Genomic DNA, 54,826 nt, shown 5'->3' on the forward strand with positions numbered 1-54,826 from the left:
TTATTGGGCACCGCCGCTGTCACCACCGGCAACAACTGGACGTTTACCGACAACAACAGCGTGACCGACGGCAGAAGCTACACCTATACCGCGATCGTGACCACCGCGTCGGGCATCGAAAGTGCGCCGTCCAACGCGTTCACCATCAACGTAGACACCACCGCGCCGACACAAACGGTTGCCATCGTGAACTACGGCGACGATGTGGGCAGCAAACAAGGGGACTTTGCGTTCAGCGTACCGACCGACGACACCAACCCGACGATCAAAGGCAGCTTAAGCGCCGCCTTGGCTGCGGGTGAGAAAGTGGTGGTGTACCGCGACGGAGCCGAAGTGGGTGTTGCTACGGTAACCGGCAGTAGCTGGGTATTTAACGACAACGCCAATTTGGCAGATGATACCTATCGCTACACCGCACAGGTGCGTGATGCGGCGGGTAATTTGGGTCCGATTTCGACCGGCGTTACTTTGACGGTTGATACCACTGCACCGAATATCAGCAATACCACATTCACTGTGGACAGTGTTGCCGGTGATAACGTGATCAATGCCAGTGAAATGACTGATCCGCGCGGTGTGGAAGTGAAAGGCAGCATCACCAATGCACCCACAGAAACCGGTTTAACCACCGTGGTTACCGTTACCGTGAACAGCCAAGACTATATTGCCACGGTAAACGGCACAAACTGGAGTGTTTGGGTGCCATCAGCTGTGTTAAGTGCTGATGGGGACAAAAAAGTAGAAGCCAAAGTAACGTTTACCGATCTTGCCGGAAATACTTCCGAATTGAGCGGTGATAAAGGCTACAGCATACAAACCGGTTTGCCGTCCATTACCATTAGCGAACCGATTTCCGGCGATGGCTACATCAATGCGGCGGAAGCGGGTGCTGTGGTTATCAGCGGGGTAACAACCGATATTCCCGACGGTCAAACCGTTACCGTTGATGTAACCGACGGCACTGCTCATATCCCCGGAACAGCGGTGGTGAGCAACGGCGCGTGGAGTGTGAGTATCAATTTATCGGTACTCAATAACGGCAATCTCACCATCACCGCATCGGTGGCAGACCCTGTTGGCAATGCTGCTCAAGATACGGCTTCTGCGATTATTGACACCACGCCGCCAACGGCAATTGCCACGATTACCGGCATCACCGAAGACAGCGGTATTGTCGGCGACTGGATAACCGATGATGACACGCTGATCCTCAGAGGCAGCATCAACGGCACGATAAACGCAGGTGAGAAAGTACAGCTGAGCTTCGACGGCGGCGCAACATGGCTTGATGCCGCTGCCACCGGACAAACTTGGACGCTTGACCACACCAATACACCTTTGCCCGATGGCGTAACCACCGTACAAGCACGGGTGATTGATGCGGCAGGCAATACCGGCACGTCAACCAGCCAAGCCATCACCATCATCAGCGGCAAACCCGATGTTACGGTTGATATAACCGGCTTAACGCCTGATACCGGTGTACAAGGCGACTGGATTACCAGCGCCACAAACATCACCCTCAGCGGTACTTTGAGCCGAGCTTTGGCAGCGGGTGAACGCGTGTATGTGAGCCGCGACAATGGACCTTTCGCTGATATTACTCAATTTGTAAACGGCACCAACTGGAACTATGCTGACAGTGCTACTTTGGTTTCAGGCCGCCATGACTACAGAGTTTGGGTGGAAAATGCGGCGGCGGTTAAAGGCAACATTGCCGAGCAATCGGTGATGATTGACACTGTTGCACCCACAGCCACATTGGCGATTACCGGCATTACCGAAGACACCGGTGTATTGGGCGACTTCAAAACCCAAGACAATACCTTGGTATTCAACGGCACAATGGGTAATTTAGATGCCGGCGATAAAGTGCAAATCAGTTTAGACAGCGGCATAACGTGGCTGGATGCCGTTATGAACACCGCTGCCGGAACATGGCTGTACGACAACACTGCCAACACAATGGCAGACGGCACCTATATGATTCGGGCGCGCTTGATTGATGCGGCAGCCAATATCGGCACACAGGTTGCAACATCTGTTGTTATCAGCTCCGCACCGCCTGCCGGTGTCAACACCACATTCTTTGTGGTTGTGGATACTGCCGATGGTTTGCCGCCGCAACTCGGCGACATCACCACGTCAACCGCGGTGAATAATGATTTGATCACCCGAGATCCATCGCCAACCATTATCAACGGCGTCTTGGGCCGTGCCTTGGCAGCAGGCGAAATCCTGCAGCTTTCAACAGATAATGGCGTAACTTGGCGTGATTTAACGGTGATTAACGGCACAGATTGGCAAGCCTTGCTTGACGGCAACACCTACACCACCGATGCCAGCATCACCGTCAAAATGCGCTTAGTGGGTGCTGTCGGCAGCGTATTCGACATGGCTGACCACACAATCATTGTGGATTTGACTGCACCGGCAGGTTTAAACAAAGCACCGGATATTCCGCAGCTGGTAACCACTATCAACACCTTCAGCTTCAGCAGTGCGGTTTACGGCAAAGCCGAAGCAGGTAGCCGCGTTGCCTTGATAGACGACGTAAACGGCAACACCATGCTGGAAGAAGGTTTGGATAAAGTGGTTGCTTGGGCGCAAGTTGATGCCGGCGGCAATTGGAGCATCAACAATGTCAGGTTGGCAGCAGGCAGCCACAGCTTGGGCTTCTGGGTGTTTGACAAAGCGGGCAATATTTCTTCATCCAGCCCGTTCCGGACAACCGGTGCCGGCGATGAAAGCGGCTCGCAGCCAATCGTCACGCACTGGGGTGGTACCACGCCTGCCACCGGCTTGGGCTTAAATGCTGCGGCAGCGACCATTGATGTTAATGGTAATTGGAACTTCTTCCAAAGCGTGGGTCAAGTATCGGGCTCTCTCGGCACCGGCGGCAGGGCCAATGCCGGACGGATTTACACCATTACCAATCCGCTGGACGATGATTACACTTCCGTTTATTTAACGCAGCCGGCTAACCTGAATAATGACGGTTATCAGCACTATGTAAACAGTGCCATGTTTGTGGATTTAAACCGCGACGGCTTTGTTGATGTCATGAGCCAAATCTCTGACTACGGCAACAACGGGCGCACTGCGTATTGGATGAACAATGGTAACGGCACTTGGACTCCGCAAACGGTAACCCAAGGAACACTAAACCATTTGGGCGGTGCGGTGGCGTATGACCGTGAGGGTGACGGCTATCTGGATTTTGTACTGGCAGATTCGGAATCAGATTCCATTTCGTTTATGAAAAACACCAACGGCGCATTAACCTACGAAAGCAATGTGGTTAACGGCACCGGCACTAGTGCCGAAAACGGCAGACCGCCGCTTGGTGCCTATACCATTCAAAATGGTTTGGGTACAAGTTCGGTAACCGGCGCTACGCCGCCTGCTGCGCTGTCGGTGATGCACGAAATCGGTACGGTGGATTTGGATAATAACGGTACGATTGACATCATTGCCCATACCGATTTGAATGTTGCCGGTACTGGGATTACCGGTAACGCCAGCCGCAGCATGGGTATTTTCTACAACACCAGTGAAAGGACTCAAGGCTTTACTTATGTGCATAAAGCCAATGTGTTCGACAACGACGGCGGTGACGACAGCGGTAAATTATCGCAATCGGTAACCGTGGGCGATTACAACAACGATGGCTGGTTGGATGTTTACATCAACCGAGGTTCTAAAAACGCTGCGTCCAGTGCGGAATCCCGTATTTACCTGAACGACGGCACCGGCAAACTGAACGCCACCGATGCTCAAGCCCTGTGGTTTGGCGACAGCATTTCCGGCGGCACCTCGTTTGCGGTGGATTGGAACTTCGATGGCTTGATAGACATCATTGAAGTACCGCGTCAAGTAACGAATAACTTCCAAGGCGTGGCGGGTACTGAGGCAAATAAAGCACCGATGCTGTATCTGAACAACGGTACAGGTGCATGGGGATACAACTCATCTTCCTCAAACCAACCGATTGCGTTGTCGGGAATCAACAACAACATCACTGGTGCCGTGGTGGTGGACTACGACTGGGACGGATCGCTTGACTTGATTCTGTACCAATCCGCAGCCCTGAACCTCGTCAATACCATGGATAACGCCGCACCGAGTATTGCCATTAGAAATGCCAATATTGCCGCTGACGGTACTGCCCTGCATGTACGCATTGTTGACGGCTTCGGTATCAATACCTTCTACGGCAACACCGTGAAGTTATACGACAGCCACGGCGTGTGTGTTTCCACACAATTGGTTAACCCGCAGTCTTCAGGCTCAAGCAACTCCATGGGCTTGGTGAGCTTCTACGGCTTAGATGCCAATGAAACTTATTCTGTGCAAATGCTTAATGCCGTTAACGGTTCACCGGCAAATGTCGGCAGTGTTGCCGGTGTACAAGGCAGTGCGAACGCAGGCGGCGGCTATACCAATCAATTGGTAAACACCAACTGGGGCAACCTGAAAGCGGTTCACTCCAACGAGGCTTATGTCTTAACCGCCGAAGCGATTCTCGCTGAAAACAACGCCGGCACCAACAGCGGCAATATCAACAACCCGTTTGCCACCGGCATCAGCGGCACCGGCTACAACGACACCTTCTTTGGTACGCTCGGCAACGACTACTACAACGGCGGCGGCGGCTGGGAAGTAAATGCGTTCGGTGAAAAAGTATGGAGCGAAACCGGCGGCATGGACGTGTTGGACTACAGCCGCATGACCGGTTGGAACATCATCGTGGATATGGAATTGGGCGTGGCAACGAAAGTCAAAGGCACTGACCAATACAGCGACTTCTTCGTGAATGTGGAGCAAGTCATCGGTTCCGGCGGCAATGATGAGATGGTTGGCGGCAAAGGCGATGACACACTGGACGGCGGCTTAGGCAACGACACCTACTTCTTGTCGCGCGACGGCGTGTCGCCGGGCGGATCTGACACCATTAAATTTGAAGTGCGCGATCCTGCCGCCGCCGACGGCACTGCCGGCAACGGTCAAGACAGTGTATTGTATTTCCATGTTGGCAAAGTGGGCGTGGATACCGATGCTGATGTGATTGACTTGCATGCTTTGCTGGAAGACTACACCGGCAGCCCGGGCTTATACACCGATGAAGACGGCAATCTGCATTTAAATGTGTCTTCAAACAGCGTGCTGGACTTTGTTGATGTCCATTATGATGTCAATGCCGTTTATTCCGTTACCAACCCAGACGGCAGCAGCGCGTCCGTAAACGGCGGTACTGTAATCAGCGTGGATATGGACGGCAATGGTCAGTACAGCACTTTGGTAACACTCTATGGTGTCCAAACCGATTTGGAAACCTTGCTGGCAAACAATCAATTGGTTGTGTAAGTTTCATGATTGATTGAAAGCGGTAACACAGGCTGCCTGAAAACGTAAAATTTTTCAGGCAGTTTTTTTTATGGGCGGGCTTTGCGGGCGGGCAGCGAGCGGTAAAGCCATGTTTTTCTGCCGTTGCCGCGAAAGCGTTAAGCCGATGCGGCAGCCCGTTTTTGTTTGCCTGTTTTGGTTTAATTGAAACAAGCTATTTTAAATATGAATGCCAGCGATTATCGTATAATATTTATGCCATCAATGTTCTTATGGCGGCACTGCAAACAGCAGTGTGATTAAAGACAAAGAAGACGCACAATTGGCTTATTTTGAGATTTGATTGAAATATTAAAAGCAAAGCGAATCATCACGGTATGGGGGAGAACAGCTGTGTATCAAATCAATATAATGGATAACAGGATAGATAACAGGCAGGCTGAAACAACGCCATGTCCGTAATTCGTTGTTTTTTGCTGCTGTGCTTGGCTTTTGGTGCCGCCAATCTTGCCGCACAGCCCGTTTATATCTGCCGGCTGTCCACCGGCAAAGCCGTATTTACTTCTTACCCGCAAGGTAAATGTGAATTGTCGGTGATGGATGGCGTGGACGAAGAAACCGAAGCCATCAACGATGATGATGCGCTAATGCAATTGATTTACGAAAAAGAGTTTGGCAACATCAACGAAAATGCAATCAAATTACCGCCGCCCTCTGTTTATATCAAAAAACCACTGCCGCCAGCCCACGCTTTACCGCCTGCACCAGTCATAAAACAATCGCCCAAGCAATTGGTTGAGCGCGATATGCAATTGGAAGAAGCCGCATTAAAACAAGCACGGCAGAATTTGGCGAATGCCAAAGCCCGCGGCAATGCTCAGGAAATCAACCGTTGGCAGCAAATTGTTACCGACCGAGAACAAAATATTCGGGCATTACAACGGGAATGGGAAAAGTATTGAGCGGTTTGTTGCCGCGATGCCGCTGACAATTGCTTGCGTTTGTTTTTTGCTTTCAGGCAGCCACAATAATAAGTAACCGCGTTTCAGGCAGCCAGTATTCACGCGGATACAAATATTTGCCGCTTGCCGCTGCTCGGCAGGGCTGATGCTGTCTTTGGATACGGCGCGGTTTGTTAATCGCGCACATACACCACATCAACATCGTAATCGTCGTCGTTCCAATCGTCATCATCGCTGATGGCTTGGTGCAGGCTGTCTTCGCGGCGCAGGGCAGAATCCATGCCGGATTCCAAACGCAGCACCGACAATAAATAATACAAATCATCGGGCAGCGGTGCTTCAAATTGCACGGTTTCTTGGCTTGTCGGATGAATAAAATGCAGACGAAAAGCGTGTAAAGCCTGCCGCCCCAAAGTTTGTATCGCGGCTTTCACCGCATCGCTTGCCGCATGACGCGGATTGCCGTAAACAGCATCACCCGCCAGCGGGTGGCGGGCGGTTTTCATGTGTACCCGAATTTGGTGGGTGCGTCCGGTTTCCAAACGGCATTCGATGTAGCTGTAATCGGCGTAGCGTTCCAATACTTTAATGTGTGTGATTGCTTGTTTGCCGCCAAAGGGAACAACCGCCATTTTTAAGCGGTTGTGCGGGTCGCGCCCGATGAGGGTGTCAATTTTGCCGTCAAACGGCACAATACCGCAGGCAACGGCGCGGTAAATGCGTTTAACGGTACGTGCCTGCAATTGCTGCACCAAGTGATTTTGTGCCGCCAAGGTTTTTGCGACAACCATTAAACCCGAGGTGTCTTTATCCAAGCGGTGAACAATACCTGCGCGCGGTATGTGTGCCAAAGACGGGCAATAGCCCAATAAACCATTGAGTAATGTGCCTTGCCAATTGCCTGCCGCCGGGTGAACCACCAAACCGGCAGGTTTATTGACCACCAGAACGGCATCGTCTTCATACACAATATTCAATGCCATGTCTTCCGCTTCAAATGCGGTTTGTTCAGTGGGTGCTTGCTCAATTACGGCAATGTGTTCACCGCCCGCCAATTTGTGTTTGGGCGACACGCTTTTGCCGTTTACCCGCACCGCACCGTTTTTAATCCACGAAGCCAAGCGGCTGCGCGAGTAATCAGGCAGTAATTTTGCCAAAGCAGCATCCAAGCGCAAGCCCGCTAAATCGTTATCCGCGGTTAAATTGATGATACTTTCTGCATCAGATACTGCCGAAAAATCAAAATCATCGTTATAATCAGCTTCGTTAGTCGAAAAAGAAGAGTTTTCCATGAAAAAATTGCTTTTGGCCATTGGCTTGAGTGTGATGCTGGCGTCGTGCGCCAACACCGCTACGGTGGATAAAGATGCGCAAATCACGCAAAATTGGTCGGTGCAGCGCTTATACGCAGAAGCACATGATGAGTTAAACGGCGGTAATTATACCCGTGCTGTCAAGTTATATGAAATTTTGGAATCGCGCTTTCCTTATGGCCGCTACGCCGAACAAGCGCAATTGGATACTGCCTATGCGTATTATCGCGACAGAGAGCCGGAAAAATCGTTGGTTACGCTGAATAATTTTATCCGTATGCATCCGCAGCACCCGAATCTGGATTATGCACTCTATTTGCAGGCTTTGGTGTTGTTTAACGAAGAACAAACATTTTTAAACAAATTGGCTTCGCAAGATTGGGCAGATCGTGATCCGAAAGCCAACCGTGAGGCTTACGCCAAATTTGCCGAGCTGCTCGCCCGCTATCCCAACAGCAAATATGCCGAATCCGCCACCGAATACATGCAAAAACTGGTGGACGCTTTGGGCGGTAATGAAATGGCAATTGCGCGTTATTATATGAAACGCGGTGCTTATTTGGCGGCTGCCAACCGCGCCGCGCAAATTGTGGCGCAATACCAAAACACCCGCTATGTTGAAGAATCCTTGGCGATGATGGTTACCGCTTATCAGAAATTGGACAAAAAACAATTGAGCGATGATGCCCGCCGTGTGTTGGCGCAAAATTATCCCAACAGCCGCTTTTTGTCTGAAGAATGGGAAAGCCAGTCAATGCCGTGGTGGCAGTATTGGAAGTAAACGGTTAAAACAAAACAACAGGCTGCCTGAAAACGTTGCTCGGTATTTCAGGCAGCCTGTTTTACAGACAAAATTCATTGATGAGTAAATCTTTTCCGCTGTTTCCCAAACACCCCGAACGCATTTGCTGGGGCTGCGATAAATATTGTGCCGAACACGATTTGCAATGCGGCAACGGTTCTATACGTATTCCGCATCCGATTGAAGACAACGGACGGGATTGGTATCGCAGCGGCGATTGGTCGGGCTTATTGTCAAGCCAACAGCAAGCTGCTATTCAGGCAGCCACTGTTCAGGCAGCCGAAAGCAGTAAACCCGCTGATTCGCCCAATAAACCGCACATTAAATTATTGCTGAATTGACCTTTTCCCCAGTTTTTAGGCAGGAAAGGAGGTCAATTGTTGAGTGAATATTACTTAACGATAATAAAATATTATTTTTAATAACTATTTGATATTTATAATATTTTATATTGAATAAAATATAAAGTTAAAATTTGGCGTTGGCAATAAGTTATCTAACCGTGTATTGACAATACACGGTTATTTTTGTATTGTTTAAATACACGCACAAGGCAACAAATATGATTATTAGTTTTAGGCACAAAGGTTTGGAAAAATTTTACCGTACCGGTAGCAAGGCGGGCATTCAGGCGGCACATGCGGCAAAATTAAATTTGATATTAACTGCATTGGAGGCGGCGGATTGCCCGCAAGATATGGACATCAACGGCTGGGATTTGCACGCGCTGGCAGGTGTGTTGAAAGACCATTGGAGCGTTAAGGTAAACGCCAATTGGCGGATTACTTTTCGTTTTGTCGGCGCGGATATCGAGTTGGTGGATTACCAAGATTATCATTGAAAGGATTGAAAAATGGGCATGCACAACCCTGCACACCCGGGCTTAATTATCCGGGAATATTTGACAGATACGACTATTACCGAACTGGCAAGGCATTTGGGTGTAACCCGAACCGCATTGAGCCGTGTTATCAATGGTAAGGTGGGAATCACGCCTGAAATGGCGATGCGATTATCCATTGTGCTTAATACCGGTGTTGGTTTCTGGATAAAACTGCAAGCAAATTATGATGCTTGGCAGGCGGAACACAATACTCCGAAACCTGAAAACGTTGTGCCGCTTTATCCGCGGGCTGTAGCGGAAACAGCAAAAGCACATACCTGAAATAAATCCCAATACACCGGCGTGTTGTTTTTATCTGCTGCGTTGCAGTTTGTTTTAAAACAACGATGCCGGTGTTTGGGTTTGGTGTTTTTTAATGCCGTTAAATTCAGTTCATCAATTTTTTTGAGTTGCCTGAATGGCGGTCAGCGCAATGGTGTAAACAATGTCGTCCACCAACGCGCCGCGCGATAAATCATTGACTGGCTTATTTAAGCCTTGCAGCATCGGACCGACGCTCAATACGTTGGCACTGCGCTGCACGGCTTTGTACGTGGTGTTGCCGGTGTTTAAATCGGGGAACACAAACACGGTGGCTTGACCGGCAACGGCACTGTCGGGTGCTTTGGATTTACCCACAGAGGGAACACTGGCGGCATCGTATTGCAGGGGGCCGTCAATCAGTAAGTCGGGGCGTTTGGTGCGCACCAATTCCACTGCTTTGGCTACTTTTTCTACGTCCGGACCGGCTCCTGATGTACCGGTTGAATAGGAAATCATTGCCACTTTCGGCTCAATGCCAAAGGCTTTGGCTGAATCCGCCGATTGAATGGCAATGATTGCCAGCTCTTCGGAAGTGGGATTGGGATTGACGGCGCAGTCGCCGTACACCAATACTTGATCGGGCATCAGCATGAAGAATACGCTGGAAACCAAGCCGGCATCGGGTGTGGTTTTAATCAATTGCAGGGCAGGGCGAATGGTGTTGGCGGTGGTGTGTACTGCGCCGGAAACCAAGCCGTCCACTTCATCTAAAGCCAGCATCATTGTGCCCAATACCACGGTGTCTTTTAATTGCTCGGCGGCGGCTTCTGCGGTTAAGCCTTTGCTTTTGCGAAATTCAACCATCGGGGCAACATAATTGGTGCGAATGGTGTCGGGGTCAATGATTTCCAAGTCGGCGGGCAGTTCAAGGCATTTGCTTTTAACCACGGCTGCCACTTCTTCGGGTTTTGCTAAGAGTACACAGCGGGCAATGCCTTTTTGGTGACAAATAATTGCTGCTTCTACGGTGCGCGGCTCGCTGCCTTCGGGCAAAATAATGCGTTTGGCGGCGGCGCGGGCTTGCTCCAGCATGTTGAGGCGAAATACCGGCGGTGTTAAGCGCGGTTTAACGGGTGTGTTCAGCAGGTGTTTTAAACTTTCGTGGTTTAAGTGTTCGGCAACCGATTGCGCTTCTGCTTGCGGCGGCAATACGCCCAAACACTGCGGATGCCAATTGCCGCAGGCAAATTGATCGTTGATGTGCTGCAAATAGGTTGCCGCATCAGTGCCGCTGCCTTCAAAATTTAAGATATAGCCCGCTATCTCGGTTGGGCTGTTGGCATAAGCCTGTTTGGCAAGCTTTAAGCGTTGAATGGTGGCTGCCGCTGTGTCTTGTGCCGTAACCGTTAAAATCACACGGGCGTTTAATACATTGGCGATTTGTGCGTTTTTATTCGCCAAAAACAGACGTTCGCCGCAAGGTTCTAAGCCTTTAATCACGGTAACGTCATGTGCGGCGGCGGCTTTGTTGAATTGAGCGGTGATGTTTTCAATTAAATCGTCATCGTGTCCGGCGGCAATCCAATTTTCCGCTTGGCTTAAGCTGACGGCGGCATCGCTGCCGATCGGCTGAAATAAAAATGTGTTGTGTCCGTTTTGCGTTAAAGCATAAATCAGTCCGTTGGCAATGTTGGTAAAATTGTTTTGAATGCCAACTGGGGCTAAGAGTAAATGCGTCATCTATTATCTCCGTGTAACGGTTGGGTTAAAAAACAGGCTGCCTGAAACAATAGGCTGCCTGAAAGGTGCAATTGAATGAATTATATGATAGAAAGGTGCGGTTTTTATCATTTGGTTATCACTTAAAATAAAGGAATGCGGTATGGCAAAATCTCATCAAACGCATATCCGTGTGCGCGGCTATCATTTGGATTTGTTTTTGCATGTAAACAATGCACGCTATTTGGAATTTTTGGAAGAAGCGCGCTGGTCGTATTTTGAGGACGAAGCACTCACGCCTTTGTTTTGGCAGCGGGGCTATGGCATGGCGGTGGTGAATATTAACATCAATTATCGGCACGGTGCGGTGTTCGATGATGATTTGGTGATTCATACCGGTTTCAGCCTGGTGCGCCAGCGCAGTGCGGTGTTAAAGCAGGTGATTACGTTAAAAAACACGGATACGGTGGTGGCAGATGCCGAAATTGTGTTTGTGGCGGTGGACAAAAACAGCAATAAAGCGGTGGGGTTTGACGATGAATTGAAAGAAAGATTGAACAGTTTGCTTGAAAAAACAGCCTGAAAAAACAGTCTGAATGGGTTTACTCAGGGATTAATATTTATTTTAGGATAAAGCATGAAAAAATGGTTGAGTGTATTGATTGCTGCGGTGCTGGCAGCGGCGGTGGCGTTGATTTTGTGGCCGAGTGCACCCAAAGCGGCGGATTTTTCGCTGGTGGATTTAAATGGTAAAACGGTGAACCAAACACATTTGCAAGACAAGGTAACGCTGATTAATTTTTGGTATCCGTCTTGCCCGGGTTGCGTCAGTGAGATGCCGAAACTCATTAAAATGGCGCATGATTATCAAAACCAATCGGCATTTCAAATCATTGGAATCGCATTGCCGTATGACCCTGAAAGCAGTGTGCGCAACTATGCGGCAACGCGAAATCTGCCGTTTCAGGTAGCCATTGATACCAATAATCAGGTGGGCAAAGCCTATGGTGTGGAAGTTGCACCCACTTCGGTATTGGTTAATCGCTCGGGTGAAGTGGTGAAAACTTTTGTCGGTGAGCCGGATTTCGGGGCATTGTATCGGCAGGTAGATGTGTTATTGAAATAACGTTAAAACCAAAAAGGCTGCCTGAAACGATTTTCAGGCAGCCTTTGATTTGTTTGTGCGGGATTATTCTTCGTCTTTGTTTATTGACACCATCAAAGTATGCAAGCGCCGTGCGTCGGCGCGGGCAATGGTGAAATTCAGTTTGCCGATGCTGATTTTGTCGCCGCGCACGGGTACATGACCAAATTCTTGAATCACCAAGCCGCCTATGGTATCTACTTCTTCGTTGCTGTAGTTTGTGCCGAAAAACGCGTTGATGTCATCAATTTCGGTAACGGCATTGATGCGGAAACGCTCGGGCGAAACGGCGAAGATATTGTCGGCACTGTCGTCTTCATCGAATTCGTCTTCAATGTCGCCGATGATTTGCTCCAGCACGTCTTCAAAAGTAACCAACCCTGAAGTGCCGCCGTATTCGTCCACCACAATCGCCATGTGGTTGCGCTGTTCACGGAATTCTTTGAGCAGGCTGTTGAGCGATTTGCCTTCAGGAACAAACACGGCTTCACGCAGGAGGTGGGTCAGCTGAAAATGCTCGGTGCGATTCCAGTATTTCAGCAAATCTTTGGCATGTAAAATGCCCAAAATATCGTCTTTGTCTTCCCCAATAACAGGAAAACGCGAATGGCTGGTTTCCTGCACATAAGCAATAATGCGTTCGGGCGAATCGCCGGATTTAATGACGTCCATTTGGCTGCGGGTAATCATGACGTCGCGCACGCCCAGTTCGGAAAAATGGACTACATTTTCCAAGCATTGCAGGGCATCGGCATCAAATACGCCGCGTTCATGTGCTTGACGCAGAAGCTGCAATACTTGTTGTTCGGTTTCCGGCGCGTCTCCGGCGATTTTGTTGACCAAGCGTTCAAAAAAATTGGGCGTTTTCGACTCACTGTCGTCCATTGCTGATAGGCTCCAAGCGGTTATTTTTGTGGTGAATATTGGGTTGTTTTTTAACAGTCTGCCTGAAACAGATGATTTTAATATGACAAGCAGACTGTTTAATAGGAAATTATTGGGTTAATGGGTTAATTTATGAGGCATGGCGAATTTTTGGGTTGATGACGCCATACAGAATATCCACCAGTAAGCTGATTAAAATCAAGGCGGTGGCAACCAGCAGAATACCATTTTGTACAATTGGGTAATCGCGGCTGAAAAATCCTTCCAAAAGCCAATTGCCCACACCCGGCCAGCTGAAAATGGTTTCAGTGAGAATAGCACCGGAGAGCAGGGTTGCCATTTGCAAACCGACAACCGTTACCACGGTAATCAACGCATTGCGCATGACATGCACCAATACCACACGTGCAGGCGACAGACCTTTGGCGCGGGCGGTGCGTACATAGTCTTCACCCAAAACTTCCAAGATAGACGAGCGCGTCATGCGGGAAATCATTGCCAAAGGAATGGTGGACAATGCCAGCGAGGGCAAAATAAAGTGTTTAACCACGTTCCAAAACGCACCTTCTTGCCCTGAAAATAAAGAACCCAATAACCACGAGCCGTAAAGCGGTTTAACATCTAAATATTGTGCCACTGAAATAACGCCCGATACGGGCAACAAGCCCAAGTAATGGGCAAAAATGCCGGTGAGAATCGGACCCAATAAATAAATCGGCATGGAGTAGCCTGCCAATGCGCCGGACATCAGGGTGTAGTCCAGCCAAGAACCGCGGCGCAGGGCGGCAATAATGCCGACGCTGATGCCTATGGTGCCGGCAATGATGATGGCGCACAATGCCAATTCCAAGGTGGGAATAAAGTGAGTAAAAAAATCGTCCAGAACCGGTGTTCGGGTGCGGAAAGAAGCACCGAAATCACCATGAAAAATACCGCTTAAATAATTCCAGTATTGTACAATCAGGGGCTTGTCCAGCCCCAAACGTGCTAAGGCTTGCGCGTGCATGGCGGGATCTACGCCTTTTTCGCCCATCATCACTTCCACTACATCACCCGGTACCAGCCGAATCAAGGTGAATGTGGATAAGGTTAAGCCGATATAGACGGGGATTAAAATCAAAATACGGCGCAGAATATACATGAACATACTTGGAAAACCTTTCTTTAACAGGCAGCTTGTTTGGTATGCGGCTGCCTGAAAATGATATTAAATTGCCTGCAAAACGCACAAAAAGGATTATGGCTAAAGAATCAAAATGTGTTTATTATTGAGTCAGTTTGTTTTTTGTTAAAGGCTTTGGTTTTGGGTTTCGCGTTAAGCAACGTAAATTCTAACTGATTTTAAAAGGGAATTGAAGTTGATTATTGTGCCGCCAAGGTGTGATTTGACATGAAAAATAAAAAGAATTGATTATAAATCAGCCATCTATTTATAAAATACTGATGATGTCAATTTATTATTTTGGTTTGTTTCAAGAGTAGGGCGTATGATGCTGCCTGAGTAAGCAATCAGGCGGTAAAATTGAGTTTAGCTGTTTAACTGATTGAAAAGTAAATTAAAATGATAAATTTGATTTGATTGCAGGGTTGTTTTGTATCAAGCAAGTATTCGCGTTATTATTGCTTGGTGTTGTGTGCGGGCAGTGCCGAAGACAAATTCTTTAACATACTTTAAAAGCTGGTTATAATGACCAATGCTTTTACCTAAATTTTCACGGGGTGTGAACTATCATGCTGGAAAATTATTTCCCCATATTGGTGTTTGTGCTGGTGGGTTTGGCAGCAGGTGTCCTGTTTATTGTGCTGGGCTTGCTGCTGGGACCGAACCGACCGGGCGCGGTTAAACAAGATTCGTTTGAATGCGGATTTGAGGCTTTTGAGAATGCACGCATGAAGTTTGACGTGCGTTATTATCTGGTGGCGATTTTGTTTATTTTGTTTGATTTGGAAGTGGCGTTCATGGTGCCGTGGGCAGTGGTGTTTAAAGAGCTGGGTGCTTATGGTTTTTGGTCGATGATGGTGTTTTTGGTGATTTTAGTCATCGGCTTTGTTTATGAATGGAAAAAAGGCGCTTTGGAATGGGAATAGAGGGCGTTTTAAACAAAGGATTCATCACCACCAGTGCGGATACGGTGTTGAATTATGTGCGCACGGGTTCGCTGTGGCCGGTTACATTTGGTTTGGCGTGCTGTGCGGTTGAGATGATGCAGGCGGGCGCGGCGCGCTACGATTTAGACCGTTTCGGAATCATTTTCCGTCCGTCGCCGCGTCAGTCGGATTTAATGATTGTGGCAGGTACGCTGTGCAATAAAATGGCACCGGCTTTGCGCCGTGTGTATGAGCAAATGGCAGAACCGCGCTGGGTGTTGTCGATGGGTTCTTGTGCCAACGGCGGCGGATACTATCATTACTCATATTCTGTGGTGCGCGGCTGTGATCGTATTGTGCCGGTAGATGTGTATGTGCCCGGTTGTCCGCCCACTGCAGAAGCCTTGATATACGGGCTGATACAGTTGCAGCAGAAAATTAAACGCACATCTACCATTGCGCGGGTTTAAGGGGTTTGAATATGGCAGAAATCAGCAAACTTCAGGCAGCATTGGCAGCCGCTTTGGCTGAAACCGCAAAAGTTACCCTTGCTTTGGGGGAGCTGACTGTGGATTGTGCGGCGGCGGATTATCACAACATCATGCAAACATTGCGCGATAATGCTGATTTGCATTTTGAGCAGTTGATTGATTTGTGCGGCGTGGATTACAGTACCTATCGGAATCAAAGTTGGGAAGGCAAACGGTTTGCGGTGGTAAGCCAGCTGTTGTCTGTAAAACACAATTGGCGTGTGCGTGTGCGCGCGTGGGCAGACAACGATGATTTCCCGGTGGTGGATTCTGTGGTGGATATTTATAATTCTGCCAATTGGTATGAGCGGGAAACGTTTGATTTGTACGGAATTTTATTTAACAATCACCCCGATTTGCGCCGTATTCTTACCGATTATAATTTTGTTGGTCATCCGTTTCGCAAAGATTTTCCGGTGTCCGGTTATGTTGAAATGCGCTATGACGAAAAAGAAGGGCGAGTGGTGTATCAGCCGGTAACAGTTGAGCCGCGTGAAATCACGCCGAGAATCGTCAGAGAGGAGCAGTACGGTGGCTAATACAACACGTAATTACACCATTAACTTCGGTCCGCAGCATCCGGCGGCGCATGGTGTACTGCGCATGATTTTGGAGATGGAAGGCGAAACCATCGTCCGTGCCGATCCGCATATCGGTTTGTTGCATCGAGGTACTGAAAAACTGGCAGAAAGCCGTACCTTTATCCAAGCTTTACCCTATATGGATCGCTTGGATTATGTGTCGATGATGTGCAATGAGCAAGCCTATTGTCTGGCAGTGGAGCGGTTGTTGGGTGTTGATGTGCCGATTCGCGGACAATATATCCGTGTGATGTTTGCCGAAGTTACCCGTATTTTGAACCATTTAATGAGTATTGGTTCACATGCGCTGGATATTGGTGCAATGACGGTATTTCTCTACGCGTTCAGAGAGCGCGAAGATTTAATGGATTTGTATGAGGCGGTATCCGGTGCGCGTATGCACGCGGCGTATTTCCGCCCCGGCGGTGTTTACCGCGACTTGCCCGAATCAATGCCGAAATACGAATCCAGCAAATACCGCAGTGCCAAAGTATTAAAAGCATTGAATGCTGCTCGAGAAGGCAGCATGTTGGATTTTATCGAAGACTTTACCAATCGCTTCCCGAGCTGTGTTGACGAGTATGAAAATTTGCTCACGGACAACCGTATTTGGAAGCAGCGCACGGTTGGTATTGGTGTGGTGTCGCCCGAACGTGCATTGCAAAAAGGATTTACCGGCGTTATGTTGCGCGGATCGGGTATTGAGTGGGACGTACGCAAAAAACAACCCTATGATGCTTATCATTTGGTGGATTTTGATATTCCCGTGGGCATCAATGGTGATTGTTATGATCGCTATTTATGCCGCATCAATGAAATGCGTGAATCCAATCGCATTATTAAGCAATGCGTTGCTTGGTTGCGCAAGAATCCCGGTCCGGTAATCAGTGAAAACCATCAAGTCGCACCGCCTAAACGCGAAGACATGAAAACGGGTATGGAAGAACTCATTCACCACTTCAAATTGTTTACTGAAGGTATGCACGTGCCTGAAGGTGAAGTGTATGCGGGTATTGAACACCCGAAAGGTGAATTTGGGATTTATTTAATTTCCGATGGTGCAAATAAGCCTTATCGCATGAAAATTCGTGCACCGGGCTTTGCGCACTTGCAAGGTATGGATGAAATGGCACGCGGTCATATGCTGGCTGACGTGGTGGCGATTATCGGTACGCAAGACATTGTATTTGGGGAGGTGGATCGATGATATTATCCGCTGAAAGTTTGAAACAAATTGATGTGGAATTGGCTAAATATCCGGCGGATCAACGCCGCAGTGCCGTGATGAGTGCATTGCGGATTGCCCAAACCGAAAAAGGCTGCCTGAAACCGGAAACCATTGAGTATGTTGCCGAGTACATCGGTATTGCCCCCGTTGCCGCTTATGAAGTCGCTACATTTTATAATATGTATGACTTAAAACCGGTGGGTAAATACAAACTCACGGTGTGCACCAATCTGCCTTGTGCCTTACGCGGCGGTGTGGCGGCAGCGGATTATTTAAAACAACGCTTGGGTATTGGTTTCGGTGAAACCACATCAGACGGTAAATTCACCTTGGTTGAAGGCGAATGTATGGGTGCTTGCGGTGATGCGCCAGTGATGTTGCTGAATAATCATAAGATGTGCAGCTTTATGACCGAAGAAGCCATAGAAGCGAAATTGGCGGAGTTGAACTGATGACAATTTATCAAACAGGTGTCATTTTTGACCAAGTCAATGCCAAAGAAGCCGATGATTGGAAACTGGAAGCCTATACCGCACGCGGCGGCTATCAGGCATTGAAGAAAATCCTAAGCGAAAAAATAACGCAAGACGATGTGATTGCTGAAGTGAAAGCGTCCGGTTTGCGCGGTCGCGGCGGTGCGGGATTTCCTACCGGTTTAAAATGGAGCTTTATGCCGCGTTCTTTTCCCGGCGCCAAGTACGTGGTATGCAACACCGATGAAGGTGAACCGGGAACATTCAAAGACCGCGACATCATTATGTACAACCCCCATGCTTTAATTGAAGGCATGATTATTGCCGGCTATGCAATGGGTGTGGCTGTCGGTTATAACTATATTCACGGTGAAATTTTTGAGGGCTATCTGCGTTTTGAAGAAGCCTTAAAACAGGCGCGTGAAGCGGGTTATCTCGGCAAAAATATTCTGAACAGCGGTTTTGATTTTGATTTGTTTGCGCATCATGGTTATGGGGCGTATATCTGCGGCGAAGAGACTGCTTTGTTGGAATCATTGGAAGGCAAAAAAGGTCAGCCTCGTTTTAAACCGCCGTTTCCCGCTTCATTTGGCTTGTATGGCAAACCCACTACCATTAACAATACCGAAACTTTTGCTTCAGTGCCGTTTATTATTCGCGACGGCGGTCAAACGTTTGCCGATAAAGGCAAACCCAATAACGGCGGCACTAAATTATTTTCCATTTCCGGACATGTGGAACGACCGGGTAATTATGAAGTGCCTTTGGGTACGCCATTTAAAGATTTGCTGGCAATGGCGGGCGGTATGCGCGGCGGCAAAAAACTGAAAGCCGTGATTCCCGGCGGATCGTCTGCACCGGTATTGCCGGGTAACATCATGATGGAAGTTACCATGGATTATGATGCCATCAGCAAAGCCGGTTCGATGCTGGGTTCCGGTGCGGTGATTGTGATGGATGAAGATGTGTGTATGGTCAAAGCCTTGGAGCGTTTAAGCTACTTCTATTATGAAGAATCCTGCGGTCAATGCACTCCTTGCCGTGAGGGAACAGGTTGGTTGTACCGCATCGTGCATCGCATTGCCAATGGTGAAGGTCGTCCCGAAGATTTGGCATTGTTGGATTCTGTCGGTAACAATATGGCGGGACGGACTATTTGTGCCCTGGCAGACGCGGCAGTGTTTCCTGTGCGCAGTTTTACCAAACATTTTCGTGCCGAATTTGAACACTATATCGAACACGGCAAACCCATGAAAGAACACCGCTGGTGCTAGGCTTAACGCTGATGTAAACGGATATCGGTGTGTCTGGCTTTAATGTGTCAGCGCATCTTGTTATTAGGATTGCAAACCCATGTTACAAATTCAAATTGACGGTAAACAGCTTGAGGTGAAGCCGGGCAGTACGGTGATTGAAGCTGCTCATCTGGCGGGTACGTACATTCCGCATTTTTGCTATCACAAAAAATTGTCTATTGCCGCGAATTGCCGCATGTGCTTGGTGGAAGTGGAGAAAGCGCCCAAGCCGTTACCTGCTTGTGCCACTCCGGTTACGGACGGCATGGTGGTTAAAACCGATTCACCGCTGGCAAAACAGGCGCAGCGCGGAGTGATGGAATTTTTGTTGATTAATCACCCGTTGGATTGTCCCATTTGCGACCAAGGCGGTGAATGCCAGCTACAAGATTTGTCAGTGGGTTATGGCAACGGCGGCAGTCGCTATCAAGAAGAAAAGCATGTTGTCGGCAGTAAAAATATGGGGCCTTTGGTCTCGGCGGCGGAAATGAGTCGTTGTATTCATTGTACCCGTTGTGTGCGTTTTACCGAAGAGATTGCCGGTTACCAAGAAATCGGCATGGCGAATCGCGGTGATCATTCTGAAATCATGCCGTTTATCGGTAAAACCGTAACCAGCGAAATTTCAGGCAACATCATTGATTTGTGCCCGGTGGGCGCGCTTACCAGCAAACCGTTCCGTTACAATGCGCGTTCTTGGGAATTGAGCCGCCGCAAAACCATTTCTGCTCATGATGCTTTAGGCAGTCATTTGGTGGTGCAAACCAAAGATCATACCGTGCGCCGTGTGCTACCTTTGGAAAACGAAGAAATCAATGAATGCTGGCTGAGTGATCGCGATCGTTTTGCATATGCGGGTTTATATACCGACCGTTTAACTCAGCCGCAAATCAAGCAAGACGGACAATGGCACACTGTGGACTGGGAAACAGCCTTGCATTATGTTGCCAAAGGTCTGCGCGGCGTCCACCGTGATTTTGGCAGTGACGGCATTGGCATGTGGGTGAATCCCGCAAACACCATAGAAGAAATGTATCTGACCAAAAAATTGGCAGAAGGTTTAGAGGTGTTTGCTCTTGACAGCCGTTTACGCCAACAAGACAGCCGTCTGGCGGGTGCGCTGAAAGGTGCGCCGTGGCTGGGTCAGCGCATTGAAGAATTGGCTAAAAATGATGTGGTGTTGTTTGTGGGTACGTGTTTGCGCCAAGAACAGCCTTTATTGACGGCACGTATTCGGCAAGCTGCCAAAAATGGTATGAAAGTCATGGTATTGGCGGCAGACAAAGAAATTCTGTATATGCCTTTGCTTGCTCAGGAAGTTGTTCATCCGTGGCAATGGGCATCATGGCTGGAAAATGCGCTGAATAATGATATTGGTAAAGCATTGAGAGAGGGCGATGTTTCTGCGATTGTGATGGGTGCGGAAGCACAAAATCACCCCGATGCAGCTGCCATTTATGCGGCTGCTCAAAACTTAGCGGCGCAGACCGGTGCTGTAATGGGTGTATTGCCGCAAGCGGCTAACAGTGTGGGTGCGGGTGTGGTGGGCGTGAGTGCCGCCATTGCTGAAAACACGATTGTTGAACAAATTGCCAACCCGAAAAAAGCGGTAATGTTGTTTAATGTAGAGCCGGAAATTGATATTGCTGACGGTGCTGCGGCAATTGCTGCCTTAAAGCAAGCGCAAACCGTGATGGCGTTTACGGCATATGACAGTGCGGTATTGCGTGATGTGGCTGATGTGTTGCTGCCGATTACGCCGTTTACCGAAACTTCAGGCAGCCTGATTAATATGGAAGGACGTTTGCAATCATTCCGCGGGGTGGTAAAAGCGGTGGGTGATGCACGCCCTTTGTGGAAAGTATTGCGTGTTTTGGGAAATATGCTGGAACTGGCAGACTTTGATTATGATTGCAGCGAAGAAATTCTTGAAGACGCCATTGCCGAGAATGGCTTAACCGGTAAATTGAATAATGAAATCAGTGTAAACGTGCTGCCGATAACAAATACAGCGGTGGTGCGCGTGGGCGGTGTGGGTATTTATGCCACTGATGCGATTGTGCGCCGCTCTGCGCCGCTACAAGCCACGCCTCAGGCGGCTGAACCGGCTGCACGTGTGCATTCGGTAACGCTGGCGCAATTTGGTTTGGCTGACGGTGAAACGGCTGTTCTCAAGCAAGGTGCGAGTGCATTCCGTGTTACCGTTGCCGTTGATGACAGGCTGCCTGAAAACGTGGTACACCTGCCCTTGCACCAAAACAACTGGCAAGCGGGCGCGTTATTAAGCACTGTTGAATTGAGCAAAGGATAATCATGCAAGCGTGGTTTCAACAATTATTAGGCACAGACATTGGTCTGGTGGCGGCGATTGTGGTCAAAATCGTCCTGATTTTATTGCCGCTCATTTTAACGGTGGCGTATTTAACTTACTTCGAGCGTAAAGTCATCGGTTATATGCAGCTGCGTGTCGGTCCGAATGTAACGGGCCCATTTGGTTTGATTCAGCCGTTTGCCGACGTATTAAAACTGCTGTTTAAAGAAGTAACACGGCCGTCTCAATCCAATAAAGCCTTGTTTTATATTGGTCCGATACTGTCATTAGCCCCATCGTTTGCCGCATGGGCAGTGATACCGTTCAGTGAAAACTGGATTTTGACCAATATCAACGCAGGTGTATTGTATATTTTGATGATTACCTCATTGTCGGTGTATGGTGTGATTATTGCGGGCTGGGCATCTAATTCCAAATATGCCTTTTTAGGCGCAATGCGCTCTTCCGCACAAACCATTTCTTATGAAATTGCCATGGGCTTTGCCTTAATCGGGGTGATTATGGTTTCAGGCAGCATGAATTTTCATGATATTGTTGCTGCACAATCCACCGGAATTATGGGCGGTTCGGTATTTTCATGGAACTGGTTGCCGCTGTTTCCCTTGTTTTTGGTGTATTTGATTTCTGCCGTTGCGGAAACCAACCGTGCGCCGTTTGACGTTGCCGAAGGTGAGTCTGAAATCGTTGCCGGTTTTCATGTGGAATATTCCGGTTTTGCCTTTGCCTTGTTTTTCTTGGCAGAATATATTTTCATGATTTTGGTGGCTGCTTTAACCGCCATTATGTTTTTGGGCGGCTGGCTGTCGCCGTTTCCGAAAAGCTGGGGCATTATCGGTTCAGCGGGCGCGGTGTGGATGTTTATTAAAATGGCAGCGGTGTTGTACGGCTATTTGTGGATACGCGCCACGTTCCCGCGTTACCGCTACGACCAAATTATGCGTTTGGGCTGGAAAATTTTGATTCCGGTTACTATTGTGGCGGTGATTGCGCTGGGCTTATGGATGATTTCGCCGCTGTCATTGTGGCAATAGGGCGAAAGAGGAATTGTTATGGCAAATATAGTTAAAACCTTTTTGCTGGGCGAGTTGGTCAAGGGGATGAGCATCACCCTGAAAAACTTTTTTGCCCGTAAAATCACGATTTATTATCCTGAGGAAAAAACACCGCAATCAGTGCGCTTCCGCGGTTTGCACGCGCAACGCCGCTATCCTAACGGCGAAGAACGGTGTATTGCTTGTAAATTGTGTGAAGCCGTCTGTCCGGCAATGGCGATTAACATCGAAACAGAACAGCGTGAAGACGGTACACGCCGCACTTCACGTTATGATATTGATTTAACTAAGTGTATTTTTTGCGGTTTTTGCGAAGAGGCTTGTCCGGTGGACGCGATTGTGGAAACCAATATTTTTGAATACCACGGCGAAAAACGCGGTGATTTGCATTTTACCAAACCCATGCTGCTGGCAATCGGTGATCGCTATGAAAGCGAAATCGCCAAGTGCAAAGCGGCTGATGCTCCATACCGTTAAGAGGTGGCTATGACTTTGCAACTGATTTTGTTTTATGTGTTCGCCGCTGTGATTGTGGTGGGTGCGCTCAGTACGGTAATGGCCAAAAATCCGGTACATGCCGCCCTGTTTTTGGTATTGACGTTTTGCGCCAGTGCGATGATGTGGCTGTTGATGCAGGCTGAGTTTCTCGGTATTGTGCTGGTGGTAGTGTACGTTGGCGCAGTCATGGTGATGTTCTTGTTTGTGGTGATGATGCTCAATATCGACATTGAAGAAATGCGCGCCGGATTTTGGCGGCATGCGCCGGTTGCGGCAGTCGTCGGCATACTCACCGCGGCTTTAATCATTGTGATTCTGATCAATCCCAAAACCAATTTGGTGGCGTTTGGTGCAGCTCCCGATGTTGCGGGCGACTACAGCAATGTTCGTGATTTGGGTATGCAAATTTATACCACGTATTTGTTGCCGTTTGAATTGGCAGCGGTGTTACTGGTGCTGGGTATGGTGGCGGCAATTGCCCTGGTACACCGCCCCAATACCAATCCGCGCTTTATCGACCCGGCTGATCAAGTCAAAGTATCGGCAAAAGATCGCTTCCGCATGGTAAAAATGAATACTGAAGTGCCGCAAGCTGCTGTTGAAAGCAAACAGGAAACAGAGGAGGGTAAAGCATGATTACCTTAACCCATTATTTGGTGCTGGCAGCGTTGTTGTTTGCCATTTCCGCCATGGGCATTTTTATGAACCGTAAAAATGTGCTGGTTTTATTGATGTCGATTGAATTGATGTTGCTGGCAGTGAACTTTAATTTTGTGGCATTTTCCCAATACTTGGGCGATACCGCCGGTCAAATTTTTGTGTTTTTTATTTTAACGGTGGCCGCTGCTGAATCCGCCATCGGATTGGCGATTATGGTGTTGATTTTCCGTAACCGGCGCAGCATCAACGTTCAAGATTTAGATAGCCTCAAAGGTTAATCAACAGGTTAAGACGATAGAGAGAAAATAAAGATGAGTGTATATCTGACAATTGCCTTAGCTCCCCTGTTTGGTTCTTTGCTGGCAGGTTTATTCGGGAAGTATATTGGCCGCACCGGTGCGCACAGCGTAACTATTTTGAGCGTGTCGGTGTCGACTGTGTTGTCGGCGTGGGTGTTATATGGTTTCATTAAAGGGCAGCGAGAAACGTTCAACAACGATGTTTACACATGGCTGACCATGGGCGGCTTGGATTTTTCTGTTGGTTTTTTAGTGGATACCCTCACCGCGACCATGTTGGTGGTGGTAACCAGTGTGTCGTTGATGGTGCATATTTACACCATTGGCTATATGCATGACGACGATGGCTACCAGCGGTTTTTCAGCTATATTTCACTGTTCACTTTTTCGATGCTGATGTTGGTGATGAGCAACAACTTTATCCAACTGTTTTTCGGCTGGGAAGCGGTGGGCTTGGTATCGTATCTATTGATTGGTTTTTATTTCAAACGGCCAAGCGCAACCTTTGCCAATTTAAAAGCGTTTTTGGTGAACCGTGTCGGTGATTTCGGTTTTATTCTGGGCATTGCTTTGGTATTGGGTTATTTCGGAGGCAGTTTGCATTATGCTGATGTTTTTGCCGTTGCACCTTCATTGGCAAACGCCACTTTGGAATTGATTCCGGGTCAGGCATGGTCATTATTGACCATCACCTGTATCTTGTTGTTTGTCGGTGCAATGGGTAAATCGGCGCAGTTTCCTTTGCATGTGTGGCTGCCTGATTCGATGGAAGGCCCCACGCCGATTTCTGCCTTGATACACGCGGCAACCATGGTAACCGCCGGTATCTTTATGGTGGCGCGTATGTCGCCCTTGTTTGAATTATCGGATACCGCGTTGAATGTTATTCTGGTCAGCGGCGCGATTACAGCCTTGTTTATGGGCTTTTTGGGCATGATCCAAAATGACATCAAACGGGTGATTGCCTATTCAACATTATCGCAGCTGGGCTACATGACGGTGGCGTTGGGTGTGTCTGCGTATTCGGTGGCGGTGTTTCATGTAATGACGCATGCTTTTTTCAAAGCCTTGTTGTTCTTGGCGGCGGGCAGTGTCATTATCGGTATGCACCATGATCAAGACATGCGCAACATGGGCAACTTGAAAAAATACATGCCGATTACTTGGCTGACCATGCTGCTGGGTTCATTGTCTTTGATTGGCACACCGTTTTTCTCTGGTTTCTACTCTAAAGATTCCATTATTGAGGCGGCACATGCTTCAAATTTATCTGCCGCCGGTTTTGCCTATTTTGCGGTGCTGGCAAGTGTGTTTGTTACTGCGTTTTATTCATTTCGCTTGTATTTTATGGTGTTTCATGGCAAAGAGAAATGGCGTGAAACACATCATCATGCCGATAATGCACATGAAGAACACCACGGTCTAAAACCGAACGACAACCCGCACGAAAGTCCGTGGGTGGTTACTTTGCCGCTGATTTTATTGGCAATCCCTTCGGTACTTGTTGGCATGTGGGCAATCAAACCCATGTTGTTCGGCGATTTCTTTAATGGTGTGATTACGGTAAACACCGAAGCGCATCCGGCGATGTTGACGTTGCAAGAGGAATTTCACGGTATAGTCGGCATGGTAACGCACAGTTTTACCAGCCCTGTGCTGTGGCTGGTGATTGCCGGTGTTGTGGCTGCATGGTTCTTATATATTAAAGCCCCGCAATTGCCTGCGAAAATTGCGTCCGCGCTCGGTCCGTTGTATCGTTTGCTGGATAACAAATATTATCTGGACACCATTTACTACAACGTTTTTGCCAAAGGCAGCCGCGCCATCGGACAATTTTTCTGGAAAATCGGTGATGTTTTGTTGATTGACAATGTGTTGGTAAACGGCACTGCCAAAGTAATCGGTGCCGTGGCAAGTGTTGTGCGCAGAATTCAAACCGGTTTTATTTATACCTATGCCACTGCCATGATTTTCGGCGTATTTGTACTGGTGGCATGGCTTTTTTGGCCATTATTTTATCGTTAATGGATTTTATTTATACATAGTTGAACAATTGATTTTGTCATGGGATACAGGTTTTTATTGATGCTGGTTCAAAATCAAAAATCCTTGTCATGGCGAACGAAGCACGGCAATCCGGTTTTATCCACACGGAATCGGACTATTTTCGGATTGCCGCGTCGGCTGTCTTCGCGCAATGGTGGTGTTGTGAAGTTTTGAAAAGTGCGGTTGTTTATCTGTATGCGGCTAAAAAATTGCATTTATTCAAATAATACCAATGCCGTGTCATTGTGAGGTGTGTAGCGGCGCGGGGTAATCCACTTTCTATTTGACTAAGCTGTGTACTGCTTCGATCACCATAACAAGTATTTTGATTTTTTTCCAAGCTAACCGTACTAATGATTAAAAACCGCATCGCCATATAAAAAGAAAGTTGTTCAGCTGTATAAACAAACAGGCTGCCTGAAATATTCAGGCAGCCTGTTTGTTCAATGGCGAATATCTGATATTTACAACACGCCTTTTTTCGCTAAATACCCTTCATAATCGCCCAAGTGGTGTTCAAAACTGCCTTCACCGTCTAGTTCAATGATTTGGGTGGCGAGGCTGGAGACGAATTGACGGTCATGTGAAACGAAGATTAAAGTGCCGGGAAATTTTTCCAATGCCATATTAAGCGATTCAATGCTTTCCATGTCCATGTGATTGGTGGGTTCGTCCATAATCAAGACGTTGGGTTCTTGCAAAATCAATTTGCCGTACAACATACGCCCTTTTTCACCACCGGAGAGAACGTGTACGGGTTTGCCGACTTCATTGCCGCTGAACAACAATCGCCCCAAAGTACCTCTTATTATTTGTTCGTCATCACCTTCTTTTCCCCAGCGGCGCATCCATTCGGTCAGGGTGATGTCGGTGTCAAAATCGTTTTCGTGGTCTTGTGGGTAGTAACCGATTTCGGCTTTTTCTGCCCATTTAATGTTGCCTGAATCGGCAGTAATACCATCGGCATAGTCGGCGTTAGCAGCACCTGCCAATAATTTTAACAGGGTTGATTTACCTGCGCCGTTCGGGCCGATAATCGCCAATCGTTCGCCCGCATCCAACATAAAGCTCAAGTTTTTAAATAAAGGCTTGTCAAAGCGTTTACTTAAACCGTTGACTTCTAAGGCTTGGCGGTGAAGTTTTTTCTTGTCATCGTAGCCAAAACGAATATACGGATTTTGACGGCTGGAGGGTTTAACGTCCACCATATCCGCTTTGATTTTATCTGCCAATTTGGCACGGCTGGTGGCTTGACGCGCTTTGGATTTGTTGGCAGAAAAGCGTGCCACAAATTCTTGTAATTCTTGCAGTTTTTCTTTGGCTTTGGCGTTGTCTTTCATGGTGCGTTCCCGCGCTTGGGCGGAAGCGAGCATGTAGTCGTCATAATTGCCGGGATAGAGAGTGATGCCGCCGTAGTCCACGTCTGCCATGTAGGTACACACTTCGTTAAGAAAATGGCGGTCATGAGAGATGATTATCATGGTGGACTCGTAGCCGTTTAATACGTCCTCAAGCCAGCGGATGGTGTTGATGTCAAGATTGTTAGTGGGTTCGTCCAGCAGCAAGATGTCGGGTTTGGAAAACAGGGCTTGAGCCAGCAATACGCGCAGTTTGAAGCCGGGCGCAACTTCGCTCATGGCGGCGTTGTGCAGGTATTCGTCTATACCCACGCCGCTGAGTAATTCAGCCGCGCGGGCTTCGGCGGTGTAGCCGTCGTATTCGGCAAATTTGGCTTCCAACTCTGCCGCGTGCATGTAATCATCTTCACTGGATTCGGGGTTGGCGTAGATGGTATCGCGTTCAGTCATTGCCGCCCACATTTCGGTGTGTCCCATCATCACAACGTCTAATACGCGGGTATTTTCGTAGGCGAATTGGTCTTGGCGTAATTTACCCAAACGCAAGCCTTGGTCAATGGCAATTTCACCGGAGGTCGGCTCTAAATCGCCGCCTAAAATTTTCATAAAGGTGGATTTTCCCGAGCCATTCGCGCCGATTAAGCCATAACGATGACCGCCGCCGAATTTGACGGAAACGTGTTCAAATAAAGGCTTTGCTCCGAATTGCATGGTGATGTTGTTGGTACTGATCATGGTGATTGTTGGTGTCCTGTAGCGAAATCTATTAGGCTGCCTGAAAGCGAAGCTTCAATGAAATGAAAACAAAATTTGTTATTTTAACAAAAATGGCTTGTATTTTCTGTAATTTATCAGGCGTGTAACAATTGGCTTTCCGTTAGTGCGCCCAATTAAAAATCACTTCGCAATCGAACGCAAAAATTAGTTAAATGTTTGATATTGATGCACGGTTTTAATCACCATAATAAATAGTTCTCATCACCTTTTTTGGATAACAGTAGTAACAGTAGTATGTGATTGGTTTGTTGAGGAAAATATAGCCAGTGGTATCATTGGCGTGATAACGATAATCCACATCGTGGTCTCAATAATTTTACCAATGTTGGGCGATTGAATTCTTCTTTCTTGCTTAAGAATGCTTAATGGTACTTGCAGAGGAGGCTCTATTTGATGCAGGTCGAGTAATTCTTGTCGATTTCTCAGCCTTAGCGTTTTTCCCGTGAAATAGAAAGGTGTCATCATCACTTGTTCTTGCGTATATTGTTTATCGGTTTGCACATTTAATTCATTCAGAGGTTGGGCAGAAAGCAAATCCCTGAAATCCAAATTTTGCCAACCGTTTTGTTGCACCAATTTCGCTTTATCCCAATATATGGTTAAATGCCCTGAAACATCATTTTTACCAGAAGCCACTGTAAAATTGAGAAATTCACTTCGCAGAAGTGTATGGTCGGATTGGTGTTTTAAAACGAAATCAAAAGTTTTTAAGCATTGTTCTGAGCTGACCTTTATACCACCTGTTTTCATTTGTGTTTGTGGGCAAGGAGACAATTGATAATCAAAATTATCACCCAATGCGTAAATAAAGCTTTCTTGCGGATTGAAGAAAAAACCATGGATATTTTCAGTGATTTTTTGTGTTTCAACGGTTTGCCAAGTGGCACAAGCGTTCAGTAAACAGAGAACGCACAGCAACATCAAACGTTTCATCAGCTATTCTCCTTTTATACTTTAAAAGCAAGCCCACCCAAAAATGCATGTGAGTGAGCAATACATCATCACAAAAATATTTAAAATCATTAAAAATAAAATACTTATAAAATTTCCAGCAACCCTGCCGCCCCCATGCCAGTGCCGATACACATGGTAATCATGGCATAGCCGGTTTTTCCTTGATTGCGTAAACCATGAATGGCAGTGGCTGCCCGAATTGCACCGGTTGCGCCCAGTGGGTGTCCCAGCGCGATGGCACCGCCGTTGGGATTCACAAGTGTACTGTCTAAATCCAAATCGCGAATCACGGCTAAGGCTTGGGCGGCAAAGGCTTCATTCAGTTCAATCCATTGAATGTCTGCCATGGTTTTTCCTGCTGATTTTAACACGGCGGGAATGGCTTCTTTCGGACCAATGCCCATGATTTCCGGTGGCACACCGCGCACAGCAAAACCGGCGTAACGTGCAATTGGGGTCATGTTGTGGCGTTTCAGCACTTCCTCGCTGACCACCAGCAATGCCCCCGCGCCATCGGACATTTGTGAGCTGTTGCCTGCTGTAACCGAACCTTTGGCAGCAAACACCGGTTTGAGTTTTGCCAAATTTTCCGCATTGGTGTCGGCACGCGGTCCTTCGTCGGTGTTCAGTAAACGGCGAATTTCGCCGATTTCGCGGCGGCTTAAATCGGCACTGCGATAAATGGCTTCAATTGGGCTGATTTCAGTGGTGAAGCAACCGTTTTGAATGGCTTTCAAAGCGCGGCGGTGGCTTTCAAGCGCAAATGCGTCTTGATCTTCACGGCTGATTTGCCAGCGTTCAGCCACTTTTTCGGCAGTAATCCCCATGCCGTAGGCAATGGCGATGTTGTCGTCTTTTTCAAAAACGGCAGGATTAATAGATACCTTATTGCCCATCATCGGCACCATAGACATGGATTCACTGCCGGCGGCAATGGTGATGTCTGCCTCACCGCAGCGCACACGGTCGGCGGCAATTTGCAGGGCGTTTAAGCCCGAAGCGCAATAACGATTTACTGTAATACCTGCCACCGTGTTGGGTAAACCCGCCAGCAGCACCCCGATGCGCGCCATGTTCAAACCCTGCTCGGCTTCGGGAAAGGCACAACCGACCACCACGTCATTGATTTCGTGTAAATCAAATTCAGGCACTTGTGCCAGCACACGCTTAATCACATGTGCAAGCATGTCATCGGGGCGGGTGGTGCGCAACATGCCACGCGGCGCTTTGCCGACGGGCGTGCGGGTGGCGGCAACAATATAAGCATCGCGTAATTGGGTCATACGGTTCTCCTGTTGTATTTTTGTGAAGTTATGGTCAATCTAAAAACCATAAAGCAACAATACGCTCATATCAGATAAACTTCGTCATGGCGAAGCGGGGGGCGGCACAAACACGGTACTTACTCATCAATATACTGCACCACAAAACAGTGAATTGCTGCTCATGCGAAGGACAGTATTTAGAAGCTGTTTAATATCTCTTGAAACAATTTCTGTGGGCGTATTTTGGTGTTTTTTTGCTGTTTGTCCTTGTTTTAGAACTACTAAATCGCGTTCGCTCAGCAAAAAAATCCCTCAAAATCTGCGCCAAATAAATCACGCTGAGAGACATAGCCGAATAAATAAAAAGTCCGTTATTTCAGTATGGGTTTTAATATTTAATATAATATTTTTAAATGGTTATTATAATTACCATCTACTCTGAAATAATGCAAATAAAGTTATTTAGCTAAAATAAACAGCTTCTTATATTTCAGGCTGCCTGAAAATGCAGTTACCCCAATTTTGCTTTCATCAATTCCTGCACTTGCTGCGGATTGGCTTTGCCTTTGCTGGCTTTCATCACTTGCCCTACCAAGGCGTTAAAGGCTTTTTCTTTACCGGCTTTGAATTCCGCCACCGATTTTTCGTTGTTTGCCAACACGTCATTGATAATGGCTTCGATTGCGCCGGAATCAGTCATTTGTTTTAAGCCATTGCGCTCGATAATTGCTTCTGCGCTTAAATCGCTTGTCCATAAGGCTTCAAAGACTTGTTTTGCCAGTTTGCTGCTTAAAGTGCCGTCGGCGATTTTGGCAACCAAGCCCGCCAAGCGGACGGCGGAAATCGGGCTGTTTGCCAATTCCAAATCCGCTTTGTTTAACGCGGCTGCCAATTCACCATTAATCCAGTTAGCAACCAATTTGCCTTGGCCGCATGTCTGGGCAGCTTCTTCAAAATAGGCTGCCTGAATACGGGAAGCGGTGAGTAAGCGAGCATCGTATTCAGATACGCCGTAGTCATTGATAAAACGAGCAGCCATTTCGGCGGGTAATTCCGGCATGGCGGCACGGGCTTGGTTCATCATTTCATCGCTGATAATAATCGGCAGTAAATCGGGGTCGGGAAAATAGCGGTAATCGTGTGCATCTTCCTTGCTGCGCATGGCGCGGGTTTCGCCGTTAGCAGGGTCGAATAAACGCGTTTGCTGAATCACTTTGCCGCCGTCTTCTATCAATTCAATTTGGCGGCTGACTTCGTAGTTAATCGCTTGTTCTAAAAAACGGAATGAATTTAAGTTTTTGATTTCGCAGCGCGTGCCAAATTCAGCTTGCCCTCGGGGGCGAACCGACACATTGGCATCAATGCGGAATGAACCTTCTGCCATATTACCGTCGCAAATATCCAACCAAGTAACCAAGCTGTGTAAGGCTTTGGCATATGCCACTGCTTCGGCGGCAGAACGCATTTCAGGTTCAGACACAACTTCCAACAGCGGCGTGCCAGCACGGTTTAAATCAATGCCGGTGTAGTTAGCAAACGCATCATGCACGGATTTGCCCGCATCTTCTTCCATATGGGCGCGGGTTACATTTATGGTTTTCACCGCATCACCCACCACAATATCCAGCTTGCCATGCTCAATAATCGGCAAATCCAATTGGCTGATTTGGTAGCCTTTGGGCAAGTCGGGATAAAAATAATTTTTGCGGTCAAACACGTTTTTTTGATTTACCGCAGCATTAAGCGCCAAGCCAAGCTTAATCGCTTTACTCACCACTTCGCGATTCATCACCGGTAGCACCCCCGGCAAAGCGCACTCCACCACGCTGGCATGAGCGTTCGGTTCAGCTCCAAACGTGGCGGACGCACCGCTGAAAATTTTGGATTGTGTGTTGATTTGAACGTGGACTTCCAGTCCGATTACGGTTTCCCAAGTCATTTTTTTATTTATCTCTTTAAAGTTTAAGTGGTCAGTGTATATGTTTTTGCACAGTGTTCACGTACTTTTGTTACCCATTTTTCATACCAACGCCAATCTTTATTTGCTACCAACACTCCATACCCATGCTTAGTATCTTTCGCGCTTAACTGTTGAAATAATTTTATGTGGTCATACATTCTAAATTCGCCATAACCTTCTTGATGCATTAAATCTACAATTTGTTTTGCAGTGTATTTTTTCTTTTCAGTTTCGTGAATAACAGCATATTCTTTATTTATATTTTCAGCCAAAGAGGAATTGCTGGGAATAAATTCTATAACTCGATCTGCTTGTCCTTTCCTATTCACCAATTTTGGAACAAAAAGTACCCTATAAGAAAATTTGTTACTTTGGAATTCGTCATTAGCAAGATTTTCGTCAAAATTAATAATATATTTACGAATATTGGGAGGTAACTCGGGGTGTTCTTCTAATAAGCTCTTCTGTTTTTCAGAAATACTTGAAAATTGCAAACTAAATGCCAACTGTTTTTCAATTCCTTTATTGTTGCCAAATAACTTCTTTATGTAAGTATTATAATTCAGGCAACATGCTTGAAAACGTGCGCTTAATATGTCATCTATTTTGGTTGTCATCTGATGTTCTATTTCATGCCTCAAGCCTATTAAGAATTTTAAATTGTTACTGGTGTCTTTATCTATAGGGGATTTTTCATTATTTAAACATTGTTCCAATTCCCAGCATTTATAAGCGCCGTATTTTGTTTTGTTAAATTTTTTGCGCGAGCCTATTTGTTTATAATAACGATATTCAATCTTCTTGTCACGAAAGTATGCATGTAAAAGATATGTCCACGCGATAATCATTAAAACAATATATGCTTCAGATTTGAAACCAATGCTGGGATTATTAAATATTTGTATGGCAGCAAGAGCGGCTTCTCGTGATTTAGTCAGTAACTCCGTTTTAATTGAGCCTACTCTGCGTGTTCGCATGTGTTTTTCTTCCATAAAAACACCCCATCAATTTAAATTTCAGGCAACCTTTAAATAAAAAAGGTCACCTGAAAATATTGCTCAACCCCGCACTTCCCCATGCCCCAACACCACCCATTTTTGGCTGGTCAGCCCGTGCAAGCCAACGGGACCGCGCACGTGGATTTTGTCGGTGGATATGCCGATCTCCGCACCCAGTCCGTATTCAAAGCCATCGGCAAAACGGGTGGAGGCGTTTACCATCACGCTGGCAGAATCCACTTGTCGCAAAAACCATTGAGCAAGAGCATAGTCGTTGGTGATGATGCTGTCGGTGTGGTGACTGCCGTAGTGGTTGATGTGATTGACTGCTTCTTCAGCATTTTCAACCACTTTAATCGATAATATGGGTGCGAGGTATTCGGTGTGCCAATCTTCTTCGGTGGCGGCAATGACTTTGTTGCCCAAAATTGCCTGTGTTTGTGCGCAGCCGCGTAATTCCACGCCTTTTTCAGCATAGGCTGCCTGAAGACGCGGCAATAATTCAGCGGCACGGCTGGTGTGGATAAGCAACGTTTCCATGGTATTGCAAGTGCCGTAGCGTGAGGTTTTGGCATTTACGGCAATGTTTATTGCCATGTCGGCATCGGCAACATGGTCAATATAAACATGGCAAATGCCGTCCAGATGTTTGATAACGGGCACTTTAGCTTCTTCACTGATGCGTGCCACCAGCCCTTTGCCGCCGCGCGGAATAATCACATCAATGTATTGCGGCAAATTCAGCATCACGCCCACGCCGGCGCGGTCGGTTTGGCTGATCAGATGCACCGCGTTTTCAGGCAGCCCTACTGCTTTCAGGGCTTGAGTGATTACAGCGGCAATGGCGGTGTTGCTGCGAATGGCTTCACTGCCGCCGCGCAATAAGCAGGCATTGCCTGATTTAAGGCACAATGCGGCTGCATCGATGGTAACATTGGGGCGCGCCTCGTAAATAATGCCGATAACACCTAAGGGAACTCGCATTTTGCCAACGGTAATGCCTGATGGACGGGTACGAAATTCGTCCATTTCGCCCACAGGGTCGGGCAGGGCGGCAATTTGATGCAAACCTTCTGCCATGGCGGTAATATTTTTTTCAGCCAGCCTCAGGCGATCGATCATGGCTTCGTCCAAACCTTTTTCACGTGCGGCGGCAAGGTCTTGTTCGTTAGCGGCCAAAACAGCGGCTTGATCTGCCAATAAGCCGTCTGCCATTGCCAATAATGCTTGATTTCTTTGTGCAGTGGTCGCATTTGCGAGTGCAAAATAAGCTGCTTTGGCATTTTTTGCCGCTTGCGTGATTTCTGCTTCCAATTCGGTTGATGCCGATTCATTGACAGTTGTTTTATTGTTTGAAAGCAAATCTTTAAAAAATGATTTGACACTCATGTTTTGTTCCCCATTAAACAGCGGTTTCATTTTTAAAAGCAAATTCATTTTGATTTGGATACCGCTGTATCCATCATACGGCAGCAGGACAAAATGATGCCTCATATTTGTGTATTTTATCAATCATTGCGGTTTATTGCTGTATAAACGCCATGTGCAAAATTGTCCGCTGTTATTGAATAAACGCCGAAATACCAGTAAAGCGCACAGCATACAGCCTAAGGCAGAACCAGCGCAAATCACAAACAGCATCACGACTTGATAGCGAACGGCTTGGTCGGGTGCGCCGCCTGCCAGAATTTGCCCTGTCATCATGCCCGGTAGGCTAACCAAGCCGACCACGCTCATGCTGTTAATTGTCGGCAGCATACCTGAAATGACTGCGCGGCGGGCGGTATCGCGGTATGCCTCCCATGCCGATGCGCCCAAAGACAGCAGCATTTCCACATGTCCGCGCCGGCTGTACAAATCTTGGGTGAGGCGGTCAAGGCAAAGGGAAATGCCGGTGAGGCTGTTGCCCAAAATCATGCCGATAATCGGAATCACGTATTGCGGTTCATACCACGGGCGCACATGCAGTACCAGAAATAAACCAATGGCGGCAACCAACCAAGAAGACAGCCACACTGATGACAGCGCATCTTGTGTCATACCGCGGTAAATCCAAGCCGAATGTGAACGGGCCGATATGCCTGCAATCACAGTCATCAACATCACAATACCAACAACCCAATACCATTGATTGGCAGAAAACACCCATTTTAACACCAAGCCAACCAGGCTCAATTGCACCACAGTACGCACGGCGGCAACGGCAATGCGCTGCGTTAAACCCAGTTTCAGCCACAGCGATATGGCGGCACTGATAAGCACCAATACAGAGGCAATGGCTAAATCAGCAACGCTGACATAATTGGCGGCGTGCATTATTGGCTTCCTTTATGCTGCAAATGTTCCACTCGGTTTAAGCGTCCGCTGTTTAAAAACCAAACGGTATCCGCCACTTGGGCAACTTGTGTTTCACTGTGTGAAATCCACACATAAGCCGCTTGCGGATTTTCAGCCAGCCAATGTTGTACCAAAGTTTGCACGGCAGCGGCAGTGGTTTTGTCCAGAGCGGAAGTGGGTTCATCAAGCAACAGAATTTTCGGATTCAATTGCAATACGCGTAATAAACACACAATTTGGCTTTCGCCGCCGGAGAGCGCGGCACTGTCTTGCTGTAAAAAATCATCGTCTTTACCGATTAAGCGCAGTGCCGATTGGGCATAATCAATTTGAAAACAGTGGTTTTTGTACCGTTTCAGGGCATAGGGCAGAGCCAAGTTGTCTGTTACACTGCCGGCAAGCAAAATCGGCTGCTGGCGCACATAGGCGACTTCGCTGCGATATTGCATTACTGATTGTGCTTTCAGCGATACCACTTGCCCATTACGCCGCAGAATGCCGGCATCGGGTAAATCCAACAATGCCATGGTGCGCATTAACACGCTTTTGCCCGCACCCGATGCACCGCATATTGCTACCCGTTCGCTCGAAAACACATCGAAATCCATGTCTTGCAGCAATATTTTTCCCGTTTGCGGCGCAATACGCCGTAAACCTTGCCCGTTTAATATCGGTGTGGTGAAAGAAGGTTTCATGAGGCTGGATATTTTCGATGTTTTTATTGGGTATTTTGTTTAAAGTGTTGCTGCGGCAAAAAAACAGATACCGCTGTTTTGGCGGTAAACCAAAATAATTATTTGTTTTTCAGGCAGCCTGAAAGCATATTCGCACGGCTTATTCGCTGTTGCGGATAAGATATGTTAGCTGCTTTGAGTAATTAATTGTTTAAAAAAGAGAATATTTTAAATTGGATTACCAAACTGTATTTGCAATGGCTGCATTTTGGTTTTTCAGGCAGCCAGATACATTGCCCTGAAAATACAGACGGAAAATCACTTTAAAAATCACAAAGCAGCAAACGCAGCCGATGCACGGCGGTTTCACAAGTAAACCGCTTAAGCGCCACGCAATTCTTTGGGCAACACAAACACAATATTTTCTGCCACGCCATCGCTTTCCCGTACTGCGTCGTAACCCCATTGCTTCAACACCGCAATTACTTCTTGCACCAGCACTTCAGGTGCAGACGCACCGGCGGTTACCCCCACGCGTGTTTTGCCGCTAAACCATTCTTTTTTCAGGCAGCCTGCATTGTCTGCCATATAAGCAGCAGCACCGTGCTGTGCCGCCACTTCACGCAAACGGTTGCTGTTGGAACTGTTGGGTGAACCAACCACAATCACCACCTCATTTTCGTCTGCCAGCGTTTTTACCGCTTCCTGACGGTTGGTTGTGGCATAGCAAATGTCTTCTTTATGCGGGCTGCGAATATGCGGAAACCGTGCTTTCAATGCGGCGACAATATCGGCGGTTTCGTCCACCGATAATGTGGTTTGGCTCACATGCGCCAGTTTTTCGGTATCACATACTGCCAAATTGGCAACATCTGCCACCGTTTCCACCAGCAATATTTCACCTTCAGGCAATTGCCCCATCGTGCCTTCCACTTCAGGGTGTTTTTTGTGTCCAATCATAATGATTCGGCAGCCCTGTGCATTGAGGCGTTCTACTTCTTTATGCACTTTGCTCACCAGCGGACATGTGGCGTCAAATACCCGAAATCCGCGGTTCTGTGCTTCTTGCTGTACCGATTTGGATACACCGTGGGCAGAATAAATCAGCGTTGCGCCCGCCGGTACGTCAGATAATTCTTCAATAAACACCGCACCTTTGGCACGTAAATTATCAACCACAAATTTATTGTGGACGACTTCATGGCGCACATAAATTGGCGCGCCAAATTGCTCAAGCGCACGTTCAACAATGCTGATGGCGCGATCTACTCCGGCGCAGAAACCGCGCGGGTTGGCAAGGAGAATGGTTTTTTGGGGTGTGTTCATAAGATAAGGTATCAGAAATCAAATTTTAAAAAATATCTAAAAAATATCTTAGATAAGCGAGATTAATACAATATTGTTTATATTTATGGAGCACTGTATAATGTATCTCAATCGTCCCGCGCCCTAACTGTACCGTGTTATTTTGGTGTACGCGCGGGCTTCTTATTTTTATGGGGTATTGGACGTAAACATACACGACCAATGATCCAGTAAATTATCTGGAATACCCATATCTTTTAAACCAATGGTATTGTTGGCTACTTTGGGAAATTCGTCTTTAATCAATGTTACAAGTCGGCTACCCCAAGCTGAATTGGGACAGATGATGTTTAACATTTTTTGCATCATACAAAAATACGGAAAACAGTGGTTTTGTTTTTCTCCCAGAGAACGCCATTGCGCATCTTCAGGAAAATTTTCACTGAAATTGACTGGTGGTGAAATTTCGGTGTTCCACAATCTGCCGTGATGCGCGGCAATATTGCGAATACTGTTTAAACTTTCCAGCCATTTTTTCAAGTGTTTTACTTCTGTTAGACCATATTTTTTAGCAATCCGAATTTGGTCGAGGTGCTGCATTCCGCTGAACAATTTGGACATTGTACCGAAATCCCATATTTCACAAGCAACCCAAATGGGCAGAGAGCCACCATATTTTTCTTGATGATGTTTGATAAAGGGTTGTTTTTCCGAACGTTTTATCAAATCTTGATGTTTACTGAACCATTTTTCGTAACGAGATGGGTTATTGCCTTGTTTGCGTGTGAAATTTTTATGAAGATACTCGGGTTTTTCATGAGCATTCGGGCATTTTTCTCCCAGTAAATGGGCAATATCAACCCGCACCGCCATTTCAATCCGTTCCAGTGCGTCCAATGCCAATAAGCGTAATTTTTTATCAAACACATACAGATTCACTACATCTTCAAAGCGGTTGCCTGAAAAAAATACATGACTGCGCTTGGGGTGTTCAGGCGTACTGTCCGCCGCGAATTGCCGAAACGGATACCAATAACCGCTTAAACGGTAGTAACCAATGCGCTGTAAATAATCTAAAGCCTTAGCACGGTTGCCCACCAGCAAACTGAGGCTTTCGAGCAAAGCCAATTGTTCGTCAAAACTTTTCCATGATTTAAGTTCAGTGTCCATAAAGAAGCAATCGCAATAATGATTTGGTGCGCGGTGCAAATTGCTTTTACAATCTGCGGTTTTCAATCTGTCGGCGGAGCTGAATGCTACCGCATTTTCCTTATTTTTGCAGGTATTTATCCCAATTCACAATATGAACAAAGACTTATCCGAAAAAACTGTGCTCCTTTACTCAGACGGTGCTTGTAAAGGCAATCCGGGTGTTGGCGGCTGGGGGGTGGTGTTGCGCTACGGCAGCCATGAAAAACAACTTTTCGGCGGTGAAGCGGATACCACCAATAACCGCATGGAATTAACGGCAGTAATTAAAGGGCTGCAAGCCTTGAAACGAAGGGCTGCGGTGGATATTTTCACCGATTCGCAGTATGTCAAAAAAGGCATGACGGAATGGCTGGCAAATTGGCAAAAAAACGGTTGGAAAAACAGCAAAAAAGAGCCGGTAAAAAACGCTGATTTATGGCAGGTATTGGCGGAAGAAACGGCTAAACACGAGGTATGCTGGCATTGGGTGCGCGGTCATGCGGGGCATGAAGGCAATGAGCTGGCAGATACACTTGCCAATCAAGGCGCGGCACAGGCAGCAAATGCGTAGCCCAAAGGCTTTTTTCGCCTATTGCTTAGCACTGCCTGCTTTTAAGCGTGCTGCCGAATAAAAAAAGCCGAAAACACAACACTGCTGCCTGAATTTGAATTGTTAATCTATCTCTTGCCGCCGGTATTTTTTTTGCAGCAAGACAATAAATTTTGCGGCGTTAATATTATTTATATTTGCCTAAACAGCGGTTAAAACATCAGCGAATGGATAAAATCATTCGCTGATGTTTTATTTTTGATTGAATAAAAATACACATTAAATTATTTTTTAATCAAAGATTATTGCAAATGTTCACCGATAATCGGCAGCAATTGTGCCAATATTTTGGGGTTGGCGGCGACAATATTGCCGGTTTGCAGCCATGTTTCATTGCCGTGCATATCGGTAATCATTCCGCCGGCTTCTTGCACAATCAAAGCACCGGCAGCAATGTCCCACGGTTTCAAATTAAATTCAAAAAAGCCATCAACACGGCCGCAAGCCACGTTGCATAAATCCAATGCCGCGGCTCCTTCGCGTCTGCCGCCGGCGGTTTTGGCAAGTATGTCTTTTAAAATGGCAAGATAAGTATCCATCATGCTTTGATCCACGACAGGGAAGCCTGTGGCAATTAAGCAGCGCGGCAATTCAATGCGGTTGCTGACGCGTATGCGTTTGTCGTTTAACAACGCGCCTTGACCACGGGTGGCGGTGTATAAATCGTTGTATTCCGGTGCATAAATCAAGGCTTCGGTTAATATGCCTTTGTGCATCAGTGCCATGGAAATGGCGTATTGCTTATGCCCGTGCAGATAATTGGTTGTGCCGTCTAAAGGGTCGATAATCCATTGGTATTCGGCATTTTCCTTGCCATGTAAGCCGCTTTCTTCGGTTAATACTGCGTGATGCGGATAAGATTCGGCAAGGGCTTGAATAATGATGTTTTCGGCTTCGCGATCCACTTCGGAAACAAAATCATTGTGTGCTTTGCTGTCAATTTTAATGGTATTTAAATTGCCGGAAGCACGCAGCATCATGTGAGCGGCTTTGCGGGCGGCTTTAAAAGCAATATTAAGAATCGGACTCATGGTATTGGGCTCAATTGGCAGATACAGGCTGCCTGAAAATGCGGTTAAGCGGGGTTTTAAACAGCAAAGCCGCAGGCAAATACCGTGCGGCAGCGTGAAAATTTTTTCGGCAATTATACGTGAAAATAGGGTTGCTGGAAACGAAGTCCAAACGAATGATTGCGCCCAAGTGCTTTGGTAAGCAGCTTGTTTTTTAACAGTAATGGCTAGGTTGTATGATGTTTTATGTTTTAACTGTGTTTTCAGGCAGCCTAATATGCCTGCTTGGTTAAGCATAAACAATATCATAAATATATGTAAATACAGAGAATATATCCAAGCCTGCCATTTAGTCTATTTTTCTCGTTTACTCTTCCTCCGCGCCGCTTAAAGAAAATTCATCTACAGCAATCAGCCATTAAACATATCCACGTGTTCACCGTGTAATAAGCCAATTGCTGCTGCCAATGAATAACAATAAACAGAATTTTTACTTAATGCCGACAATGCCGCTGTTATGTAAACAATTGTTTCAGCAAAAATAACTAAAATTAATCCATATTGTTTACACCCGCCTAAACAACTTCGTTTGATTGGGTGCATTCTAATGCTGTGGAATCATATAAAAATAACGCGTTCTGCACGGATTGGTGATGCTTTTATTTTAATACGCCTACTTGATTCAGCAAAAATAACACTGTAAATGCACTTAAATACAGCAAACCCACCCATGCCAACCACATTAACCACGGTTTGGGTTTGTGCTGCGTGTGTCCAATCAAGCTCAAATTCAGCCAAGCAAAGACCGGCGTGGTTACAAACGAGGCAATCATGGCAAATTTCAGCATTGGCCCTGTTGCGGATTTAAAAAACAATATCATGCACAAACCAAAAACAGCGGCAAGCACCACCCACACCGCCAACACGCGATTGCTGCGGTGTTTCCCACCCGTAAGCAAACGAAAGGATTCCATATTGGTACGCGAATAGCCGTCAACCACCGTGAGCGTCGTGCCGTACATACACGCAAAGGCAATAAATGCCACCAACCAACGCGACCACTCACCAATGGTGGACGCATACATATTGATTAACTGCGCAATATATGCACCGCCCACCATTTGCACCGCTTCCCCCGAGCCATACTGCACCAATGCACCCAGCGCAAGAAACACCAACGCAAGCGATGCCGTACCGATATAGCCGACATTAAAATCAAACAACCCGTCTTCATAGCTTACCTTATCAATTTGGCGTTTCGCCGCCACCCACATCGAATTGATCGCCGAAATTTCAATCGGGGCAGGCATCCAGCCCATCAATGCCACGATAAACCCCAGTGTTGCCAAATTCCACGGACTGGGTTCAACAAAATCGGCTTGCATCGCCGCACCGCGCGAGGCGGCAATCGCCACCGCCAATACAGTGGTAATGGTTAAGCTAATCATAATCAGCTTGGATATGCCATCTACGGCACGATATGGACCCACCAATAAGATCACCACAACCGACAGTAGCACCGCCACAGACAATACCGCCACCGACCAACTGCCCGGCAGCACAAAGCTCAAAATTGCCGCACACAACAACCCCACTGCCGCGGTGTTCACCACCGTGGCGAATACATTCAACACAAAAAATGCCAGCACATAAATCTTGCCTTTTTCGGCGTATCCTTCCAGCAAACTTTTGCCTGTGTCTAAAGTATATTGCGGGCCAAAACGAAAAAACGGATATTTAAACAAATTTGCCAGCACAATAATCAAAGCCAGCTGCCACCCGTATAACGCACCGGCTTGCGTAGAAGCGATGAGGTGAGAGCCGCCAACGGCGGCAGATGCCATCATAATGCCCGGTCCCATGGCGCGGAAACGGGCGTGCCAGCGAGAAACAGAAGGTGTTGCTGTGGATTCAGTCATGAAATACTTTCGGTAAATTGGGTTCAGTTATGGATTTCAGTTAATGGAATGGTTTTTTTTAGTTTAGCCTGAATTCAAGGGTTCAGTGTTTTTCAGGCAGCCTGTAAGTGATTTTATCGTTTTCGGCTGGGAGTATGATTTTTTTCTGCTTGGCTGAATTTATCGGTTGAAGATTTTCAAAATCAATCAGTAAGTGTTTCATTTAACGTTATCCGATTTTTATTTACAATGTATTATTTTAATCATCATGAGGGCATAACCCATGTCTTTTTACGCCGTTTTCGGCAACCCCGTTGCCCACAGCCGCTCACCACAGATTCATGCTTTATTCGCAGAACAGCAAGGTTTGCCGATTCGTTATGAACGCATTCTAACAACACAAGCGTGTTTTCAGGCAGCCGTAACACAGTTTTTTGCCGAGGGTGGGCAGGGTGCAAATATTACCGTACCATTTAAAACCGAAGCATTTGCACGGGCAGATACTTTATCGCCGCGGGCACAAGCGGCAGGAGCGGTAAATACCCTGTGTTTATGCCCAGACGGTAAAATTTTTGGTGACAACACCGATGGCATTGGTTTGGTGCGCGACATTGTACAATTAAATGGATTTTCTTTAAATAATCAGCGCATTCTATTATTGGGTGCGGGCGGTGCGGCGCGCGGCGTATTGCAGCCTTTGTTGGCTGAAAAACCAATATCACTCACCATTGCCAATCGCACACTCGAAAAAGCCAAACAACTGGCACATGATTTCGATACAGCATACTCATCATTCAGCGAATTATCGGCACAAACATTTGATGTCATCATCAACGCCACTTCAGGCAGCCTGAGCGGCGATTTGCTGCCCATATCGGATACTGTTTTGGCAAAAAGCCAATTAAGTTACGATATGATGTACGCCGCCAAACCCACTTTGTTTCTGGAACATGCTGCCGAGCAAGGCTGCCCTTTGTGCCTTGACGGCTTGGGCATGCTGGTGTCCCAAGCCGCCGCTTCTTATTCACTGTGGCGCGGATTTGAGCCAGACGTGCAAACAGTATTGAAAGAATTGCGCAAAGAATTAGAAAAAGATATTTCGGCTTGATGATAAACAGCTGATATTTTTTAATAATTTAAATAAAAATCAAAAATTAGATTTTTATCGCTGAATTTAATTGATTGATATTTAGGATCTGTGTGGATATTTAAAACTCAGCACAGTAATTTCAGCAGCACACAAATAAATCACAGCCAAAAAAGATAAATCCATTTTATCGGCTCTTATGGTGAGTCGCTTATATTCTTTCAGCTAAGTAAAGTAATTTTCAACCAATTGAGTATTATTCTCAGCAATGAAACCGCACCCGAGCCACTGCTTGACCTCCTTAGTGATTATCTTGATACGGTATGGAGTGAATATCACGGCAAAGATTATTTAGACAGTGACAGCAGCAACGACAAAATGGCAGGCAACGGCAGCGATGATTGGCTGTTTGGCGGCGAGGGCAATGATGTGCTTTGGGGCGATGCTTCCGAGGGTAACAATCAATTAAACCAAAACCAAATCGGCAATGATTATTTATTCGGCGAAGCGGGTGATGATGAAATTTATGGTGGTTTCGGTGATGATACTTTAGATGGCGGTGAAAGCAATGACGATATGGTGGGTGGGCGGCGGACGCGATTATTTAATTGGCAGCGAAGGCAAGGATAAATTGGGAAGGTGATATTCCCCAAGAATATCGGACGTGGCAGGGTTTATTTAACTTGTAATCATTATTATTTTCAAAAGTTGTTTAAAAACAACAAATTCATCAAAAACCAAGCATTTTGAAAATTTACGTTGATACTTGTAAAAATATAGCATAATATGCGACCGATTAGCGGTAACTGTTGATTTATTGTTGTTAATCTTAAGAGGGTTAGCAATGCTGCCAATGATTGGGATTAGATTATCAGACAGGCTGCCTGAAAACATGGGAAAAACCCCACGCTTTCAGGCAGCCTGTTTGCGCTTTTATTAAACCAAAATAACCTGTCAGTATGGACGCAGCAATGAAATACACCCAAAACATGTACTCGGCAGTAGTTTATTTTGTTTGATGGTATTTTGATTTTTAACTTTAAATAATGGAATGGGTTAGCAAAGTGAAAGCATCAGTATTCAGCCGAATAAAATTATTTATTATTAAGCATAAAATACTAATAAGTTGTTTGGTACTGGTTTTTTATTTCTTTTTCTATTGATGTCTTTGTTAGCACCTAAATCCTATGGTGAAGTGCCCGGTATTGCTCCCAAAGACCCTTATGGGCGGAGTTATCTAATCGGTAATTTGGGCGGCAGACCGGTTAGAGTGTTGGCAAGTGTTGTTTCATCGCTATTGGAATATGAAGGCTCTCTTGTATTTGATTTAGGTGGTAAGAAAATAGAACAGTCAAAACGTACCTATGATTCGGCAATTGCAGGATTTGGATTTGAACTTCGCTATACTGATGGTGTTTATTATGATTTGTTAAATAAAGAAATATTCTGCCAATTTAAAAAAGAGCACAACCAACCGGGTAACGCTTGGGTACACGTTGGTGTTGACAATGCTATCGGATATTATGATCCTCCTCATGTTTTAGATCGTTATTTGGATGGTAATTTAGAAAGCTATCCTGATAAACCCAAAGAATTTCCATATGTTACTTATGAGAAATTACCGGATAAGCAATTTGGATTAGATGTTTATATTGTTCCGGGTATTGATCTGGCAACCAATTTACCTTACAGAGAAGACAGATCTATTGATGATGTATTTATTCACAGGGATATATATGGAAGTGTAGATACCTATATTAAATGTTTTAATGGGAATGTACCAAGACCACCATGTAGGCAATATTTTATGATATTAGAAGATATGAAAGTAAAGATCCGTCTTGGGTATAGTCGTCAGAATTTGGCACATTGGCGAGAAATTCAAGCGGCTGCCAAAGAAGCGGTGCTTCGTTTTGATGTTAAAAATCCTATCCACTCAGTGTGGGAGAAGCAGCAAAATATACCCAAATCATGTACGCAGCAGTAGTTTTTTTATAACTTTTCCTTTTTAAATTAAAAAGGAACATATCATGGCTGTGCATCAAAAAATTACCAGAGATCAGGTGGTTGGTTATCAGAGAATGGTGAGTCGGGATGGGCTTGCCGGTGCGATCGATGCTTATCAACAACTGTATGACCAAGGCTATGGTTATGCCGGCTGGGCTTTGGGTGTGGCAACGGGCGAAACCATTACCGGACAAGCGGCTTTGGAATATATGTAAAATATGTACTGAGTAGTAATTTTTTGATTTAAGTCATTATATTTTTTAAATTTAAATATTAGAATTGGTTGCCAAAATGAAAGAATCATTATTCAGCCGAATAAAATTATTTATTGCAAAACACAAAATATTACCGTGGTGCTTGGCATTGAGTGTGTATGGTTTTTTAATATTAGCAACGTCTTTATCAAAATTTCTGCCATTAAAACCAATACCAATACTGCATCCTAATAAATCCAGCAGTATTGCCCCAAAAGATCCCTACGGGCGGGATTATTTAATTGGCAATCTGGGCGGCAGACCGGTTAGAGTGCTGGCAAGTGTTTCTTCATCGTTAATGGAATATGAAGATTCTCCTTTCTTTGATTTAGATAAAAAAAAGAGAATAAAGTTGTCAGAACGTACTTATGATTCGGCAATTTCGGGATTTAATTTTTATCTTCGCTATACCGATGGCGTTTATTATGATTTGTTAAATAGAGAGATATCATGTCAATTTAAAAAAGAACATAATCAGCCAGGTAATGCTTGGATGATGGTAAGTATTTCAAATGCTACCGGATATTATGACCCTCCTCATGTTTTAGATCGTTATTTGGATGGTAATTTAGAAAATTATCCTGGTAAGCCCAAAGAATTTCCGTATATTACTTATGAAAAAATGCTAAATAAACAATTTGGGTTAGATGTTTATATCGTTCCGGGTATTGATCCAAAAACCAATTTACCTTACAGAAAAGACAGATCTATTGATGATGTATTTGTTCATAGGAATACACATGGAAATATAGATACTTATATTAAATGTTTCAATGGGAATGTATTAAGACCACCATGTGGCCATGATTTTATGATATTACAGGAAGATATGAAATTAAAGGTAAGTTTATCATATAACCGCCAGATACTGCCGTATTGGCAAGAAATTCAAGCCACTGCCAAAGAAGCAGTACTTCGTTTTGATATTAAAAACCCTATCCATGCGGTGTGGGCGCAGCAACAGAATATACCCAAAATATGTACTCAGCAGTAGTTTGTTATGACTTTTTATCTTTATTTTTAGATTAATTAGGAGCATATCATGGCATTTCATCAAGAAATTACCAGAGATCAAGTAGTTGGTTATCTCGGAGAAGTGCGTCAGCGCGGTGTGAATGGCGCGATTAAGGTTTATAAGGAACTGTATGGCCAAGGCTATGGCTATGCCGGCTGGGCTTTGGGTGTGGCAACAGGCAAAACCATTACCGGACAAGCAGCTTTACAATATATGTAAAATATGTACTCAGTGGTAATTTTTTGATTTAAATCATTATATTTTTTAAATTTAAGTATTAGAATTGGTTGCCAAAATGAAAGCATCATTATTCAGCCGAATAAAATTATTTATTTTTAAGCATAAAATACTAATAAGTTGTTTGGCACTGGTTTTTTATTTCTTTTTTCTATTGATGTCTTTGTTAGCGCCTAAATCCTATGGTGAAGTTCCCGGTATTGCTCCCAAAGACCCCTATGGGCGAACTTATGCGATCGGCAATCTCGGCGGTAGACCAGTGGTATTATTGGAGAGTGTTACATATGCAAATATAAGGTTAGTAGAATATGAAGATTCTCCTTTCTTTGATTTTGATAAAAAGAGAATAAAGTTGTCAGAACGTACTTATGATTCGGTAATCTCAGCATTCGGATTTGAGCTTCGCTATACCGATGGTGTTTATTATGATTTATTAAATAAAGAAATATATTGCCAATTTAAGAAAGAACATAACCAACCAGGTAATGATTGGGTGAGTGTTACTGTTCTCAGCGGTTCAGGTTATCCCAAAGTACCTAATTTACTGGATCGTTATCTGGATAATTATTTAGAGGAATATCCAAATAAGCCAGAATTTTGGGCATATAAAAAATTGCCGGAAAGCCAATTTGGTTTGGAAGTTTATACTGTACCCGGTATTGATTCAAAAACAGGACTGCCTTGGCGGCAAGAAAAAGACGATATATTTGTTAACAGAAATCAATACGGAGAGGCGGATACATTTATCAAATGCTCCAATCGTAATGTGCCAAGACCACCGTGCAGGCAATATTTTCAAATATTAAAGGATATGAAAGTAGAAGTTAGCCTTGGATATAACCGTCAAATACTGCCGAATTGGCGAGAAATTCAAGCCGCCGCCAAAAAAGCGGTGCTTCGTTTTGATATTAAAAATCCCATTGATTCAGTGTGGGCACAGCAACAGAATATACCCAAAATATGTACGTAGCAGTAGCTTTTTTATGACTTTTTATCTTTATTTTTAGATTAAATAGGAGTATATCATGGCATTTCATCAAACAATCACCAGAGATCAAGTGGTCGATTATAAGGAAAGGGTGAGTCGAGACGGAGTTGCCGGTGCAATTAAGATTTATAAGGAACTGTATGACCAAGGCTATGGTTATGCCGGCTGGGCTTTGGGTGTGGCAACGGGCGACACCCTTACCGAAAAAGCAGCTTTGGAATATATGTAAAATATGTAATCAGTAGCAAATTTTTTGATTTAAATCATCTTATTTTTTTAAATTTAAATATTAGAATTGGTTGCTAAAATGAAAGCATCAGTATTTAGCCAAGTAAAATCATTTATTGTTAAGCATAAAATACTAATAAGTTGCTTGGTACTGGTTTTTTATTTCTTTTTTATGTTAATGTCTTTATTAGCACCTAAACCCTCCTATGTTGAAGTACCCGGTCTTGCTCTCAAAGACCCTTATGGGCGGAGTTATCTAATCGGCAATCTTGGCGGCAGACCGGTTAGAGTTTTGGCAAGTGTTGTTATAGGAATATTTGAATATGAAGATTCCCCTTTCTTTGATTTAGATAAAAAAAAGAGAATAAAGTTGTCAGAACGTACTTATGACTCTGAAATTTCAGCATTTGGGTTTAGAATTCGCTATACAGACGGTGTTTATTATGACTTATTAAACAAAGAAGCATTCTGTCAATTTAAAAAAGAATACAACCAACCCGGTAATGCTTGGGTGCGTGTCGGTGTTGAAAATGCTACCGGATTCTATGATCCCCATCATGTTTTAGATCGTTATTTAGATGGGGATTTAGAGAGTTATCCAAATAAATCAGAAAAGTGGGTATATAAAAAATTGCCGGAAAGCCAATTTGGTATGGAAGTCTATGCTGTACCCGGCATTGATCCAAAAACAGGAATTCCTTGGCGACAAGAAGGAGACGATATATTTATTTTTAGAAATCAATACGATGAGGTGGATACATTTATCGAGTGTTCTAATCGAAATGTGCCAAGACCGCCATGTAGCCATAAGTTTATGATATTACAGGAAGATATGAAAGTAAAGATAAGCTTGTTATATAATCGCCAGATACTGCCGCATTGGCGAGAAATTCAAGCGGCTGCCAAGGAAGCGGTGCTTCGTTTTGATATTAGAAATCCCATTGATTCGGTGTGGGCGCAGCAACAGAATATATCCAAATCATGTATTCAGCAGTAGTTTGTTATGATTTTTTATCTTTATTTTTAAATGAAATAGGAGTATATCATGGCAGTGCATCAAGAAATCACCAGAGAGCAAGTAGAAGCTTATCGGAGAATGGTGAGTCAAGACGGGGTTGCCGGTGCAATCAAGGCTTATCGGGAACTGTATGACCAAGGCTATGGCTATGCCGGTTGGGCTTTGGGTGTGGCAACGGGCGAAACCATTACCGGACAAGCGGCTTTGGAATATATGCAAAACTCATCCGGCTCAGAAATTTCGCCGGAGCGGATTGATCAAATACGCATTGATATGGCAGAAGGCTATTTGAATGCACTGTTGGCTAAAATTGAAGCCAATCATGGTAACCCAATAAATGAAGATTTGAAATTTGATTTAATAAAAGATTTCCATGAAAAAGTCTTTGAGAAAAATGGGCTTAGTTTAGAAAATTGGACATTAAATACGCCATCAGAATTTATTGAAAAATACTATGGCAAGGAAATGATGGAGAAAATTTGGAAAGAATTGTCAGAAACAGGCGGCGAAGGCATTGCTGGTATTATTGGCAGTAGCAATTTTCTAATGATGATGCTTGATTTTGCCGATGGTGTGATTGTTGTGAATGATAATGGTGAGTATGTTTATGATCCGAACAGTGATTACTCTAAAATAATGGATAATTTACCCAATATAAAAGAGGCTAATATTGCTGATGTTGAAGCGGCACAAGCGTGGCTGAATAATAATGGAATATTGGCAGCATTTCTTAATTGGGTAAGAACTGTTGTAACAGATGATAATCTACCGGAAAAATTAAAATCACTTCTCGATCTGTTGAATGGTGATAACGATGGCATACCGGATGAAGACTTTGGTGATTGGGGCTTTGACAGTGATATTTTGCATGAATTAAACGAAGACACCCCAAGCATCGATAAAGCGGAAGAACAGGCTTCACCCATTGTGATTGATTTAGATGGTGATGGTGTTGAAACCATTTCTCGCAGTCAAGATATTCATTTTGATTTAAATAATGATGGTTTTGCCGAGCAAACCGGCTGGGTAAATGCTGATGACGGTTTGTTGGTATTGGACTTAAACGGCAACAATAAAATCGACAATGGTTCTGAATTATTCGGCAATTATACCGCCCAAGACGGCAGCAATGCCAATAACGGCTTTGAGGCATTAAAACAATATGATGACAATGGCGACGGCATGATTGATGCTTTGGATTCGATTTGGCAAAAGCTGATGATTTGGCAAGACATCAATCAAAATGGCGTGAGTGAAGCAAACGAGCTGAAGCCAATCACAACGGCGGTTGGTGAAAACGGAGCAATCAGTGCTGTTTATTTGGATTATATTGATTCTGAATATGTTGACGGCAACAAGAATCAATACAGGCAAATGGGTATGGTGAAATGGGAATCAGGTAAAGAATCCGGCGCGGTTGATGTGTGGTTTAACGTTAATAACAGCGATACCATTTATGCCAGCGAAGGGCAATGGCATGAAGAAATTGCCGCTTTGCCTGATGCGTCGGCTTTTGGCAAAGTGTTAAATCTGCGCGATGCCATGATGCAGGATCCAATATTGTATGGTTTGGTTCAGCAGTATATTGAACAACCCAGTACTTCATTACTGTATAAGATGATTTATCAATGGACAGGTGCATCTGATGTTCCTATAGATGACAGAGGACCATATATTGATGCCCGCCAGCTGGTGGCTTTGGAGCATTTAACAGGACGTGATTATCTGCAATATCTATCTCACAACCCCGGACCCAATGCCGGAAAGATATTGAGAGCGGAATTTGCTAAATTTCCAGATTATGTTGCGGCACAGATTAAATTACAAACGATCTATGCCGATGTGGCTGATGAGTTGTACACAGAAAAAACAGATTTCGGTGGAAATGTAATTAAATTTCCGGTTGTTTATATTGATTTAATCAGTGCCGCTGCAAGCGGAAATGCAATGTGGGCAAAAGATGCGGTTAAAACTATTCGAGATTTATTTACTTATGCCCCATCATTGCAAAAGGATTTTATGGATGGCTTGGAGCTGGCAGCCATTAATCTGTATCAGAAAATTGGTTCTGCTGATATATTGTATATTATAAATGGTGTATATCCTGTTATTGGCGATGATGGAGACAATATACTAACCAGCGACTCTTTAATTGACGACAATAATACTTTGCCAAGTAATCAAAATAATAATACTCATAGTAATGTTATTTTAATTGGCAGAAAAGGCAATGATGCTTTATATGGTAATCAAAATAATAACACTTATATTTTTTCAAAAGGTGATGGACAAGATATTATTTCAGACAGCGGTGGTTATGATAATTTAATATTTGATGTTAATTCGGCACAAGTTCACTGGGGAAGATTAGGTGATTATCTTATTATTCAGTATTGTGAGAATGATGTGGTTCGTGTCAATCATTTTTTTGATACCAATAATTATAAAATTGAGAATTTTAGTTTTTCAGATAAAATAATTTCTCTGTCAAAAACGCCTTTTAATGATGGTCATAATACTGTTTATGGTGATTCGGGTAGTAATTTTCTTATCGGCGGGAAAGGTGATGATACTTTAATTGGTAAAACAGGAGATGATTTGTATTTTATTTCAAATGGAGATGGGCGGGATACGATTCAAGATGATGGCGGCTATGATGTTTTGTGTTTTTCTGATGTTCGGTTATTAGAAATAATATTTGTACGAACAGATGATTATCATTTAGCCCTCTCCTATGGTGATAATAATAAAGTTACCGTAAAAAATTTCTTTACTTATTCTGATAGATACCAATATCAAATTGAAGAATTTCAATTTGCTGACCAGGTAGTAAAGTTGGGCGGAGAGGCGATATTGCAAGGCAGCAGCGGCGATGATGTCATTACATCCATTTTTCTTTTTAAATCTCATTTTATTGGCGGCGCCGGTGATGATATTTTTGAAAATAATGGCCAAGCAAACAGTATTTACACATTCGGCAATGGCGATGGCAAAGATGTGATTAAAAATTATGGCGAATCTTCGGTTATCCGCTTTACCGATGGAATAACGCCGGCAGATTTGCAGTTTCAAGCCAATGGCAGAAATTTGATTATTCAATTGGGTGAAAATAATCAAATTAAAATTTTGGGCATGTGCTGGAATGGCATGGCAATAGGCGGCGTTGAAATTCAGTTTTCCGATGGCACGCTGTGGCATGATGAAGACATTAACCGCATCATTATGGTTAATAATACGCTGATGGGTACACTGCAAAACGATACCATTGAGGGTACAGATAATGATGAGATTTTAATCGGCGGCTTGAGCAACGATTATTTACTTGGCGGCGGCGGTAAGGATAGTTACCATATTGGTAAAGAATCAGGAATTGATGTTATTCAGGAAGAAAGCAGCAGTAATGAAACCAATGTCATACAACTTGATGAAGGCATCGGTTTATCCGATCTGATGTTTCTTGTTGTTAACGGTGCTTTAATTGTGGCACAAGATAAAAACAATTTTACCATTGTGCTCGGCTTTTTTTCTTGGTTGGATTACAACTCGGCTTACAAACAGTATTACCCTGAAGCACAGAATAATCATGATGTTTTTGTATTGCAGCTGGCAGACGGCACAACGCTGACCAAGCAAGATATTTTGCCGTTGCTGACCACCAATTATGCAGATGCTGCCAAGATGGTGCAATCTATTTTTTATCGCAGCCAAAATATCGTTGGAGAAGCGGGAAATGATACCGGCGTAGAATCGAGCATGACGTACTACAGCAACGGCAGAATGAGCACCGTTGATTATGCTGATTTTATGCTGATGCCAAGTGAGGTGGGCAGTATCGTCGGACAAGGCGGGGACACCTTTGTTTGCGGGCATTTACTTAGCGGTGAAATCTATTCTTCTTCAGTGATGAATCATGGTATGGGTGCTGATCTGAAGCCATTTAACTTGGTTTTCCTTGAGGGGGTTACGGCGGCTAATTTGTTATTTAAACGAGAAGGGGATTTGCTAATCATTGATGGTGTCGGTGAAAGCCGTTTCGGTGAAACCGTATCAGGGCGAATGTATTTTTACCCCTATTTTGATGAGTCGCAGTTCGCCGGAATCGATACCATTTACTTTGATGACGGCAGCACGCTGAATACACAAGATATTATCCGATTGATACACACCATAAGCGCTACTGATGATAACGGTGATTATCTAACTGCGCTTCCGGAAGATTCTGTCTTAATCGGCGGAAACGGTGATGATTATCTGGTTGGCAATACAGGTAACGATCGTTTGAATGGCGGCAATGGCAATGATTATTACCGCATTGAACCCAACGGCGGCAGAGACACCATTCAGGAAATTTCTGGTGATGATACCGTTGAATTTGTTGATGTAAACGTTACTGATATTCTGGTATTGCGCGAAGGCGATGATTTAATACTGCGCTTACTGAACAACATCGATGAAGTGCGCATTGCCGGCAGTTTTGCCGATGAAGCTGCCCAAGTCGAATATTTCCAATTCGCCGACCAAACCCTGAACCTTGCCGATTTACTGGCATTGATGGACAGCGGGTCGGTAGATCCGGTAGATCCGGTTGATCCCAAACCCACGAATACTCCGCCTGCTGTCGGTGAACCATTAGCCGCAGTAACCATGTTGATAGGCAGTGTTGCGGGATTCAGGCTGCCTGAAAACGCATTCACCGATGTCGATGGCGATTCACTGACTTTCCGAGCAACACTAGAAAACGGCGAAGCATTGCCCGAATGGCTGAAATTCGATCCCGACACCAAAATGTTCAGCGGCGCAGTGCCTTCAGACAGCCGCAATGAATACAACGTGGTGGTTACCGCCACAGATTCGCACGGTGCAAGCGTCTCACAAACATGGCTGCTTATGGCTTTACAGATTGATTACACCGAAGCACCCCGTACTGAAGGTACAAACAGCGACGATATTATTCCGGAGCTCCAATGGCAGCCCGCAACCGGACGGCACATCAACGGCAACGACGGCAATGACATCATTTACGGCACCCAATACGATGATGTGCTGAACGGCGGCAATCATAACGACATCTTGTACGGCGGAACCGGTAACGACACCTTAATCGGCGGCGTGGGCAACGATTATCTGTCCGGCGGCGCGGGTGCTGACGTGTATGAATTCAGCCGCGGGCATGGCAGCGATATTGTTTCTGAAATGAACACCACCGGCATCAACACCATACGCTTCACCGATCTTAATGCCGATGAAATCACTTT

General features: G+C 45.4%; 49 protein-coding genes. 31 read left to right on the plus strand and 18 right to left on the minus strand.

The annotated features are described in order from the left end of the window. A partial coding sequence (locus tag Q384_RS02075) for an Ig-like domain-containing protein (protein WP_037585667.1) occupies positions 1–5,367 on the plus strand: 5,367 nt, incomplete at its 5' end. Between the two features lie 431 nt (positions 5,368–5,798). After that, positions 5,799–6,308 carry a hypothetical protein gene (locus tag Q384_RS12525; RefSeq protein ID WP_051940306.1) on the plus strand — a complete coding sequence of 170 codons (510 nt, stop codon included), beginning with the start codon at positions 5,799–5,801 and terminating at the stop codon, positions 6,306–6,308. A gap of 52 nt (positions 6,309–6,360) precedes the next feature. Here Q384_RS12525 and Q384_RS14230 read toward each other — a convergent pair whose 3' ends face one another. Further along, positions 6,361–6,495, minus strand: a complete 135-nt coding sequence (locus tag Q384_RS14230) for a hypothetical protein (RefSeq protein WP_281174491.1) — start codon at positions 6,493–6,495, stop codon at positions 6,361–6,363. Next, the gene (rluD, locus tag Q384_RS02085) at positions 6,482–7,600 is read right to left on the minus strand and encodes a 23S rRNA pseudouridine(1911/1915/1917) synthase RluD (RefSeq protein ID WP_037585730.1); all 1,119 of its coding nucleotides are present in this window, start codon (positions 7,598–7,600) and stop codon (positions 6,482–6,484) included. Before rluD ends, Q384_RS14230 begins: the two co-directional genes overlap by 14 nt. On the opposite strand from rluD, the gene Q384_RS02090 reads away from it, so the two are divergent. From Q384_RS02090 to Q384_RS02105, 4 genes are all read left to right on the plus strand, one after another. Then, positions 7,599–8,402 (plus strand): outer membrane protein assembly factor BamD, encoded by an 804-nt coding sequence (locus tag Q384_RS02090; protein ID WP_037585668.1) that lies wholly within the window; start codon positions 7,599–7,601, stop codon positions 8,400–8,402. The genes rluD and Q384_RS02090 overlap by 2 nt on opposite strands. Before the next feature lie 80 nt (positions 8,403–8,482). Beyond that, positions 8,483–8,764, plus strand: a complete 282-nt coding sequence (locus tag Q384_RS02095; protein ID WP_037585669.1) for a DUF3079 domain-containing protein — start codon at positions 8,483–8,485, stop codon at positions 8,762–8,764. Positions 8,765–8,985: 221 nt separating this feature from the next. Further along, the gene (locus tag Q384_RS02100) at positions 8,986–9,264 is read left to right on the plus strand and encodes a type II toxin-antitoxin system RelE/ParE family toxin (RefSeq protein ID WP_037585670.1); all 279 of its coding nucleotides are present in this window, start codon (positions 8,986–8,988) and stop codon (positions 9,262–9,264) included. A 12-nt stretch (positions 9,265–9,276) separates the two neighbouring features. After that, positions 9,277–9,588 (plus strand): HigA family addiction module antitoxin, encoded by a 312-nt coding sequence (locus tag Q384_RS02105; RefSeq protein WP_037585671.1) that lies wholly within the window; start codon positions 9,277–9,279, stop codon positions 9,586–9,588. Between the two features lie 114 nt (positions 9,589–9,702). On the opposite strand, the gene pta is transcribed toward Q384_RS02105, so the two are convergent. Further along, positions 9,703–11,151: a phosphate acetyltransferase gene (pta, locus tag Q384_RS02110; RefSeq protein ID WP_245608492.1), complete on the minus strand. Its 1,449-nt coding sequence runs from the start codon at positions 11,149–11,151 to the stop codon at positions 9,703–9,705. A gap of 301 nt (positions 11,152–11,452) precedes the next feature. Between pta and Q384_RS02115 the strand changes: the two genes are divergently transcribed. Then, the gene (locus Q384_RS02115) at positions 11,453–11,872 is read left to right on the plus strand and encodes an acyl-CoA thioesterase (RefSeq protein WP_037585675.1); all 420 of its coding nucleotides are present in this window, start codon (positions 11,453–11,455) and stop codon (positions 11,870–11,872) included. A 54-nt stretch (positions 11,873–11,926) separates the two neighbouring features. After that, positions 11,927–12,415, plus strand: coding sequence for a TlpA disulfide reductase family protein (locus tag Q384_RS02120; protein ID WP_037585676.1), 489 nt, complete (start codon positions 11,927–11,929; stop codon positions 12,413–12,415). Positions 12,416–12,478: 63 nt separating this feature from the next. Here the strand turns inward: Q384_RS02120 and Q384_RS02125 are convergent, their stop codons facing one another. Together Q384_RS02125 and Q384_RS02130 are read right to left on the minus strand one after the other, a co-directional pair. Next, entirely contained in the window at positions 12,479–13,318 is an 840-nt protein-coding gene (locus Q384_RS02125; RefSeq protein ID WP_037585677.1) for a CorC family transporter, read from the minus strand. A gap of 130 nt (positions 13,319–13,448) precedes the next feature. After that, positions 13,449–14,465: an ABC transporter permease subunit gene (locus tag Q384_RS02130; RefSeq protein WP_037585678.1), complete on the minus strand. Its 1,017-nt coding sequence runs from the start codon at positions 14,463–14,465 to the stop codon at positions 13,449–13,451. A 584-nt stretch (positions 14,466–15,049) separates the two neighbouring features. Here Q384_RS02130 and Q384_RS02135 point away from each other — a divergent pair. The 12 genes from Q384_RS02135 to nuoL all read left to right on the plus strand — a co-directional run bounded on the left by Q384_RS02135 (position 15,050) and on the right by nuoL (position 26,379). Continuing rightward, positions 15,050–15,406, plus strand: coding sequence for an NADH-quinone oxidoreductase subunit A (locus Q384_RS02135; RefSeq protein ID WP_037585680.1), 357 nt, complete (start codon positions 15,050–15,052; stop codon positions 15,404–15,406). After that, the gene (locus tag Q384_RS02140; protein WP_037585682.1) at positions 15,397–15,876 is read left to right on the plus strand and encodes a NuoB/complex I 20 kDa subunit family protein; all 480 of its coding nucleotides are present in this window, start codon (positions 15,397–15,399) and stop codon (positions 15,874–15,876) included. Before Q384_RS02135 ends, Q384_RS02140 begins: the two co-directional genes overlap by 10 nt. An 11-nt stretch (positions 15,877–15,887) precedes the next feature. Then, positions 15,888–16,475 carry an NADH-quinone oxidoreductase subunit C gene (locus tag Q384_RS02145; protein ID WP_037585683.1) on the plus strand — a complete coding sequence of 196 codons (588 nt, stop codon included), beginning with the start codon at positions 15,888–15,890 and terminating at the stop codon, positions 16,473–16,475. Further along, entirely contained in the window at positions 16,468–17,724 is a 1,257-nt protein-coding gene (locus Q384_RS02150; RefSeq protein WP_037585684.1) for an NADH-quinone oxidoreductase subunit D, read from the plus strand. Before Q384_RS02145 ends, Q384_RS02150 begins: the two co-directional genes overlap by 8 nt. Continuing rightward, a complete protein-coding gene (gene nuoE, locus Q384_RS02155; protein WP_037585731.1) occupies positions 17,724–18,197 on the plus strand; it encodes an NADH-quinone oxidoreductase subunit NuoE in 474 nt (157 codons plus the stop codon). Before Q384_RS02150 ends, nuoE begins: the two co-directional genes overlap by 1 nt. After that, the gene (nuoF, locus tag Q384_RS02160; protein ID WP_037585686.1) at positions 18,197–19,492 is read left to right on the plus strand and encodes an NADH-quinone oxidoreductase subunit NuoF; all 1,296 of its coding nucleotides are present in this window, start codon (positions 18,197–18,199) and stop codon (positions 19,490–19,492) included. The genes nuoE and nuoF overlap by 1 nt, the downstream gene beginning before the upstream one ends. Before the next feature lie 79 nt (positions 19,493–19,571). After that, positions 19,572–21,824, plus strand: a complete 2,253-nt coding sequence (gene nuoG, locus Q384_RS02165; protein ID WP_037585687.1) for an NADH-quinone oxidoreductase subunit NuoG — start codon at positions 19,572–19,574, stop codon at positions 21,822–21,824. 2 nt (positions 21,825–21,826) lie between these two features. Continuing rightward, entirely contained in the window at positions 21,827–22,876 is a 1,050-nt protein-coding gene (gene nuoH / locus Q384_RS02170; protein WP_037585690.1) for an NADH-quinone oxidoreductase subunit NuoH, read from the plus strand. An 18-nt stretch (positions 22,877–22,894) separates the two neighbouring features. After that, a complete protein-coding gene (gene nuoI / locus Q384_RS02175; RefSeq protein WP_037585691.1) occupies positions 22,895–23,374 on the plus strand; it encodes an NADH-quinone oxidoreductase subunit NuoI in 480 nt (159 codons plus the stop codon). Between the two features lie 9 nt (positions 23,375–23,383). After that, a complete protein-coding gene (locus Q384_RS02180; RefSeq protein ID WP_037585694.1) occupies positions 23,384–24,031 on the plus strand; it encodes an NADH-quinone oxidoreductase subunit J in 648 nt (215 codons plus the stop codon). Then, a complete protein-coding gene (gene nuoK, locus Q384_RS02185; protein ID WP_037585696.1) occupies positions 24,028–24,333 on the plus strand; it encodes an NADH-quinone oxidoreductase subunit NuoK in 306 nt (101 codons plus the stop codon). The genes Q384_RS02180 and nuoK overlap by 4 nt, the downstream gene beginning before the upstream one ends. A gap of 33 nt (positions 24,334–24,366) precedes the next feature. Beyond that, positions 24,367–26,379 (plus strand): NADH-quinone oxidoreductase subunit L, encoded by a 2,013-nt coding sequence (gene nuoL, locus Q384_RS02190; protein WP_037585698.1) that lies wholly within the window; start codon positions 24,367–24,369, stop codon positions 26,377–26,379. Positions 26,380–26,453: 74 nt separating this feature from the next. Here the strand turns inward: nuoL and Q384_RS13110 are convergent, their stop codons facing one another. From Q384_RS13110 to Q384_RS02240, 11 genes are all read right to left on the minus strand, one after another. Further along, positions 26,454–26,615 (minus strand): hypothetical protein, encoded by a 162-nt coding sequence (locus Q384_RS13110; RefSeq protein WP_156956402.1) that lies wholly within the window; start codon positions 26,613–26,615, stop codon positions 26,454–26,456. A 249-nt stretch (positions 26,616–26,864) separates the two neighbouring features. After that, a complete protein-coding gene (locus Q384_RS02195) occupies positions 26,865–28,493 on the minus strand; it encodes an ABC-F family ATPase (protein ID WP_037585699.1) in 1,629 nt (542 codons plus the stop codon). 243 nt (positions 28,494–28,736) lie between these two features. Next, a complete protein-coding gene (locus Q384_RS02200; RefSeq protein ID WP_037585701.1) occupies positions 28,737–29,468 on the minus strand; it encodes a hypothetical protein in 732 nt (243 codons plus the stop codon). Positions 29,469–29,572: 104 nt separating this feature from the next. Then, on the minus strand, positions 29,573–30,772 hold the full coding sequence (locus Q384_RS02205) for an acetyl-CoA C-acyltransferase (protein WP_037585703.1): 1,200 nt from the start codon (positions 30,770–30,772) through the stop codon (positions 29,573–29,575). A 493-nt stretch (positions 30,773–31,265) separates the two neighbouring features. After that, positions 31,266–32,693, minus strand: a complete 1,428-nt coding sequence (gene gatB, locus Q384_RS02210) for an Asp-tRNA(Asn)/Glu-tRNA(Gln) amidotransferase subunit GatB (RefSeq protein ID WP_037585704.1) — start codon at positions 32,691–32,693, stop codon at positions 31,266–31,268. A 23-nt stretch (positions 32,694–32,716) separates the two neighbouring features. Beyond that, a complete protein-coding gene (locus tag Q384_RS02215; protein WP_037585706.1) occupies positions 32,717–33,706 on the minus strand; it encodes a DUF3644 domain-containing protein in 990 nt (329 codons plus the stop codon). 66 nt (positions 33,707–33,772) lie between these two features. Beyond that, complete coding sequence (locus tag Q384_RS02220; protein ID WP_084224362.1) at positions 33,773–35,101, minus strand: glutamate-5-semialdehyde dehydrogenase; 1,329 nt, start codon at positions 35,099–35,101, stop codon at positions 33,773–33,775. Positions 35,102–35,224: 123 nt separating this feature from the next. Then, positions 35,225–36,028, minus strand: a complete 804-nt coding sequence (locus Q384_RS02225; protein WP_037585707.1) for an ABC transporter permease — start codon at positions 36,026–36,028, stop codon at positions 35,225–35,227. Beyond that, complete coding sequence (locus tag Q384_RS02230) at positions 36,028–36,744, minus strand: ABC transporter ATP-binding protein (protein ID WP_037585708.1); 717 nt, start codon at positions 36,742–36,744, stop codon at positions 36,028–36,030. Before Q384_RS02230 ends, Q384_RS02225 begins: the two co-directional genes overlap by 1 nt. A gap of 360 nt (positions 36,745–37,104) precedes the next feature. Continuing rightward, positions 37,105–38,049, minus strand: a complete 945-nt coding sequence (gene ispH, locus Q384_RS02235; protein ID WP_037585710.1) for a 4-hydroxy-3-methylbut-2-enyl diphosphate reductase — start codon at positions 38,047–38,049, stop codon at positions 37,105–37,107. Between the two features lie 168 nt (positions 38,050–38,217). Continuing rightward, positions 38,218–39,198, minus strand: coding sequence for an Abi family protein (locus Q384_RS02240; protein WP_037585713.1), 981 nt, complete (start codon positions 39,196–39,198; stop codon positions 38,218–38,220). 133 nt (positions 39,199–39,331) lie between these two features. On the opposite strand from Q384_RS02240, the gene rnhA reads away from it, so the two are divergent. Continuing rightward, a complete protein-coding gene (rnhA, locus tag Q384_RS02245; RefSeq protein WP_037585734.1) occupies positions 39,332–39,790 on the plus strand; it encodes a ribonuclease HI in 459 nt (152 codons plus the stop codon). Positions 39,791–40,071: 281 nt separating this feature from the next. Here rnhA and Q384_RS02250 read toward each other — a convergent pair whose 3' ends face one another. Together Q384_RS02250 and Q384_RS02260 are read right to left on the minus strand one after the other, a co-directional pair. Further along, positions 40,072–40,860, minus strand: a complete 789-nt coding sequence (locus Q384_RS02250; RefSeq protein ID WP_037585735.1) for an inositol monophosphatase family protein — start codon at positions 40,858–40,860, stop codon at positions 40,072–40,074. Between the two features lie 638 nt (positions 40,861–41,498). After that, positions 41,499–42,758, minus strand: coding sequence for an NRAMP family divalent metal transporter (locus tag Q384_RS02260; RefSeq protein ID WP_037585717.1), 1,260 nt, complete (start codon positions 42,756–42,758; stop codon positions 41,499–41,501). Between the two features lie 262 nt (positions 42,759–43,020). Here Q384_RS02260 and aroE point away from each other — a divergent pair, with 262 nt between their 5' ends. From aroE to Q384_RS14235, 10 genes are all read left to right on the plus strand, one after another. After that, a complete protein-coding gene (gene aroE / locus Q384_RS02265; protein ID WP_037585718.1) occupies positions 43,021–43,845 on the plus strand; it encodes a shikimate dehydrogenase in 825 nt (274 codons plus the stop codon). Between the two features lie 228 nt (positions 43,846–44,073). Further along, positions 44,074–44,454 carry a calcium-binding protein gene (locus tag Q384_RS02270; protein ID WP_037585719.1) on the plus strand — a complete coding sequence of 127 codons (381 nt, stop codon included), beginning with the start codon at positions 44,074–44,076 and terminating at the stop codon, positions 44,452–44,454. A gap of 538 nt (positions 44,455–44,992) precedes the next feature. Further along, complete coding sequence (locus Q384_RS02280; protein WP_211251066.1) at positions 44,993–45,811, plus strand: hypothetical protein; 819 nt, start codon at positions 44,993–44,995, stop codon at positions 45,809–45,811. A 43-nt stretch (positions 45,812–45,854) separates the two neighbouring features. Further along, positions 45,855–46,046, plus strand: a complete 192-nt coding sequence (locus Q384_RS02285) for a hypothetical protein (protein ID WP_037585722.1) — start codon at positions 45,855–45,857, stop codon at positions 46,044–46,046. Positions 46,047–46,122: 76 nt separating this feature from the next. Continuing rightward, complete coding sequence (locus Q384_RS02290; protein WP_156956403.1) at positions 46,123–47,079, plus strand: hypothetical protein; 957 nt, start codon at positions 46,123–46,125, stop codon at positions 47,077–47,079. Between the two features lie 48 nt (positions 47,080–47,127). Beyond that, positions 47,128–47,319 carry a hypothetical protein gene (locus Q384_RS02295; protein ID WP_037585725.1) on the plus strand — a complete coding sequence of 64 codons (192 nt, stop codon included), beginning with the start codon at positions 47,128–47,130 and terminating at the stop codon, positions 47,317–47,319. 76 nt (positions 47,320–47,395) lie between these two features. Next, on the plus strand, positions 47,396–48,307 hold the full coding sequence (locus tag Q384_RS12530; protein ID WP_051940309.1) for a hypothetical protein: 912 nt from the start codon (positions 47,396–47,398) through the stop codon (positions 48,305–48,307). A 55-nt stretch (positions 48,308–48,362) separates the two neighbouring features. Further along, the gene (locus Q384_RS02305) at positions 48,363–48,554 is read left to right on the plus strand and encodes a hypothetical protein (protein WP_037585726.1); all 192 of its coding nucleotides are present in this window, start codon (positions 48,363–48,365) and stop codon (positions 48,552–48,554) included. A gap of 78 nt (positions 48,555–48,632) precedes the next feature. Then, positions 48,633–49,550 carry a hypothetical protein gene (locus Q384_RS12535; protein WP_051940311.1) on the plus strand — a complete coding sequence of 306 codons (918 nt, stop codon included), beginning with the start codon at positions 48,633–48,635 and terminating at the stop codon, positions 49,548–49,550. Between the two features lie 48 nt (positions 49,551–49,598). Continuing rightward, the coding region (locus tag Q384_RS14235) for a calcium-binding protein (RefSeq protein ID WP_037585727.1) at positions 49,599–54,826 on the plus strand (5,228 nt) is incomplete at its 3' end.

It is taken from the genome of Stenoxybacter acetivorans DSM 19021, assembly GCF_000745895.1.
Classification (GTDB): Bacteria; Pseudomonadota; Gammaproteobacteria; order Burkholderiales; family Neisseriaceae; genus Stenoxybacter; species Stenoxybacter acetivorans.

Excerpts from the sequence above, each read along its gene's own strand:
- Q384_RS12525 (WP_051940306.1), top strand. The coding sequence starts at position 5,799 with ATGTCCGTAATTCGTTGTTTTTTGCTGCTGTGCTTGGCTTTTGGTGCC.
- Q384_RS14230 (WP_281174491.1), bottom strand. The coding sequence starts at position 6,495 with ATGTGCGCGATTAACAAACCGCGCCGTATCCAAAGACAGCATCAGCCC.
- Q384_RS02090 (WP_037585668.1), top strand. The coding sequence starts at position 7,599 with ATGAAAAAATTGCTTTTGGCCATTGGCTTGAGTGTGATGCTGGCGTCG.
- rluD (WP_037585730.1), bottom strand. The coding sequence starts at position 7,600 with ATGGAAAACTCTTCTTTTTCGACTAACGAAGCTGATTATAACGATGAT.
- Q384_RS02095 (WP_037585669.1), top strand. The coding sequence starts at position 8,483 with ATGAGTAAATCTTTTCCGCTGTTTCCCAAACACCCCGAACGCATTTGC.
- Q384_RS02100 (WP_037585670.1), top strand. The coding sequence starts at position 8,986 with ATGATTATTAGTTTTAGGCACAAAGGTTTGGAAAAATTTTACCGTACC.
- Q384_RS02105 (WP_037585671.1), top strand. The coding sequence starts at position 9,277 with ATGGGCATGCACAACCCTGCACACCCGGGCTTAATTATCCGGGAATAT.
- Q384_RS02115 (WP_037585675.1), top strand. The coding sequence starts at position 11,453 with ATGGCAAAATCTCATCAAACGCATATCCGTGTGCGCGGCTATCATTTG.
- Q384_RS02120 (WP_037585676.1), top strand. The coding sequence starts at position 11,927 with ATGAAAAAATGGTTGAGTGTATTGATTGCTGCGGTGCTGGCAGCGGCG.
- Q384_RS02125 (WP_037585677.1), bottom strand. The coding sequence starts at position 13,318 with ATGGACGACAGTGAGTCGAAAACGCCCAATTTTTTTGAACGCTTGGTC.
- Q384_RS02130 (WP_037585678.1), bottom strand. The coding sequence starts at position 14,465 with ATGTTCATGTATATTCTGCGCCGTATTTTGATTTTAATCCCCGTCTAT.
- Q384_RS02135 (WP_037585680.1), top strand. The coding sequence starts at position 15,050 with ATGCTGGAAAATTATTTCCCCATATTGGTGTTTGTGCTGGTGGGTTTG.
- Q384_RS02140 (WP_037585682.1), top strand. The coding sequence starts at position 15,397 with ATGGGAATAGAGGGCGTTTTAAACAAAGGATTCATCACCACCAGTGCG.
- Q384_RS02145 (WP_037585683.1), top strand. The coding sequence starts at position 15,888 with ATGGCAGAAATCAGCAAACTTCAGGCAGCATTGGCAGCCGCTTTGGCT.
- nuoF (WP_037585686.1), top strand. The coding sequence starts at position 18,197 with ATGACAATTTATCAAACAGGTGTCATTTTTGACCAAGTCAATGCCAAA.
- nuoG (WP_037585687.1), top strand. The coding sequence starts at position 19,572 with ATGTTACAAATTCAAATTGACGGTAAACAGCTTGAGGTGAAGCCGGGC.
- nuoH (WP_037585690.1), top strand. The coding sequence starts at position 21,827 with ATGCAAGCGTGGTTTCAACAATTATTAGGCACAGACATTGGTCTGGTG.
- nuoI (WP_037585691.1), top strand. The coding sequence starts at position 22,895 with ATGGCAAATATAGTTAAAACCTTTTTGCTGGGCGAGTTGGTCAAGGGG.
- Q384_RS02180 (WP_037585694.1), top strand. The coding sequence starts at position 23,384 with ATGACTTTGCAACTGATTTTGTTTTATGTGTTCGCCGCTGTGATTGTG.
- nuoK (WP_037585696.1), top strand. The coding sequence starts at position 24,028 with ATGATTACCTTAACCCATTATTTGGTGCTGGCAGCGTTGTTGTTTGCC.
- nuoL (WP_037585698.1), top strand. The coding sequence starts at position 24,367 with ATGAGTGTATATCTGACAATTGCCTTAGCTCCCCTGTTTGGTTCTTTG.
- Q384_RS13110 (WP_156956402.1), bottom strand. The coding sequence starts at position 26,615 with ATGCAATTTTTTAGCCGCATACAGATAAACAACCGCACTTTTCAAAAC.
- Q384_RS02195 (WP_037585699.1), bottom strand. The coding sequence starts at position 28,493 with ATGATCAGTACCAACAACATCACCATGCAATTCGGAGCAAAGCCTTTA.
- Q384_RS02200 (WP_037585701.1), bottom strand. The coding sequence starts at position 29,468 with ATGAAACGTTTGATGTTGCTGTGCGTTCTCTGTTTACTGAACGCTTGT.
- Q384_RS02205 (WP_037585703.1), bottom strand. The coding sequence starts at position 30,772 with ATGACCCAATTACGCGATGCTTATATTGTTGCCGCCACCCGCACGCCC.
- gatB (WP_037585704.1), bottom strand. The coding sequence starts at position 32,693 with ATGACTTGGGAAACCGTAATCGGACTGGAAGTCCACGTTCAAATCAAC.
- Q384_RS02215 (WP_037585706.1), bottom strand. The coding sequence starts at position 33,706 with ATGGAAGAAAAACACATGCGAACACGCAGAGTAGGCTCAATTAAAACG.
- Q384_RS02220 (WP_084224362.1), bottom strand. The coding sequence starts at position 35,101 with ATGAGTGTCAAATCATTTTTTAAAGATTTGCTTTCAAACAATAAAACA.
- Q384_RS02225 (WP_037585707.1), bottom strand. The coding sequence starts at position 36,028 with ATGCACGCCGCCAATTATGTCAGCGTTGCTGATTTAGCCATTGCCTCT.
- Q384_RS02230 (WP_037585708.1), bottom strand. The coding sequence starts at position 36,744 with ATGAAACCTTCTTTCACCACACCGATATTAAACGGGCAAGGTTTACGG.
- ispH (WP_037585710.1), bottom strand. The coding sequence starts at position 38,049 with ATGAACACACCCCAAAAAACCATTCTCCTTGCCAACCCGCGCGGTTTC.
- Q384_RS02240 (WP_037585713.1), bottom strand. The coding sequence starts at position 39,198 with ATGGACACTGAACTTAAATCATGGAAAAGTTTTGACGAACAATTGGCT.
- rnhA (WP_037585734.1), top strand. The coding sequence starts at position 39,332 with ATGAACAAAGACTTATCCGAAAAAACTGTGCTCCTTTACTCAGACGGT.
- Q384_RS02250 (WP_037585735.1), bottom strand. The coding sequence starts at position 40,860 with ATGAGTCCGATTCTTAATATTGCTTTTAAAGCCGCCCGCAAAGCCGCT.
- Q384_RS02260 (WP_037585717.1), bottom strand. The coding sequence starts at position 42,758 with ATGACTGAATCCACAGCAACACCTTCTGTTTCTCGCTGGCACGCCCGT.
- aroE (WP_037585718.1), top strand. The coding sequence starts at position 43,021 with ATGTCTTTTTACGCCGTTTTCGGCAACCCCGTTGCCCACAGCCGCTCA.
- Q384_RS02285 (WP_037585722.1), top strand. The coding sequence starts at position 45,855 with ATGGCTGTGCATCAAAAAATTACCAGAGATCAGGTGGTTGGTTATCAG.
- Q384_RS02290 (WP_156956403.1), top strand. The coding sequence starts at position 46,123 with ATGAAAGAATCATTATTCAGCCGAATAAAATTATTTATTGCAAAACAC.
- Q384_RS02295 (WP_037585725.1), top strand. The coding sequence starts at position 47,128 with ATGGCATTTCATCAAGAAATTACCAGAGATCAAGTAGTTGGTTATCTC.
- Q384_RS12530 (WP_051940309.1), top strand. The coding sequence starts at position 47,396 with ATGAAAGCATCATTATTCAGCCGAATAAAATTATTTATTTTTAAGCAT.
- Q384_RS02305 (WP_037585726.1), top strand. The coding sequence starts at position 48,363 with ATGGCATTTCATCAAACAATCACCAGAGATCAAGTGGTCGATTATAAG.
- Q384_RS12535 (WP_051940311.1), top strand. The coding sequence starts at position 48,633 with ATGAAAGCATCAGTATTTAGCCAAGTAAAATCATTTATTGTTAAGCAT.